This window comes from Massilia sp. Root133 (assembly GCF_001426525.1).
GTDB classification, from domain to species: domain Bacteria; phylum Pseudomonadota; class Gammaproteobacteria; order Burkholderiales; family Burkholderiaceae_D; genus Telluria; species Telluria orientalis.
This window is the reverse complement of the sequence record NZ_LMEW01000001.1, coordinates 282,181-338,750: the sequence shown is the minus strand read 5'-3', so window position 1 is coordinate 338,750 and position 56,570 is coordinate 282,181. Positions and strand designations below refer to the sequence as shown.

Sequence of the window (56,570 nt, the reverse complement as noted above, 5' to 3'; positions counted from 1 at the left end):
AGGGTGGGCGTGAACTGGATGCAGGAATTCACGGAGCGCATCTGCAGTTCGCCGTTCTCCAGCGATCCGACGACGACGGTGCAGGCACCGCAGTCGCCCTCGGCGCAGCCTTCCTTGGTGCCGGTGCAGTGCAGGTCCTCGCGCAGGTGCTGCAGGATGGTCTGCGTCGGCGCGACGTCGTTCACTTCATGGACGGCGCCGCGGTAGAAAAATCGGATCGGTGTGGACATCATCGCCTCAGAAAGGATCTTGTGAAAATTATGACTAACTGGATGCAAGAGTAGCACCGGGGGTCAGGCTGGATATATTGGAATACCGATTTTGAATATCAGATATTTTCAATAGCGCGACGTGAGCTTGTGAAACTTGCTATGCTTGAGCCGTCAATGGAGGCGTCATGGCTTTGCACATCGTACATTTCATCGGACCGATCAACGCAAATTCCGCCTGTACCGTGCGCAACCTTTGCTTGCAGGCACTGCAAAGCGGTGCGACGGAGATCGAGCTGCACATGTCGACCGAAGGCGGCAACATGACGGCCGGCTTCGCCTTGTACTACTTCCTGAAATCGTTGCCGCTGCCGCTCACGACGTGGAACGTGGGCAGCGTGGAGTCCGTCGGCGTCGCCATCTTCCTGGCCGGGCAGCAACGCTATGCCTGCCCCGGCACGCGTTTCCTCATCCACCCGCTGCACTGGGGCTTCGGCAACCTCGTCGCGGCGGACCACGCCCGCATCTCCGAATGGCGCGACTGCCTCGACTTCGACGCCGAGCGCTATGCCGCCATCTACGAAGACGCCACCCGCGGCGCACCCGGCGCCCACGACATCCGCTCCTATCTGACGGGCGGCGCCCGCATCTACACGGCCGAACAGGCGGTCGAGGCGGGCATCGTCCAGGCGGCACGGCAGGCGCGCCTGCCGGAAGCGGGCACGACGACGCATTGGTGGAATTAAATACATCATCCAATTCTGACAGGGCGCGCTGTCTGATCTGCACAACAAAGATAGCGGTCACAATTGAATAGAGAAACTTATTCGTGAGTTTTTCCTTGTCGCAATTTTTGCTGCAACTCATCTTCGGCCTCGGCGTGGCGGTCTCCGCCAGCATCGCCAGCGGCGCCCTGGACTCGATCCACACGACCGAAGCGGTGGATTACCCGGCGCTGGGCACGGCGAAGGCGTTGACGGCGGACCTGCAGGGCATCACCGACGGCTTGCGCGATGCCGTCTCCGAAGGCGACAAGGCCCGCATCGCCCAGATCGGCGACCAGGCCAACAAGGTCCGCGCCAAGCTGGCCGACGTGACGAAGACCCCAGGCATGGATGCCGCCGGCAAGCGCCTCGCGAAGGAATTCGAGGACTACTATGCGCCGGCCGTCTCTGCCGCCAAAATCATGCTCGAACTCGAGCAGGGCGATCCGCAGGCGACCGTGCAGCGCATGCAGGGCGCGCTGACCGTGCTCAATGCCGATGTCGCCAAGCTCAACGACCAGGCCCAGCAGAATTTCAAGGACGGCATCGCGCGCAGCAGCTCGAGCGTGCGCCGCGTGCTGTCCGTCACCATCGTCACCGCCTTGATCGTGATCGCCACGCTGATCGGCGTGTCGTGGTTCGTCATCCGCACCATCTGGCAGCAGCTGGGCGGCGAGCCGGAGTACGCGCGCGAGATCACGCGGCTTGTTGCGGCCGGCGACCTGTCGATGGACATCCGCCTCGACGCCGGCGACCAGCACAGCCTGCTCGCCGCGCTGCAGGAAATGCGCACGCGCCTGGCGACGATGGTGTCCGGCATCAAGACGTCGGCCGAGACCATCGCCACAGCCAGCGCCGAGATCGCCCGCGGCAACGCCGACCTGGCCAGCCGCACGGAATCGCAGGCCGGCAGCCTGGAGCACACGACGCGCGCCGTCGAATCGCTGACCGATACGGTCCGCACGAACGCGGCCAACACGAACCAGGCGAACGCGCTCGTCGTGTCCGCCACCGACATCGCCACCCGCGGCGGCGAAGTGGTCGGCAATGTGGTGTCCACCATGGGCGCCATCAACGCGTCCGCGAAGCAGATCGTCGAAATCATTTCCGTGATCGACGGCATCGCCTTCCAGACGAATATCCTCGCGCTGAACGCCGCGGTGGAAGCGGCCCGTGCCGGCGAACAGGGCCGCGGCTTCGCCGTCGTCGCGGGCGAGGTGCGCAACCTGGCGCAGCGCTCGGCCGCCGCCGCCAAGGAGATCAAGCAATTGATCGGCGATTCCGTCGCCAAGGTCGACGCGGGCAGCGCGCTCGTCGACGAAGCGGGCGCCACGATGGAACAGATCGTCGCCTCCGTGCGCAAGGTGCACGACATCATGGCCGAGATCAGCGTCGCGGGCCAGCGCCAGGCCGAAGGCATCGAACAGATCGGCCGCGCGATCGACGACATGGACCAGATGACGCAGCAGAACTCGGCGCTCGTCGAGGAAGCGTCGGCCGCGGCGGAATCGCTGGCGGAGCAGACCGAGCAGTTGTCGGGCGCGCTGGCGCAGTTCAAGCTGGCGGCCGGGCACGCGCTGGGGGCGCCGGCGGGCCAGGCACGGCTGGCGCTGGCGCGCGGCTGAACGGCGACGCGAAATTCGCGATGGACATTGCACATCCAGTTCAGATTCGGCGTATGCTGTCAGCACAAGCGCCGTACTGCATGCAGTGACCGACCTGGTCGCGCGGAATCAACGGCAACGCACGGAACCCGGCCGCCAGCGGCGGCCACTCGCCGGCACGACGCTCTCCATGAAACAACGGGGAGATCATCATGCGTCACACCTTGAAAGCCGTCTTCGACCAACGCAGCGATGCCCAGCACGCCCTGGACGCATTGCTGGCATCGGGCTACCCACGCGCCGACATGGCGCTCTCGAACATGCGCACGACGGAACCGGACACCTCGCTCCGGCATACCGCCGCGCGGCTGCTCGGCACCTTGTACCACCGGCACGCGCTGCCGGCCGACACGCGCGAACGCCACATCGTCACGCTCACGACGGGAACCGATCCGGAAGCCGCGCGCGCCACCGGCATCATGGGGCAGTACCGCCCGACCGGCGTCGAAGACATCCCCGACGAGGGCGATCCCGCCGCCTGGACCGGGACCGTCGCGCCGCGCCGCGACTACCCGCCGGGCACCGCGCCGGGCGCCCTGCAGCACCATCCGCACGAAGACAGCCATTATTTCGGCACCCAGGACGCCGACGCTCCGCCCGCCGGCAACACGTTCAAGGAGACGATGGGCAGTATCGCGCGGTGGGACAACCCGGACGAGGACGCCACGTGGGCCGCGCCTGCCGGCGCCCAGGCGCCGCAGTCCGACCAGGCCTGGGAAGACGTCGAGCCCGCGCTGAAGCGCGAGTGGGAATACCGACACGCCGGCAGCGAGGCGTCCGCCTGGGACAAGGTCAAGCTGGCCATGCGCCATGGCTGGGAACGGATGCATCACTGACATCATGAATCCGGTCACATCGTTCCTGGTCGCCGTCAGCCTGGGCATCGGCATCGCCCTGACCTGGTGGGTCAATCCGCTGCCCGGGTTGCTGTTCGTCGCGCTGGCCGTGATCATCGCGTTCTCGCTGAAGATGGCGAACACGTGGCAAAAATTCGTCATCCTGAGGCTGGGGAAGCTCCATGGCGTCAAGGGCGCCGGCCTGTTCGCGATCGTGCCGGTCATCGACAACGTGATCGCCGTCATCGACGTGCGCATCCAGACGACGGCCTTCAACGCCGAGCAGGCGCTGACCAAGGATACGGTGCCGGTCAACGTCGACGCCATCATTTTCTGGCACGTGCACGATGCGGAGAAGGCCGCGCTGGCGATCACCAACTACCGCGAGGCGATCGACCGGGTCGCGCAGACGTCGCTGCGAGAAATGATCGGCATGTCGATGCTGACGGCGCTGCTGTCCGAGCGCAAGGAGGCGGACGCGCAACTGAAGGAATCGATCGGCCGGAAGACGGCGCCGTGGGGGATCTCCGTCGGTTCGGTGGAGATCCGCGACGTCGCCATTCCCGTCGTGCTGCAGGATGCGATGTCGCGCCAGGCCCAGGCGGAACGCGAGAAGCAGGCCCGCGTCATCCTCGGTTCCGCCGAGGCCGCCATCGCCGGGAAATTCGTGGAAGCGGCCGACATGTATGCCGGCCATCCGGCGGCCCTGCAGCTGCGGGCGATGAACATCATCTATGAAACGACGAAGGAGCGGGGCGCCACCATCCTGATCCCGAGTTCGATGGTCGACAGCCTGAACCCGGGCACCGCGCCTCCCTAGCCAAACTTGCAAGCCCCCTCCCCTTGTCTTAGAATCGGCCTCTGCGCTGGCCTCGCCAGATTCCCGACGATTCTTCACGGTGATCCTTGGAAACCGTACCACTTTGGGTGCTCATTCTCGCACTCGCCCTCCTGATCCTCTGTTCGGCCTTCTTCGCGATGGCGGAAACCGCCCTGATGGCGGCCAACAAATATCGCCTGCGCCATCTCGCGAAGCGGGGCAACCGCGCCGCCATCACCACGCTGTGGCTGCTGGACCGCACGGACAAGCTGCTGTCCCTGGTCCTCATCGCGAACACGCTGATCAATGCGATGGCGACGGCGCTCGTCACCGCGATCGCCATCCTGTTCTTCGGCCACGAGGAAAGCGTGATCACGATCGCCACGGCCGTCGTCGCGTTCCTGCTGATCGTGTTCGCGGAGATCTCTCCGAAGATCATCGGCGCCACGTACCCGGAGCGCATCTCGCTCGGGTCCAGCTATGTGTTGCGTGCGCTGATGAAGGTCGCGAAGCCGGCGATCTGGTTCGTCAACCTGTTCGTCAATGGCCTGCTGCGCGTGCTGCGCATCCGCGGCGTGGGCGTGGGGCATGCGGATGCCCAGCAGAGACTGTCGCCGGAGGAATTGCGCTCCGTCGTGCTGGAAGCGGGCAGCTACATCCCGCAAAAGCACAAGAGCATCCTGCTGAACCTGTTCGAACTGGAAAAGATCTCGGTCGAAGACATCATGACGCCGCGCAGCCAGATCGAAGCGCTGAACCTCGCGCTGCCGGTCGACGACCTCAAGGCCGAGTTGACCACCTGCTACCACAACAAGCTGCCCGTGTACGAGGGCGAGATCAACCGCATCGTCGGCATCTTGCACGTGCGCAAGGCCGTCGCGCTGTTGAACGAGGAAGACGACCTCACGATCGACCACTTCCGCGAACTGTTGACGGAGCCCTACTTCATTCCGCAGGACACGGGCGTCTTCACACAGCTCCAGTATTTCCAGGAAAACAAGGAGCGCCTGGGCATCATCGTGGACGAATATGGCGAGGTCCAGGGCCTGGTGACACTGGAAGACATCATCGAGGAAATGATCGGCGACTTCACGACCTCGACGCCGGGCGCCGCCCGCAGCGATGCGATGGCGTGGAATGCCCAGGGCGAGGTCCTGCTGGAAGGCACGACGCCGCTGCGCGACATCAACAAGAAGCTGGGCCTCGACCTGCCCCTCGACGGCCCGAAGACCGTCAACGGCCTGCTGCTGGAACAGTTGCAGGAGATTCCGGAATTCCCCATCGCCCTCAGGATCGGCAACTGCGTGATCGAAGTCGTGCAGGTGCAGAACCAGGCCATCAAGGTCGTGAAACTGTTGCGGCCGGTCGCGGTCAAACGCTGGCTGGCAGCCTGACCGGGCTTCACCGGCCGAGCGCCGCCGGACACGATCCGGCGGTAAGCCCTTGTTCTTGCACGAGGAATAACGATGTTGTTCACACGACATTGCGAGCCGGTTACATGCCATTTCATCCACGTGGTATGCACGCATCTTTCACTACGACAAAGTCTTGACCGTTTTGATGCCTACGGGCATCATCGAGACGATCCGCCGGGGCCGTCCATCCTGCCCGGCTTCCTGTCGTCCTTCCAAACCTGACCATATGGCAGCAGTCCTTCCCAACACCACCCCCGGCACGGCGTTGCCCGGGCTGGCGCGTGCCCTGGTGCAGGCCGGACGGCTGACCTTGCCTCAAGCGGACACCTTGCAAAAGAAGGCGTCCGCCGACAAGGCCGGTTTCATCGACACCTTGCTCGGCAGCAGCTCCATCGATGCGAAATCCCTGGCAGTCTTCTGCGCCGAGACCTTCGGCTATCCCCTGTTCGACCTGGGCACGTTCAGCCACGACGCCCTGCCCGTCAACGCGATCGACCCGAAGCTGATGCAGGCCCAGCGCGTCGTCGCGCTGGCACGCAGGGGCAACAAATTGTCGGTGGCGGTGTCCGACCCGACGAATACGCAGGCCCTCGACCAGATCAAGTTCCAGAGCGAATCGACCGTCGAACCGGTGATCGTCGCGCACGACACCCTGCTGGCGCTGCTGGCGAACATCGCCAAGAGCGCCGAACAGGACTTGAGCGAGCTGGCCGGCGAGGAAGGCGACATCGAATTCGCCGACGAAGAACCGCAGACGCAGGCGGCGGAAGCGGCAGCCGCCGCGGCGGAAGTCGAGGACGCGCCCATCGTGCGCTTCCTCAACAAGGTGCTGATGGATGCAATTACCTTGGGCGCGTCGGACATCCACTTCGAGCCCTACGAAAAGCAGTACCGCATCCGCCTGCGCGTGGACGGCGTGCTGCGCGACCATCTCGCCCCGCCGCTGTCGATCCGCGACAAGCTCGTCTCGCGCATCAAGGTGCTGGCCAAGCTCGACATCTCGGAAAAGCGCGTGCCGCAGGACGGCCGCATGCGCCTCGTGCTGTCGCCCACGAAGACGATCGATTTCCGCGTCAGCACCTTGCCGACCCTGTTCGGCGAAAAAACGGTCATGCGTATCCTCGACGCGACGCAGGCCCAGATGGGCATCGACGCGCTCGGCTACGACCCCGACCAGAAAGCGTTGCTGATCGACGCCATCACGCGTCCGTACGGCATGGTGCTCGTAACGGGCCCGACGGGTTCGGGCAAAACCGTGTCGCTGTACAGCTGCCTGAACCTGTTGAACAAGCCAGGGATCAATATCTCCACGGCGGAAGACCCGGCCGAGATCAACCTGCCCGGCGTGAACCAGGTCAACGTCAACGAAAGGGCGGGCCTCACGTTCCCCGTCGCGCTGAAAGCCTTCCTGCGCCAGGATCCGGACATCATCATGGTCGGCGAGATCCGCGACCTGGAAACGGCCGACATCGCGATCAAGGCGGCGCAGACGGGCCACATGGTGTTTTCCACGCTGCACACGAACGATGCGCCGTCGACCTTGACGCGCCTGATGAACATGGGCGTGGCGCCGTTCAACATCGCCTCGTCCGTCATCCTGATCACCGCGCAACGCCTCGCGCGCCGCCTGTGCACGTGCAAGCAGCCGCTCGACATCGGCCGCGACACGCTGAAGGCCGCAGGCTTCCGCGACACCGACTTCGACGGCGACTGGAAGCCCTACGGCCCCGTCGGCTGCGAGCGCTGCCTGGGCTCCGGCTACAAGGGCCGCGTGGGCATCTACCAGATCATGCCGATCACGCCCGCGATCGAAGCGTTGATTCTTGGGCACGGCAACGCGATGCAGATCGCCGCCCAGGCCGAGGCCGAGGGCGTGAACTCGCTGCGCCGCTCCGGCCTGCTGAAAGTGAAACAAGGCCTCACCAGTCTCGAAGAAGTGCTCGGCTGCACGAACGAATAAGGATCCATCATGGCAACGACATCCGCCCCGGCACGCCGCGCGCCCAGCGCGCAAGTCAAGGAACACATCTTCGCCTGGGAAGGCAAGGACAAGACCGGCAAGACCGTGCGCGGCGAAATGCGCGCCGGCGGCGAGACCATCGTGAACGTGACCCTGCGCCGCCAGGGCATCATGGTCACCAAGGTCAAGAAGAAGGTGTACCGCAGCGGCAAGAAGATCCAGGACAAGGACCTCACGCTGTTCACGCGCCAGCTGGCCACGATGATGAAGGCCGGCGTGCCGCTGCTGCAATCGTTCGACATCGTCGGCAAGGGCCATTCGAATCCGTCGATGTCCAAGCTGATCATGGACTTGCGCGCCGACATCGAGACGGGCACCAGCCTGAACAACGCGTTCCGCAAGTATCCGCTGTACTTCGACCCGCTGTTCTGCAACCTCGTCGGCGCCGGCGAGCAGGCCGGTATCCTCGAAGACCTGCTCACGCGCCTGGCGATCTACAAGGAAAAGACACTTGCGCTGAAGAGCAAGATCAAGGGTGCATTGATGTACCCGTGCGCGATCATCGCCATCGCCTTCATCGTCACGGCCGTGATCATGATCTGGGTGGTGCCCGCGTTCAAATCCGTGTTCTCCAGCTTCGGCGCGAACCTGCCGGCGCCGACCCTGATCGTGATGGGCATCTCGGATTTCGTCGTGAAATGGTGGTACATCATCTTCGGCTCGATCTTCGGCGCGCTGTACTTCTTCTTCCAGTCCTGGCGCCGGTCGCTGAAAATGCAGCAGTTCATGGACCGTGTGCTGCTGCGCCTCCCCGTGTTCGGCGAAGTGATCCGCAAGGCGACGATCGCCCGCTGGACCCGCACGCTGGCGACGATGTTCGCGGCCGGCGTGCCGCTCGTGGAAGCGCTGGACTCCGTGGGCGGCGCGTCCGGCAACAACGTCTACCTGGAAGCCACGAAAAAGATCCAGACGGAAGTCAGCACGGGCACGAGCCTGACGGCCGCGATGCAGAACGCCAATGTCTTCCCCAACATGGTCACGCAAATGGTCGCCATCGGCGAGGAATCCGGCGCGCTGGACGGCATGCTGGGCAAGGTGGCCGACTTCTACGAGGAAGAAGTGGACGAGGCCGTCAAGACGCTGTCGTCGCTGATGGAGCCCATGATCATGGTCGTGCTCGGGGTGCTGATCGGCGGTCTCGTGATTGCCATGTATCTGCCGATCTTCAAGCTGGGGTCGGTGGTCTGAAGGCGGTGCCGACCAACGTCGTGCGCCGGAGCCGGACTCGCGTATGCCGCGTCCGGATGCCGGCCACAATGCCCCAGACCGCGGCCCAGCGCAGCGCGCGGTCGGTGGACGTCCCGAGCGGCCGCGCCGCCGCCGCACGCTGCAGCGCGAGCGACATGCGTTTCATCGCATAGAGTTTTCGATCGGACACCGGGATTGCCATGTTTGCAGATTAGCAAGCGCAACGATGGCCGACCGTGATCTGCCTAACGCACCATGCATGACCGCGGATGTGTGAGCCACCGCACCGTCCAGCTCATCCATGACTGGTATTTTAGTTGACGATTCTTCAACGCTTACCGGTATGCTCATGGCCTCTTGCCCCGAATGTGGTTCTTCCTACGTACGCCGGATTCCGCGTACGCCCCTCATGCGTATCCTGTGGAGCAGCAAGCACATCCTGTGCAGCGATTGCGGCGAACGCTCCGTCGTCTTCCCCAAGCTCATGACACTGGCGGCAAAACACCAGGCATCGAGCCGGACCGCGCGATTCATCCTTGCCCGCCTGCAAAGCCAGCAATCCCACTGAATTGTCCGACCGCGAAGTCGATGAACAGCCGCGTCCGCAGCGCCTGAAACTGCCGCGACGGATACAGCAACGTTAAATCCTGCGGCCGCGCGGCCCACTCGTCCAGCACCCGCACCAGTTCCCCACTGTCCAGCAGATCCCGGACCAGCCAGTCCGGGCACACGCCGATCCCGCCGCCCAGCACCAGGGCCTCCCGTATCGCCAACGCGTTGTTCACGCGAAAGCGGCTCGACGTCGGCACCCGTGCCTGGTCTTCGCCACGGAACAATTCCACGGTACTGCCCGGCGTCCAGGCGAAGCGGACGACGTCGTGCGTCGCCAAGTCGTCCGGCACCGACGGCACGCCCCGCCGCGCGAGATACATGGGTGCCGCCACCAGGAAGCGCGGCACGGTGGCCAGGTGCCGCCCGATGGCGTCCGGCGGCAACGTGCCGCCCAGCCGGAACGCGACGTCGACGCCTTCCTCGACGAGGTCGACGAAACGGTCGTTGAGAATCAGTTCGACGTCGATGGCCGGATGGTCGGCCAGGAAGCGCTGGACCATCGCATTGATGCGGAACTGGCCCAGCGCGACCGGCGCATTGATGCGCAGCAGTCCCGCCGCCTGGCCCGTCATGCCCTGCACGTCGCCCACGGCCGCGTCGAATTGCTCGACGATGCGTTTGGCGTCGGCGTAGAAGCGCTGGCCCTGCTCCGTCGGCGACAGGCCGCGCGTGCTGCGTTCGACCAGGCGTACGCGTAGCTGCCGTTCCAGCCGGGCCAGCCATTTGCTGACGGTGGGCTGCGTCGTGCCGAATTCCCGGGCCGCCGCGGACAGGCTGCCCAGTTCGAGGGTGCGTACGAAGACGCGCAGCGCGTGGAGCGTATCCATTTATTCTAAATTGGAATGAGTGACCTTCGATCCTACCATCTTCATCGCCACTCCAGAATGACCTAACGTGGAGTCCTCAACCAAGGAGTCCACCATGTCCAAACCGATCGCCGCACTCACCCTTTCCCTGCTGCTCGCCGCACCCGACGCGCCGGCGGGCGAGCACTGGGCCACGTCCTGGTATGCGGCCCCGCAACCCGCCTGGGACGGCAGTTTCGCGTTGCCGATGAACGTCCCCACCAGGCTCGACAACGCGACGTTGCGCGAGACCGTCCGCCTGAGCGCGGGCGGGCAGCGCATCCGGCTCGTGTTCTCGAACCGGTACGGCCATGAACCGGTCAGGCTCGGCGCCGTGCGCGTCGGCCCCGCCGACGACCCGCACGCGGCCCTGGCGCTGACGTTTTCCGGACAACCGGGCGCTTCCATCCTGCCGGGCGCCACGGTGACGAGCGATCCGCTCGCCCTCCCCGTGCGGCCGCTGTCCCGGCTGGCCGTGACGACGCGGCTGCCCGCGCCGACCAACGTCGCCAGTTTCCACTGGGGCGCGCAGCAGACCGTGCAGATCGACGGCGCCCATGTCGGCGGCCGGTTGTTCCTGAGCGCCGTCCTGGTCGAGTCGGCACAACCCGCCCGCACCATCGTCGCGCTCGGCGATTCGATCACGGACGGCAACGGCTCGACGCCGGACGCCGACCGCCGCTGGCCGGACATCCTGGCCGAACGACTGGTGCCGCACGGCGTCGCCGTCGCCAATGCCGGCATCTCGGGCGGACGGCTGGCGCGCGACGGCATGGGCGTGAGCGCCCTCGCACGCCTCGAGCAGGACGTATTGAGCCAGCCCGGCGTGTCGGATGTCATCGTACTGCTCGGCATTAACGACATCGGCTGGCCCGGCAGTCCGTTCGCGCCGGCCGAGCACCCCGCCACGCTGGAGGAACTCACGGCCGCGTACCGGCAACTGGTCGCAGCAAGCCACGTCCGCGGCGTACGCGTGACGGCGGCGACATTGCCGCCGTTCGAAGGCGCCCTCGCCGGCACGCCGTACGCCGGCCACTACAGTCACGACAAGGAACGCCTGCGCCGGCAGTTGAACGACTGGATCCGCACGGCCGGCGTGTTCGATGCCGTCGTCGACTTCGACGCCGTCCTGCGCGAACCTGCCCGGCCGCGCCGCCTGCGGGCCGACTTCGACTCGGGCGATCATCTGCATCCGGGCGATGCGGGCTACCGCGCCATGGCCGGGGCGATCGACATCGCTCCGCTGGTACACTGAGCGGATGCCCAAGTCCAGGAAGAACGCCGATTTCAGGATCGTCAGTGCCGCAGTGCCGGGGGTGCAGGCCGTGGAAGCGCGCAGCGACCACGTCTTCGCGCGCCACAGCCATGACCAGTACGGCGTCGGCCTCATGCTGGCCGGCGGCCAGACGTCGAGCAGCGGACGCGGCCAGGTGGAGGCGCTGGCCGGCGACATCATCACGGTGAATCCGGGCGAAGTGCACGACGGCGCCCCGCTCGGCGGCGCGCCCCGCGCGTGGCGCATGCTGTACCTGCCGCCGCAACTCGCCGATGCCGTCGCGGCCGACCTGGGCGAAGGCGCCCGCCGCGATTACGCGTTTCACCAGCCGGTCGCCCACCATGCCGCGCTGGCCGGCTGTTTCCGGCGGCTGTACGCGGCCGTCACCGGCGACGCGACCGCCCTCTTGCGCGAGCAATTGCTCCTCGAATTGCTGCATGGGCTGCAAGGCGATGCGCCGCGCAACGGGTCCGCATCGGCGACGGCCGCGATCGCGCGGGCACGGGCGATGATCGACGACGCGCCGGCCGCCGCACCCAGTCTCGCCGACCTGGCGGCGGCCTGTGGGCTCAGCCGCTTCCAGCTCGTACGGCAATTCGCGCGGGCGACGGGGCTGACGCCGCACGCCTACCTGATCCAGCGCCGCATCGACGCGGCCCGTGCGCTGCTGGCGCGCGGGTCGACACTGGCGGACGCCGCGGCCGCCAGCGGCTTCGCCGACCAGAGCCACATGACGCGCCTGTTCATCCGCACCTATGGCATCACGCCCGGCGCGTACGCCTGCAATTTCGTTCAATACCCATTGAAAGGCGGCCGCTAACCTGCGTTCCCATGTCGATGACGAGGAGAACGCCGTGTCCGATAAGACCCTGGGTTACTGGTACCTGACGCTGGCCATGGTGCTCGTCGGCAGCACCGTCGTGGCCAGCAAGATCGCCGCCGCCGGCCTGCCGCCGTTCACGGCCACCGCCCTGCGCTTCGCGCTCGCGCTGCCCTGTTTTCTGGTGCTGCTGCATGTATCCGGCGAGCGCCTGCCGCGGCCGGGCTGGCGCGACGGCGCCCTCCTCGTCGTGCAGGGGCTGGCCGGCACGGCCGGGTACACGGCGCTGTTGATGGCCGGGCTGCGCGCGACCTCGGCGCTCGATGCCGGCGTCATCCTCGGCACCCTGCCCGTCGTGTCGGCCGTCGTGGCCGTGCTCGTGCTCGGCGAGCGGCCGCGGCCCGCGCTGATGGCGACCGTGCTGCTCGCGGGCGCCGGCCTGTTCGTGCTGCAGCCGGCGGGCCGCGGCGCCGGGTCGTTGACGGGCAATGCGCTCGTCTTCGGCGCCGTGCTGTGCGAAGCGCTGTTCATCCTGCTGAATAAACGGGTGCGGATCGCGATATCGCCGCTCGCCCTGTCGACGCTGATGAGCGCCATCGGCCTCGCCGCGTCGCTACCGTTCGCGCTGGCCGAACGCGGTTCGATGGCGGCCGTGACGCCGGCGGCGCTGCTCGCCGTCGGCTACTACGCGCTGCTGCCGACGGTCGGCGGGTTCCTGCTGTGGTATGCGGGCACGGCCCGCGTCGGCGGGACGGAGGCTGCATTGTTCACGGCGCTGGCACCCGTGGCCGCGCTGCTGCTGGCGGCCCTGCTGCTGGACGAGCCGGTGGGACCACGGCAGTTTGCCGGCATCGCGTTCGTGCTCGCGGCGGTGGGCGTATCGGCACGGCCCGCGGCCCGTCAGGTGCAGGTCTTGCCGCCCACGCCGTGATAGCCCTTCGCCCTGGCGTCCGCTTCCGTCATGTACTCGCCCTTTTTGGTCTTGCCGTAGTACTTGCTGCCTTCGCAGTGATAGACCTTGCTGGCGCTGTTCGCCCACACCTTGCCCGCGCCGCCGCCGGACGCTTCTTTCTTCGGCGCGGGCTTGCTGGCCGCCGGCGCGGTCGGCGCGCCCTTGTCCGGTGCCAGCGGGTTCGGCACGGTGGTCTGGGCGAATGCGGTGGTGGCGGCGAGTGCGGTCAACAGCAGGACGAGATGACGTTTCATGGTGGCTCCAATAGGCCGGATCGAACACCGGCATGTAACTTGCATTGTACGGGTTAGTCCAATACTACGATGGCAACCAGCCCGTTTCGGTGCAAATCGACACCGCCCGTCCGGTTCTGGTGCACGCCTGACATTACATGCAGAACATCGACATCGCTCTCCTCCACGACGACGCGGGCGACCGCCTGGCCGGACTCGGCCGCTGGTGGCTCGACCCCGTGAACGGCCGCATCACGTTGTCGGCCGTGGCCGCATCGTTCTTCGGCACCGGCCGGCATCCGGATTGCCTCGCACGCATCGAGCCCGACGACCGCGCCCTCGTGCATGCGACCCTCGACCGCATCAGGAAAGGCGACGGCGGCGCCGAATGCGAATTCCGCGTGCGCACCGACGGACTCGGCCTGCGCTGGCTGCGCCTGCAGCAGACCGGCACGTCCGCCACCGGGATCCTCGTCGACGTGACGGCCGCCAGGCAGGCTGCCGCGCGCGAGCGGTTCAATTTCGCGCTCACGCAATACCTGGTGGGCACCGACAGCATCGACGACGCCGTCACCGGCATTTTGCAACTCGTGTGCGAGGAACTGGGCTGGGAATGGGGCGCATTCTGGGCGGTCGACGACCGCACCGGCACGCTGCGCTGCCGGTACGCATGGCAGGCGCCGCGACAGGCGCTGGCGCCGTTCCGGGCCGCGAGCGCGCGCCTGGCGATGGCGCCCGGCGAAGGCCTGATCGGCACCGTCTGGGACAGCGGCGAGGCCCGCTGGATCGAGGACGCGAGCGGCACGGCCGACCTGTTGCGGGCGGAGGCGGCGCGCGCGTGCGGCCTGCAGTCGGCGTACTTCTTCCCCGTGACGTTCGTCGCGTCGGACGCTTGCCTGATGCGGCCCGGCGTGCTCGAATTCTTCAGCGTCCAGCAACGCCAGCCAGACGCGCAGTTGCCGGGCCTGGCGAAATCGATCTCCGCGATGATCGCCCAGGCCGTCGAGCGCATGACGCAGCAGGAGCGCATCCGCGTGCGCGCGCAGACGGACGAGATGACGGGCCTGGCCAACCGCGCCCATTTCTACGACCAGGTCGACCGCCAGTGCCGCGACGCGCGGGCCGGGCAGACGTTCGGCGTGCTGTTCGTCGACCTCGACCAGTTCAAGCCCATCAACGACGCATTCGGCCACGACGCCGGCAACGTCGTGCTGACGACGTTCGCGTCACGCCTGCGCGCGCTGGCGCCGCCCGGCTGGCGCATCGGCCGCCTGGGCGGCGACGAGTTCGCGCTGCTGTCGGCGCCCGGCGTCACGCCGCAGGAACTGGAACGCGTCGCCGAGTCCGTGCTGGACGCGGCGCGGCGCCGCTTCGTCTACGGCGAGCACCGGCTCGCGGTGTCGGCCAGCATCGGCATCAGCACGTATCCCGACCACGGCGGCTGCACGCGCGAACTGCTGCATGCGGCCGATGCGGCCATGTACGCCAGCAAGCGGAACGGCCGCAACCTCGCCAGCCGCTTCAGCGGCGACGGCGCGCCGGCCGACGCCGGCCATCGCATCGGCTTGCTGACCGACCTGCATTGCGCGATCCGGCGCGGCGAATTCTTCCTCGAGTACCAGCCGATCCGCACGACCACCGACATGGACATCGACGCCGTCGAGGCGCTGATCCGCTGGCGCCGGCCGAACGGCGAAATCGTCCCGCCGAACGTGTTCATTCCGCTGGCGGAACAGAGCCGCCTGATCGTCGACATCGGCCGCTGGGTCGTGCGCCAGGCCTGCCACGACCTCGCGCGCCTGCGCGCGGCCGGGCTGGGCGGCGTGCGCGTGCACGTCAACATGGCGGCGCCGGAATTCATCGATGCCGAACTGCCGGACCGGCTGACGGCCATCGCCGCGGCGGCCGGCGTCGATCCGCGCGGCATCTGCCTCGAACTGACGGAAGGCGTCGTGATGAAGCATGCCGACAAATCGATCGCCATCATGCGCGAACTGCGCCGGCGCGGTTTCGGCATCGGCCTGGACGACTTCGGCATGGGCTATTCGTCGCTGTCGCTGCTGAAGAACCTGCCGATCGGCTCGCTCAAGATCGACCGGCTGTTCATGGCCGGCGTGCCGTACGACCGCAACGATTGCGCCATCGTGCGCTCGCTCCTCGACCTCGGCCGGCACATGAAGCTGACGGTGGTCGCGGAAGGCGTCGAGACCGATGCCCAGCTGGGCTATCTGCGCCAGTTTGGCTGTCCCCTCGTGCAGGGCTGGCTGCCGGGCCGCCCGGTGCCGCTGGAGCGCCTGTTCGACCTGATCGCGCAGCCGCAGGCGGCCTGATCGTGCAGCGTCAGTGCACCGCGATGGCCGAGATCTCCACCGCGGCATCCTTCGGCAGGCGCTGGACCTGCACGGTGGCGCGGGCCGGCGGCTTGTCCTTGAAATACGTCGCGTACACGGCGTTCAGCTTCGCGAAGTCGTTCAGGTCCTTCACGTAGACCGTCGTCGAGACGACGTTATCGAGCGTCATTCCGGCGGCGGCGAGCACCGCCTTCAGGTTCTCGAACACCTGCGCGGTCTGCTCCTCGATCGTGCCGGTATTGGTCTGTCCCGTCTTCGGATCGATGGGAATCTGTCCCGCCAGGAACACCATGCCGCCGGACCGTATCGCCTGCGAGTACGGTCCCACCGCGGCCGGCGCGTCCTTGCTCGCGACGACTTCCTTCTGGGGCGTCGAGGCGGCGCCATGGGCTGCACCGAACGGCAGCAAAGCGGCAAAGGCAATACCCAGGCAGTGCTTCGTGTTCATGATGTTCCTTTCGTGTTGTGGACAGGACGGCAATGCCAGCCCAGTCTAGCGGCCGTATGTACAGCGTCAAACCACAGAATGGATAGGGCCGGGGACGCCACACGTGGCGGGGACGCCTCACCATGCTGCCCAAAGCGCGGGAAAACCCCTAGAATAGTTGATCCACGGAATCAGCCACCCACCGGATCATCGTACTCATGGAAACCCTGCTCTTCGCCGCCCCGGCGACCCTCGCCGCGACCCTCGCCGCCGCCTTGTTCGGCCTGTTGATCGGCAGCTTCCTGAACGTGGTCGTGTACCGCCTGCCCGTGATGGCGCAGCGCGAACTCGACAACTACATCGCGCACGAAGCGGGCAAGGACCTGCCGCACCCGGACCGCTTCAACCTGATGGTGCCCCGCTCGGCCTGCCCGCACTGCGGCCACCAGATCACGGCGCTGGAAAACATCCCCATCGTCAGCTGGCTGGCCCTAAGAGGCAAATGCAGCGCGTGCAAGGCGCCGATCTCTCCCCGCTATCCGATCGTGGAAGCCGTGACGGGCCTGCTGTCGGCCGTGCTGGTCTGGCATTTCGGCAGCGGCTGGCTGGGCCTCGCGAGCCTCGCGTTCGCGTACTTCCTGATCGCGATGACGTTGATCGACTACGACACGAAGACCTTGCCGGACGACCTCACGTATCCGCTCCTGTGGCTGGGCCTGCTCGTGAACCTGGACGGCACCATCGTCCCGCTGCGCGACGCCGTGATCGGCGCCATGGCCGGCTACCTGGCGCTGTGGGCCGTGTACTGGCTGTTCAAGCTCGCCACCGGCAAGGAAGGCATGGGCTACGGCGACTTCAAGCTACTCGCCGCGCTGGGCGCGTGGATGGGCTGGACGATGCTGCCGACCATTATCATCCTGTCGTCCGTCGTCGGCGCCATCGTCGGCATCTCGCTGATCGTGTTCGCGCGCCGCGACCGCAATAATCCAATTCCCTTCGGACCGTATCTCGCCGCGGCTGGTATGATCGCACTCTTGTACGGAATACCACTCACCCGCTACGCGCAGGGTTACCTGGTCTAGCCTCGCGCCGGGCCCGAGGATCGCATGGAGACAGCTTCACGTTTTGCGGTAGGGCTCACCGGTGGCATCGGCTGCGGCAAGACGACCGTGGCCGACCTGTTCGCCGCGCGCGGCGCCGCCGTCATCGACACCGACCAGATCGCCCACGGCCTCACGGCCCCGCACGGCGCCGCGATGCCCGCGCTGATCGCGGAATTCGGTCCCGACTACGCCACGCCGGACGGCGCCCTCGACCGCGCGAAGATGCGCGCGCTCGTGTTCTCCGACCCCTCCGCGCGCGCCCGCCTGGAGGGCATCCTGCATCCCCGCATCCGCGCAGCGACGGCCGCCGCCGCCCTGCTCGCGGATGGTCCTTACACGATCTTCGTCGTGCCGCTGCTGATCGAATCCGGCACATGGCGCGAGCGCGTCGGGCGCGTGCTCGCGATCGACTGTTCCGAGGCGACGCAGGTCGCGCGCGTGATGGCGCGCAACGGCCTGACGGAAGACCAGGTCCGCGCCATCATGGCGGCCCAGGTGACGCGGGCGCGCCGCCTGGAAGAAGCGGACGACGTGATCCTGAACGACGCCGGCATCGACGCCCTGTTGCCACAAGTAGAACGCTTGCACCGCTTTTATCTTGACGAAGCGGCAAGATTAACAGTGCCGCCAAGCCAGCGTTTGTAATTTTGTGCATCATGGTTCAGAATCACGAGGTTACTCGCCAGCCTACATTCAGGGGAATGAGAGGAATGACATTTTGATCGTCTATGAATACCCATTCAACGAGCGGATTCGCACGTTGTTGCGGCTGGAGGACCTGTACGAGAAGTTCAAATTCTTTGTAGCTCAAGAACATCCTCTGCAGCACCATGTCGCGCTCGCGACGATCTTCGACATGCTGGAAGTGGCGGGCCGCGCGGACCTCAAGTCCGACCTGCTGCAGGAACTCGAACGCCAGAAGCAGAGCCTGCTGGGCTACCGCAGCAATCCCGCCGTCGCCAGGGACATGCTCGACGCCGTGCTGGCCGAGCTCGACACGGTCAGCAACGCCCTCGTCAACGCCCAGGGCAAGACGGGCCAGAACGTGCGCGACAACGAATGGCTGATGAGCATCCGCGGCCGCACGATCATTCCCGGCGGGGCCTGCGAATTCGACCTGCCGTCCTACCACGCGTGGCAGCGGCGCCCGACCGAACAGCGCCACGCCGACATCATGGCGTGGTTCACCCCGCTGGCCCCGCTGTTCGAGGCCCTGGCCCTCGTGCTGCGCCTGTTGCGCAATTCCGGCGGCCCCGTCAAGATGATCGCCTCGTCCGGCAGCTACCAGCAGATGTTGCAAGGTAAGATGTACCAGATGCTGCGCCTGTCGGTGGACGAATCGCTCGGCGCGATCCCTGAGATTTCCGCCAACAAGTACATGCTGTGGGTACGCTTCACGACCCAGGGCGGCGACCTGAAACCGAAGCCGCTGGAAGAAGACGTCCCGTTCGAACTCACACTCTGCAATTTTTAGAAGCACACCATGACCGTCGTATCCTGCCCCACCTGCGGCAAGAAGGTCGAATGGAAGCCGGAAAACAAATTCCGCCCATTCTGTTCCGAACGCTGCAAGCAAATCGACCTGGGCGCCTGGGCCGAAGAGAAATACACGATTCCCGGCGCGCCGCCCGGGGACGCCGACGACGAATCCATCTCGAAAGAATAAGGGCGCGTGAAGGCCGCCGCACTGGCGCTGGCCGCCATCCGGGTCTACCAGCGTTTCATTTCACCGTACAAGGGCTTTTCCTGCGCACTGCGCGTGGCGACGGGCGGTGACAGCTGCTCGGCGTATGGCCACGCCGTCATCGCGCGGTTTGGCCTCGGGCGCGGGCTCGGGCTGCTGCAGCGGCGCTTCGAGCTGTGCGGCCACGCGCATGCGCGCCTGCGCGCAGCGGCGCCGCCGCATCCGCGGCTGCAATACCAGCGGGGCTTTTGCGACGGGCCGTGCGACCTGCCCTGTCATGGACATGGTCACTGCGTGTCGGTCGATACCGCGGTCGACGCCCTCGGTTGCGTGGGCGACGTGGCCGATTGCGGGTCGTCGCGCCGGCGCGAGGAGCGCAGGCGCACCAATGCGGAACTGGATGCGATAACGGAGCAGATCAGGCGCCGGAACGCCCCGCGTACCGCACCTGATCCAGCCACTCGAGCAACGGAATCGTCGCGGGCAGCAGAGGACTGACGGCATACGCGCCCTGCCACGCGAATGCCTGCCCTTCCAGGCTTTGCGGCTCGCCTTCCCACGCGCGGCTGATGTAGAAGTAGAGCCGCACGTGCGCATGTTCGTACACGTGTTCGACGCAGCACCAGGGCTCGGCCGAGATCACCTTCACGCCCAGTTCTTCGACGAATTCGCGCTGCAGCGCGTGGAAGATGTCCTCGCCCGGCTCGACCTTCCCGCCCGGGAATTCCCAGTAGCCGGCGTACGGCTTGCCGTCCGGGCGCTGGCCCAGCAGCACGTCGCCGTTCGGGCGCATCAGCACGCCCACGGCCACGTCGACCGGCTTGTCCACGGCTTCAGACATCGACCTGTTCCTGTACCGGCGCGGGCGGCAGCTTGCCCGCGTAGTCCTTGGCGAACTGCCACGCCACGCGGCCCGAGCGCGAACCGCGGCCCAGTGCCCAGCGCAGCGCATCGCCGCGCGCGCCTTCGATCTGCTCCGGCGTGCAGCCGAAGCTCGCCAGCCAGTGGCCGACGATGTCCAGGTAGTCGTCCTGCTTGAACGGATAGAACGACAGCCACAGGCCGAAGCGCTCGGACAGCGAGATCTTTTCCTCGACCGTCTCGGCCGGGTGCAGGTCGTCGTCGGCCACGTGCTTGTAGCCGGCGTTGTCGGAGAATTTTTCCGGCATCAGGTGACGGCGGTTCGACGTCGCGTAGATCAGCACGTTGTCCGACTGCGCCGCGATGCTGCCGTCCAGCGCCACCTTCAGCGCCTTGTAGCCCGCCTCGCCCTCCTCGAAACTGAGGTCGTCGCAAAAGATCACGAAGCGCTCCGGCCGGCCCGCGACGAGGTCGACGATGTCCGGCAGGTCGGCCAGGTCGGCCTTGTCCACTTCGATCAGGCGCAGGCCCTGCGGCGCGAACTGGTTCAGGCACGCCTTGATCAGCGACGATTTACCGGTGCCGCGCGCGCCCGTCAGCAGCACGTTGTTGGCGGGGCGCTTCGTCACGAACTGGCGCGTGTTCTGCTCGATCTGCTCTTTCTGCGGACCGATGTGCTGCAGGTCGTCCAGGCGGATGTTCGCCGTGTGCGCCACGGCCTGCAGGTACTTGATGTTGCCCGCGCCCGGGCGCTTGCGCCAGCGGTAGGCGTAACCGTGGCGAAAATCCGGATCGCGCGGTGCCGCGGGCGGCAATAAAGCCTCCACGCGCGCCAGCAGGGCTTCGGCGCGGTGCAGGAAGTTTTCCAGCTGGTTCATCGATTCAGGAACGGTAGTCGGCGTTGATCGAGACGTAGTCGTGCGACAGGTCGCAGGTCCACACGGTGGCATCCGCCTCGCCGCGCGCGAGCACGACGCGCACGAGGATCTCGGCCTTCTTCATCACGCGCTGCCCATCCTCTTCCTTGTAGTCCGGATTGCGGCCGCCGGCCTTGGCGACGAGGACGTCGTCCAGGTACAGGTCGAGCTTGGCCGTATCGAGGTCGTCGACGCCCGCGTAGCCGATGGCGGCCAGGATGCGGCCCAGGTTCGGGTCCGATGCGAAGAACGCGGTCTTCACGAGCGGCGAGTGGGCGATGGCGTAGGCGATCTTGCGGCATTCTTCGATGTCGCGGCCCTGCTCCACGGTGATCGTGATGAACTTGGTGGCGCCCTCGCCGTCGCGGATGATCTGCTGCGCCAGGTGGCGCGAGATGCCGGTGACGGCGTCGCGCAGCGCTGCGTAGTCCGGGCTCTCGGTCGAATCGACGACGAGCGAACCCGCGCCCGTGGCGACGAGGATGAACGAGTCGTTGGTCGACGTGTCGCCGTCGATCGTGATGCTGTTGAACGAGCGGTCGGCCGCGTACTTCACCAGTTCGTCCAGCACGGGTTGCGCGACCTTCGCGTCGAAGGCGAGATAGCCCAGCATCGTCGCCATGTTCGGCTTGATCATGCCGGCGCCCTTGCTGATGCCGGTCATCGTGACCGTGTGGCCGCCGATGGTCGTCGTCAGCGACGCCGCTTTCGGCTGCGTGTCCGTCGTCATGATGGCTTCGGCCGCGTTGAACCAGTTGTCCGCCTTCAGGTTCGCGATGGCGGCCGGCAGGCCCGCGACGATCTTTTGCACCGGCAGCGGTTCCAGGATCACGCCGGTGGAGAACGGCAGCACCTGCTGCGCGTCGAGGCCGAGCAGGCGCGCCACTTCGGCGCACGTGGCCTGCGCGTTCTGCAGGCCTGGCTCGCCGGTACCCGCGTTCGCGTTGCCCGTGTTGACGACCAGCGCGCGGATCGCTTTGCCGCCGCCCTTCACAGCCTCGAGGTTTGCCTTGCTGACCTGGACCGGCGCCGCGCAGAAGCGGTTCTTCGTGAACACGCCGGCGACGGTCGCCCCTTCGGCGAGCTTCATCACCAGCACATCCTTGCGGTTCGGCTTCTTGATGCCGGCTTCGGCGTAACCGAGTTCGATGCCGGCGACGGGTTTCAGGTCGGCGGCGACGGGCAGGGGGGAATTGACGGCCATGGCGTTCTCTAATGAAAAGATGGAAAGAAGGTCCGGTATTGTAACGCCTGCAGACGACACGCACGTTCGCGAGCCTGCTGTCCGCGGCCGCCGAATACGTCATCCCCGCGCAGGCGGGGATCCAAGTTTCTATGCGCTGCCGCTGTGCATGCAAAATTGGGCCCCGCCTCCGTGGGGGCGACGGTTCATATGCGCCGAGCTCACGGACGCCTGCTGTTAATACACGCTTAAGTTGACCACTTAATAATCGGCAACACTACTTGCCCGGCGATGACGCTTTGGTAAGATGGCCCATCCACTGGAGAAGCAATGACCGACAACCAACGCGATGTAATGAGCGCCGGCTTTTCGCTGGCGATCGTCCTGTGTGCCCTGTTCGTGACGCAGCGCTTCATCCTGCCGCTGCTGTGGGCCGCGATCCTGTGCATCGCCACGTGGCCGCTGTACGCGCGCGTCCGCACGGCGCTGGGCGGGCGCACGATCGCCGCGGCGGCCCTCGTCACCCTCATCGTCGCCATCGTGTTCATCGCGCCCCTCGCGCTGGGCGTCACGTCGGCCGCGCGCCAGGCGCCCGCACTGGCGCAGCTGGTCGCGAGCGCCAATACGGAAGGCCTCGCTGCGCCCGAGTGGCTGCACCGCATCCCGTTCGCCGGCGACGCCATCTACAACTGGTGGCTGGCCACGCTCGGCCAGCCGCACGGCCTTGCGCACCTGCTGCAGGACGGCTCCGTCGGCCGCATGCAGACCGCGAGCGAAGTCCTCAAGCGCGTCGGCAGCGGCGTCATGCACCGCCTCGTCGACATGCTGTTCGCCTTCCTGTGCCTGTTCTTCTTCTACAAGGATGGCGCCGCATTGCAGCGCCAGACGGACGCCATCGGCGCCCACCTGATCGGCACGCGGCGCTGGACCTTGTTCTCGCTGAAGGTGCCCGTCGCGGTGCGCGCCACCGTCAACGGGCTCGTGCTCGTCGGCCTCGCGGAAGGCGTCCTGCTGGGCATCGGCTACCAGGTCGCGGGCCTGCCGTCGGCCGTGCTGTGGGCCGCCGCCACGGGCATCCTCGCCATCATCCCGTTCGGCGCCCCGCTCGCCTTCGGCGCCGCCGCCGCGCTGCTCGCGTACCAGGGCGCGACGATCGCGGCGATCGCGATCCTCGCCTGGGGCGCCGTCATCCTGTTCATCGCGGATCACTTCGTGCGGCCGGCGATGATCGGCAATGCGACGCAGCTGCCGTTCGTCGCCGTCCTGCTGGGCATCCTCGGCGGCGTCGAGACGCTGGGTCTCATCGGGCTGTTCGTCGGGCCTGTCGTGATGACCTTGTTCGTCACGCTGTGGCATGAGGCGCGCGCGTTGCGCGAGGCGCATACCGCTTGACCCTCACCTAACGTGAGGCCCGAGACTGGCCGCACGCTGAAGAACGGAGACGAACGATGCTGAAAGTGGGAGAGCTGGCCGCGCTGGCCAACCTGACGGTGCGCACCCTGCACCACTACGACAACATCGGCCTGCTCCGCCCTTCGGCGCGTTCCGATGCCGGCTACCGGCTCTACGACCGCGACGACGTGGCCCGCCTGCACCGCATCCAGGCCCTGCGCGCGTTCGGTCTGAGCCTCGCCGACATCGCCCTCACGCTGGACAGTCCGGCCGGCTCGCCGCTGGCGATCGTCGACCGCCAGCTGGAAGCGCTCGAAACGCGCATGGCGGAAGCCAGGCGCCTGCGCGACCAGCTGCTGCGCGTGCGCGCAGAACTCGTGCGCGGCAGCGCGCCGGACCTGTCCACGTGGCTCACCACATTGGAGAACACCATGGACATGATCAACGTATATGAACGCTATTTCACCAAGGAGGAACTGGAGCGCCTGCCGATGGTCCGCAGCGACGCCGCCCAGGCGCAATGGCAGGCGATGGTCGAACAGGTGCGCGGCCTGATCGAATCGCAGGTGCCGCCGAACTCGGATGCCGCCAAGGCGTTCGCCCTGCGCTGGCTGCAGACGTTCGACCGCGACACCGGCGGCGACTCGGCGCTGCAGGCGAAGCTGAACGCGATGGTCGAGCGCGAACAGGACGCCGTCGGCATGCCGGCGCAGATTTTCGGCTACGTGAAGGCCGCCGTCGGCGAACTGAAATTCGACACGTGGGCGAAGTATCTGCGGCCAGAAGTCCTCGACCGCATGCGCCGCCACATCGCCACGCGCGGCGAGGAGTGGACGCCCCTGATCGCGCAGGTGCAGGCCGAAATCAAGGCCGATCCGGATGCGACGGGCCCGCGGGCGCGTGAACTCGGACGCCAGTGGATGGACCTGTTCCACGACATGGTCGGCACCGACCCGCAGGACGTCGACGCCTTCCGCAAGGCCACCGCGACGGAACCCCTGCTGCGCATGGGGCCGGGCATCGGCGACGCGACATTGGCCTGGCTGCGCAAGGCGCTGAGCGCCTAGTCACGCGACGGCACGAGCCGCTCGGCGCGCTGCGGCAACAGCAGCACGAGCAGCAGCATGGCGGCGACGAGTGCACCGGATGCCGTGTAGCGGCTCCACGCGAGGCCGCCGGCGGCGACGGGTTTGTCGAGGAAGTCGCCGACCGTCGCCCCCAGCGGCCGCGTGAGGATGAACGCGGCCCAGAACAGGGCCGTACGCGAGGTACGTGTCCACAAATACAGCGCGATTACGGCGGCGAGGCCCGCCGCGAACAGCACGGCGCCGCCGCCGTAGCCCAGACCCCAGCTGGCCTCCGGGTCGGCCACCCAGTCGCCGAGGGCCGTGCCGAGGGTCTGGGAAAACAGGATCGTGATCCAGTAGAAGACTTCCGCATCGCGCGTATCGAGCCGGTTGATCGACACCGAGCCGAGCGTGCGGTGCCAGCCATACAATGTCGCCGCCAGCAGTGCTGCCAGCAATGCGGAGCCGCCCAGGTAGCCGATGCCCAGCGAGCGGTCGCACAGGTCGGCCAGCGTCGTGCCGACCGTCGTCGTGGCGACGATCACGGCCCAGAACAGCAACGGGTGAAAGCGCGTGGCGCGGATCTGCGCCGTCAGCATCACGGCCAGCAGCGCCGCAAAGATCGCCGTGCCTGCCAGGTAGCCGAGTTCCATCGACATCGTCACGGCGTCGCCGGCCGTCTCGCCGAGCGTCGTCGCGAGAATCTTGATGATCCAGAAGCCGAGGGTCACGGCCGGGACCTTGGCGAAAGCGTTGTGGGAGGTCGAGATCGGCATCCCACCATCCTAGCGCACCCGGCCGGGCGCACGCATTACGAAACGCTCATAAAAAAAGGCAGTCCACTGGACTGCCTTTTTTCGTTGGGGGTTACGGCATCACGCCAGCTTGCCGTGGCAAGCCTTGAACTTCTTGCCGCTGCCGCACGGGCATGGGTCGTTGCGGCCGACCTTCACGCCCATGTAGGTGGTGGCCGGATCGTCCGCCATCGCCGTCGTGCCCGGGGTCGCCGCGAGCGGCGCCATCAGTTCTTCCGGCGCCGCCGTCGGGTCGAAGTCGGCGTGCTGGTAGTTGATGTTTTCCAGGTGTGCAGCCGCTGCCTGCATTGCCGCTTCCGCCGCCTCGACTTCCTCGCGGGTCTGGATGCGGACGGTCATGATGGTGCGGATGACTTCGTTCTTGATCTGGTCCAGCATGGCGCCGAACAGTTCGAACGCTTCGCGCTTGTATTCCTGCTTCGGGTTCTTCTGCGCATAGCCGCGCAGGTGGATGCCCTGGCGCAGGTGGTCCAGCGCGGCCAGGTGCTCGCGCCAGTGCGTGTCGATGTTCTGCAGCATGACGTTGCGCTCGAAGCCGCCGAACGCTTCCTTGCCGACGATGCCGACCTTCGCTTCGTACGAGCTTTCCGCCGCGGCCAGCACACGCTCGAGGATGTCGTCGTCGTTCAGGTTCGGCTCTTCCTCCAGCATCTTCGCCAGCGGCACCGGGAGGGCCCATTCGTCGGCCAGCACGCGTTCCAGCGACGGGATGTCCCACTGCTCTTCCACCGACTCCGCCGGCACATAGGTGCGCACGACGTCGGTGAACACGCCGATGCGCAGGCTGGCGATCAGCTCGGAGATGTCGGCCGCTTCCAGCAACTCGTTACGCTGGGTGTAGATCACCTTGCGCTGGTCGTTGGCGACGTCGTCGTATTCCAGCAGCTGCTTGCGGATGTCGAAGTTGCGCGCCTCGACCTTGCGCTGCGCGCCTTCGATCGAGCGCGTGACCATGCCCGCTTCGATCGGCTCGCCTTCCGGCATCTTGAGACGGTCCATCACGGCGCGCACGCGGTCGCCCGCGAAGATGCGCAGCAGGGGGTCGTCCAGCGACAGGTAGAAGCGCGACGAACCCGGGTCACCCTGGCGACCGGAACGGCCGCGCAGCTGGTTGTCGACGCGGCGCGATTCATGGCGTTCGGTGCCGATGATGTGCAGGCCGCCCTGCGCGACGACATGGTCGTGCAGCGACTGCCATTCCTCGCGCAGCTTGGCCGACTGCTCGGCCTTCTGCTCCGGCGTCAGCGCCTCGTCGGCCTCGATGAACTGGATCTGCTTCTCGACGTTGCCGCCCAGGACGATGTCGGTACCGCGGCCGGCCATGTTGGTGGCGATGGTGATCATCTTCGGACGACCCGCCTGCGCGATGATCTCCGCCTCGCGGGCGTGCTGCTTCGCGTTCAGCACGTTGTGCGGCAGCTTGGCCTGGTCCAGGATACCCGACAGCAGTTCCGAGTTCTCGATCGACGTCGTGCCGACGAGGACCGGCTGGCCGCGCTCGTAGCAGTCGCGGATGTCGTTCACCATCGCCTGGTATTTTTCCTGCGCCGTCTTGTACACCTGGTCCTGGCGGTCCTTGCGCTGCGACGGACGGTTCGGCGGGACGACGACGGTTTCCAGGCCGTAGATCTCCTGGAATTCGTACGCTTCGGTGTCCGCCGTACCGGTCATGCCGGACAGCTTGCTGTACATGCGGAAGTAGTTCTGGAACGTGATCGACGCGAGCGTCTGGTTCTCGTTCTGGATGCGCACACCCTCTTTCGCTTCCACGGCCTGGTGCAGGCCGTCGGACCAGCGGCGGCCCGTCATCAGGCGGCCCGTGAATTCGTCGACGATCACGACCTCGTTGTTTTGCACGACGTAGTGCTGGTCCTTGTGGTACAGCACGTGCGCGCGCAGGGCGGCGTACAGGTGGTGGATCAGCGTGATGTTGGCGGCGTCGTACAGCGACGCGCCTTCCGGCAGCAGGCCCATCTTCGTCAGGATGGACTCGGCCTTTTCGTGGCCGGCCTCGGTCAGCAGCACGGTGTGCGCCTTCTCGTCCTTCGTGTAGTCGCCCGGGACTTCGATGTTGCCCTTGCCGTCCGGGGTCTCCTCGCCGATCTGCAGGGTCAGCAGCGGCGGGACTTCGTTGATCTTGTGGTACAGCTCCGTGTGGTTCTCGGCCTGGCCGGAAATGATCAGCGGGGTACGCGCTTCGTCGATCAGGATCGAGTCCACCTCGTCGACCACGGCGAAGTTCAGGCCACGCTGCACGCGCTCGCGCATCTCGTAGACCATGTTGTCGCGCAGGTAGTCGAAGCCGTATTCGTTGTTGGTGCCGTACGTGATGTCGGAACCGTAGGCTTTCTGCTTGCTGTCGTGATCCATCTGCGACAGGTTCACGCCCGTCGTCAAACCGAGCCAGCCGTACAGGCGGCCCATCTGCTCGGCGTCGCGCTGGGCCAGGTAATCGTTGACCGTCACGACGTGCACGCCCTTGCCGGACAGCGCGTTCAGGTACACGGGCAGGGTCGCCATCAGCGTTTTACCCTCGCCGGTGCCCATCTCGGCGATCTTGCCGTAGTGGAGGACCATGCCGCCGATCAGCTGCACGTCGAAGTGGCGCATCTTCATGACGCGCTTGGCGGCTTCGCGGCAGACGGCGAAGGCTTCCACGAGGATGTCGTCCAGGGTGGCGCCCCCGGCCAGGCGTTGCTTGAATTCGTTTGTCTTTGCCTGGAGATCGGCATCGGACAGCGCTTCCATCTGCGGCTCGAGCGCGTTGATCTCGCGTACGGATTTTTGGTATTGCTTGAGCAGACGCTGGTTACGGCTGCCGAAAATCTTGGTCAGGAATGACATGCTGTGTTCTTCAAAAGTACGCCGCGAAAAAGGTCCGAGGAGCCCAGGATGATAGCAAAAACATATCTCCCCGAGAGCGCCAATGGCAAAAAGCCACCGATTTTATCATGCGATCCGGCCACACTTGGGGGTCGCCCGGCGGATCACAAGTGCGGCTGGCAAAAAATGTTATCAAACTGCATTCGATTTCACACAGGCGCACACGATTCTTCGCGACAGGGGGCGCGGCTGTGGTATGTTCCAAGCATGCAGTCCTCTTCGAACCAGCGCCCCTTCCACATCTACGGCACCCGCGACCGCAAGACGTCGTTCGTGGCGACCGACTTCCTGCGCGCCAACGACCGCCTCGCCGCCCTGATGCCGACCGCCCTGCGCGTGGGCAATTTGCAGCGCGACGTCAAGGTGATCCTGCCGCCGATGTACGCCGGCTGCGACGTGCTGTCGTTCCAGGATGCCGTGCTGACCCTCGCCGTGCCCTCTTCCGCCGTCGCGGCCAAGCTCAAGCAGCAGCTGCCCAAGCTGCAGGCGGGTTTGCAGAAAAAGGGATGGCAGGTGGAGAACGTGCGTATCAAGATCCAGATGCGGCCGAACGTGCCCGTGCGCGAGGAGCTGAAGCCGTCCTCGCTGACCTTGCCGCCGACGGCGGTGGATGCGTTCGAGCAGTTGGGGGAAACGTTGCCGGAAACGCCGCAGAACGCGGCGCTGATCGCGGCAATCAAGAGGCTGGCGGAGAGACGGAAGAAATAGCAACGTCGTTCCCGCGGAAGCGGGAACCCATGCTGAGCCAGCGAGCACACGGCGTATGGAGGGAATAGTGCCAGTGGCACTATTCCCGCCTGAGCGGGAATGACGGCAGTTAGGTCAGCGCCCACTCCCTTTCCATCTGCGCGCCGTAGGACACCGGCGCCCGCTCCTGCGCATCGAACGTCACGATCTCGTACGAATCCGGATGCGCCAGCAGCTCGCGCAGCAGCAGGTTGTTCAGGCCGTGGCCCGACTTGTGCGCCTCGTAGCTGGCCAGCAGCGGCGAGCCGACGAGATACAGGTCGCCGATCGCGTCGAGGATTTTATGGCGCACGAACTCGTCGTCGTAGCGCAGGCCGTCCGCATTCAGGATGCGGTACTCGTCCATCACGATCGCGTTTTCCAGCGAGCCGCCGCGCGCCAGACCCATGCCGCGCAGGCTTTCCACGTCCTGCATGAAGCCGAACGTGCGGGCGCGCGCCACGTCGTGCACGTACGAGACCTTGCCGAAGTCGACGATCGCGCGCTGCGTCGTGCCGTCCACGGCCGGGTGGTTGAATTCGATGAAGAAGTCGAGCTTGAAGCCGTCGTACGGGCTCAGGCGCGCCCATTTCTCGTTGGCACCGCTGCCCTGACGGACTTCCACGGGTTTCAGCACGCGGATGAATTTCTTGGGTACGGCCTGCTCCTGCACGCCCGCCTGCTGCAGCAGGAAGACGAACGACGACGCGGAACCGTCCATGATCGGGATCTCTTCGGCCGTGACGTCGACGTACAGGTTGTCGATGCCGAGGCCGGCGCAGGCCGACATCAGGTGCTCGACGGTCGAGACGCGCGCATCGCCCTGTGTGAGCACCGACGCCATGCGCGTATCGCCCACGATATCGGCATTCGACGGGAACTCGACGATGGGATCGAGATCGACGCGGCGGAACACGATACCCGTATCGGCGGCCGCCGGACGCAGGGTCAGCTCGACCTTGGTGCCGGAGTGCAAACCGACACCTGTCGTGCGCACCAGTTGTTTGATGGTTCGTTGTTTGAGCATCGTTCGATTATATCGTAGCGTTTACAGCCTTGCCGGGGACCGCCGCCCCCGGTGGCAGGAACACCACGTTTTCAAGGATGCTCGGCTTCCGCGTGGGTGGTTTCGTGGCGGATCAGGTACAGGCCACTGCCGACGATGATGGCGGCACCCAATAAAGTGTATTCATCTGGCAAGGTTTTCCACATGAGCCAGTCGATGGCCACGCCCCAGGCCAGCGCCGTGTACTCGAACGGCGCCACCACGGACGCCTCGCCGTGGCTGAACGCCTCCGTCAGCGCCAGCTGGCCGAAAAAGCCGCTCACGGCCAGCATCAGGATCAGCAGCCAGTGCTCGGCCTGCACGGGCACCCACGCGGGCGCGGCCATGGGCGTTGCACCGATGGCCATCAGCACCATCAGCCAGAACATCATGTGCTCGCCCCGGTCCGTGCGCGCGAGCACGCGTCCGGCGACGGCCGACACGGCATAGCACACGGCCGCGGTCAGCACGGCGAGTCCGCCCAGCGAGAAAAAGCCGGCGCCGGTCGGCCGCAGCACGACGAGCACGCCCGCCATGCCGACGCCGATCGCGATCCAGCGCGCGCCGTTCACGCGCTCGCCCAGCACGAACACGGACAGCACGGTGATCAGGATCGGGCCGATGAAGAAGATCGAATACGCCTCGGCCAGCGACAGCGTCTTGAGGCCGTACGTGAACAGCGCCAGCATCGCGATGCCGATGGCGCCGCGCAGCAGGTGCAGCGGCCAGCGGATGCGCAGCAGCGACCGCTGCCCGCCGCGCCAGAACAGGTACGCACCGACGAGCGGCAGCGCGGACAGCGCGCGGATCGCCGCCACCTGCAGCGCCGGGAAGTGCGCGGACAGCAGCTTCATCGTCATGTCCATGATGGAGAACATGGCGACGCAGACCAGCATCGCGCGGATGCTCCGCATGTTGCCGGCGAGGCGACTCAAAGGCGCATCTCCATGAACAGCGACAGCGGATCCTCCCGGTAATCGCCGAACGGCGCGCGGCGCTCGAAGCCGAGACGCTCGTACAAACCGATGGCTTCCGGCTGGTGAATGCCCGTCTCCAGGCGCAACACCGACAGGCCGGACATCCGCGCGAACATCACGAGGTGCTCGAGCAGCTTGCGGCCCGTCCCGAGGCCGCGCTTGCGCTCGTCCACGAACATGCGCTTGACCTCACCATACTCCTGCTTGTTGACGAGGGCCGCGCACCCGACCGCCGCGCCGTCGACGTCGCGCGCGACGAGGAACAGCGCGTCGCCCTGCATCAGCGACGCGATGTCCATCAGGTGGTTGCTCTCGGCCGGATACAGCGCGGCGCAGTACGCGTCGAGACGCGCGAGCATGTCGCGCACCTCGGGCTGGTCCGGCGTTTCGGCGTTGACGATCAAGATCAGCCCAGTTGCTTCAGGAGCGTTTCGGCCGACGACACGTCGAAGCCGCCGCTCTCGATGTTCAGCTGCTTGACGACGCCGTCCTGCACCAGCATCGAGTAGCGCTTGGAGCGCACGCCGAAGCCCTTGGCGACGAGGTCGAATTCCAGGCCCAGCGCCTTGGTGAACGTGGCGCTGCCGTCGGCCATCATGCGGACGATGCCGGTGGCCTTCTGGTCGCGGCCCCAGGCGCCCATCACGAACGCGTCGTTCACCGAGATGCACCAGATCTCGTCGACGCCCTTGGCTTTCAGCTGGTCGGCCAGCTGGATGTAGCCGGGCAGGTGCTGCGCGGAGCAGGTCGGGGTGAAGGCGCCCGGCAGGCCGAAGATGGCGATGGTCTTGCCCTTCACCAGGTCGGCCACGTTGAACGTGTTCGGACCGAGCGCGCAGCCTTCGGTTTCGATGTCGATGAATTCTTGCAGGGCGCCTTCCGGCAGGCGGTCGCCGATCTGGATCGTCATGGTGGTATTCCTTTCAAGTTTCAAGAACCCGCAAGTATGCCCGATCCAGACCAAACCGGGGTCAGAGCCCTTATTTTGGCAACTGCCTGGGAGCTGTTTCCAAAAATCGGGCTCTGACCCCGGTTCTCAAAAACGAAAGGCCAGGCTGCTTGGAACAGCCTGGCCCCGCATCATGGAGCGCCGGTGGTCAGCCGGCGTTGGAGTCTGCTACTCAGTCGGCCTGCTTGCGCAGGAACGCCGGGATGTCGTAGGTCTCGACACCGTTGTTCTGCATCGCGCGCACCTGCTCGGAGGCCTGCTCGCGGCGCCACACGGCCGGCTGCTTCATGCCGTCCATTGCGCCGGCGGTCGCCGTACCCATGGTCACGCCGGCCGTCACGCCCGGGGTGCCCGACATCATCGGCGCGCCGTACGTGCCGGTGCGCAGCACCTGCTGCGGCTGCACCAGCGAGATGTTGGCCTTGTTCTTGCCCAGGCCCGTCGCGACGACGGTCACGCGCAGTTCGTCGCCCATCTCGTCGTCGTAGGCAATGCCTTGTGCGATCGCGGCGTCCGGTGCAGCGAAGGCGCGCACGGCGGCCATGACTTCCTTGATCTCCTTGCCTTTCAGGCCGCGCGATGCGGTGACGTTCACCAGCACGCCCTTCGCGCCCGACAGGTCGATGCCGTCCAGCAGCGGCGAAGCGACGGCCTGTTCGGCGGCGATGCGTGCGCGGTCGACGCCCGACGCGGTCGCGGTGCCCATCATGGCCTTGCCCTGCTCGCTCATGATGGTCTTCACGTCGTTGAAGTCGACGTTGATGTGGCCCGGGACGTTGATGATCTCGGCGATACCGGCGACGGCGTTGTTCAGCACATCGTCCGCATGCTTCATCCAGTCCAGCATCGATTCGTCTTCATAGATGTCTTCCAGCTTCTCGTTCAGGATGACGATCAAGGAGTCGACGTGCTTGGTCAGTTCGTTCAGGCCGTTTTCCGCGACGTCCATGCACTTCTGGCCTTCGTACGAGAACGGCTTCGAGACGACGGCCACGGTCAGCGCGCCCAGGCTCTTGGCGACTTCCGCGACGATCGGCGCGGCGCCGGTGCCCGTGCCGCCGCCCATGCCGGCGGCGATGAAGACCATGTGCGCACCGCGCAGCGCGTCTTCGATGCGCATGCGCGATTGCTCGGCCAGCTGGCGGCCGATTTCCGGACGCATGCCCGCACCCAGGCCGGACTCGCCGATCTGGATGATGTTGTGGGCGCTGGATGCGGCCAGCGCCTGGGCGTCGGTATTCGCCGCGATGAACTCCACGCCGGCGACGCCCTTGTTGATCATATGCTGGACCGCATTGCCACCCGCGCCGCCAACGCCGACGACCTTGATGACCGTGCCCAATGCTGCGTTATCGACCATATCGAACTCCATGATGAACTCCTAATCTCGATGAGCCGTTTCCAAGCCCGAATCCTCGCACAAGAAGCCAGGGCTCGAGATTGGAAACGCGCCACTATTTTAAAAATGTTTCGTGTCCGTTACCAAGCAAATCTGCTACTAGCTGTTACAACAACTCCGAAAAACCCGCCACCCGTTGCGTTTACGTTGTTCCCATCCTGGCTCACGCGCGCTGCGGTCCTCCGCCGCCTCAGAAATTCCCGAGGAACCACTCTTTCATTCGTTGCCACACTGCCTTCACCGACCCGTCCTGACGGGTGACGATATGACCGCGCAGGTACTGTTTTTTCGCTTCCAGCAGCAGACCGAGGACCGTCGCGTAGCGCGGGCTGCGCACGACGTCCGCCAGTTGGCCGCGGTATTCCGGCGTGCCGAGGCGCGCCGGCTTCAGGAAGATGTCTTCCGCCATTTCGATCATGCCCGGCATGATCGACGAACCGCCCGTCAGCACGATGCCCGACGAGAGCACGCCTTCGTAGCCGGACTCGCGCACGACCTGGTGCACCATCGCGAACAGTTCTTCCACGCGCGGCTCGATCACGGCAGCCAGCGCCTGGCGCGACAGCGAACGCGGACCGCGGTCGCCGAGGCCCGGCACTTCCAGCGACTCGCCCGGATCGGCCAGCACCTGCTTGGCCACGCCGTAGCGGATCTTGATCTCTTCCGCCTCGCCCGTCGGCGTGCGCAGCGCCATCGCGATGTCGCTCGTGATCTGGTCGCCGGCGATCGGCAGCACGGCCGTGTGGCGGATCGCGCCGTCGCTGAACACCGCGATGTCGGTGGTGCCGCCGCCGATGTCGATCAGCACGACGCCCAGTTCCTTCTCGTCGTTCGTCAGCACGGAATCGGCCGACGCCATCGGCTGCAGGATCAGGTCCGAGACCTCGAGGCCGCAGCGGCGCACGCACTTTACAATATTCTGGACCGCGGACACCGCACCGGTGACGATGTGCACGCGCACCTCGAGGCGGATGCCGCTCATGCCGATCGGCTCGCGCACGTCTTCCTGGTTGTCGACGATGAATTCCTGCGGCACCGTGTGCAGCAGCTGCTGGTCGGTCGGGATGTTCACGGCCTTCGCCGTCTCGATCACGCGCGCCACGTCCGTGGCCGTCACTTCCTTGTCCTTGATGGCGACCATCCCGCTCGAGTTGAACGAGCGGATATGGCTGCCGGCGATCCCCGCATACACGTTGCGGATCTTGCAGTCGGCCATCAGCTCGGCTTCCTCGAGCGCGCGCTGGATGGATTCGACGGTCGCTTCGATGTTGACGACAACGCCCTTCTTCAAACCCTTGGACTCGTGCTGGCCCAGTCCGATCACCTCGTGGCGCCCGTCGGCCATCACCTCGGCCACCACCGCCACTACCTTCGAGGTACCGATGTCGAGGCCGACGATCAGGTTCTTCGCGTCTTTTGTCATGTTTGCTGTCGCCTGCTTAAATTAGATCTGCTTTGTAGTTTTGGTATTTGTTTTTTTCTTCACTGCCGCCTTCACGGGCTTGGTCGCATCCGCCGGCACGGTCAATGCCGCCGAGGACAGCGCCAGACCGTTCGGATAGCGCATGTCGATCGTATCGATGCGCCCCTCCTGCAGTCTAGCCACCAGCTGGGGGTAAATGCTCACCAGCCGCTGCACGCGCCCGTGCAGCGTGTCCTTGTCCTTCTCGCGTCCCAGCTCCACGCTCATGCCGTTGTTCAGCTTCACGGTCCAGGCGTAACGGTTCGACAGGTTGATCGACTCCGGCACCAGGCGGATCGGCGCGAACCAGCGGCGCAGTTCCGCGAAGCGCGTGAGCACTTCCTTCTCGCTGCCGGGAGGACCATCGAACGCAGGCAGTGCGTGGTCCTCGTCGGTCTCGGCCTCGCCAAGGTTGGCCGTGAACACATCGCCCTTCACCGACAACAGCTTGCCGTCCTCGCCCCAGGTGCCGAGCGCCTCGTGCTCTTCCACCTGCACGATCAACTGGTTCGGCCACTCGCGGCGTACGCTCGCCTTGCGCACCCACGGCACGGCCTCGAAGGTGGTGCGTACCTGTTCGAGGTCGGTCGTGAAGAAGTTACCGCTGATCTTCCCGAGCACCCCGTTACGCACCGTCAGCTCGTTCACGTGCTGCAGGTCCAGCCCGTACATGCTCTCGACCCGCACCGCGCGCAAGGTGAACATCGGGCGCTGCGACAGCCACCACAATCCCGACGCCACGCACGCGAGCGCCACCAGCGCGGTGAGCGCGCTGGCGGTTGCATTCAGAGCTCGCACGTCATGCCACATTTTGCTTCCTTATCCCTTCTTCACCTGACCAGCTTTCAAGCTGGCGGAGCGCAGGATGTCCACGCACAGGTCTTCGTAGCTCGTGCCCTCGGCGCGAGCCGCCATCGGCACGAGCGAGTGCGTCGTCATGCCCGGCGACGTGTTCACCTCCAGCAGGAACGGCGCATTGTCCGACGCGCGCAGCAGCACGTCGATGCGGCTCCAGCCGTCGCAGCCGAGCGCGCGGTACGCGTTCACCACGTGCGCCTGGATCGCGGCCGTCGTCGCCGCGTCGAGCGGCGCCGGGCAGTGGTACTTGGTGTCGTCCGTGAAGTACTTGTTCTGGTAGTCGTAATTGCCCTCGGGCGCGACGATCTCCACGATCGGCAGCGCGCGCGCGGTCGGGCCGCTGCCCAGCACCGGCACGGAAAATTCGCGGCCCTGGATGAACTGCTCGACCAGCACCACCTTGTCGTACTGGCGCGCCAGGTCGACGGCGGCCTGCAGGCCGGCGGCATCAAGCACCTTGGTGATGCCGATGGTGGAACCTTCCAGCGGCGGCTTGACGATCAGCGGCAGGCCCAGTTCGGCGACGATGGCGTCCGTGTCGACGTTCGCACCGGCCGCGATGGTGACGTAACGCGGCGTCGGCACGCCGGCCGCCAGCCACACGATCTTGGTCGTGACCTTGTCCATGCCGACGCTCGATGCCATCACGCCGCTGCCCGTGTACGGGATGCCCAGCAGTTCCAGCGCGCCCTGCAGCGTGCCGTCCTCGCCGTAGCGGCCGTGCAGCGCGATGAACACGCGGTCGAAGTCTTCCGCCGCCAGTTCGGCCAGCGAGCGCTCGGCCGGGTCGAACGCATGCGCGTCTATGCCTTTCGATTTCAGCGCCTGCAGCACGCCGTTGCCCGAAATCAGCGAAATCTCGCGCTCGGCGGACCGGCCGCCGAACAGCACGCCGACCTTGCCCAGGGCTTTTGCGTCGGTTTCCGTAATGCTCACGATGTTACCTTTTGATTCGATGTCAGTTGATGGGGGACGCCGCCGATGGAGCCGGCGCCCATGGTGAGCACGACGTCGCCGTCGCGCGCCACCTTGAGGATCGTCGCCGGCATGTCGGCGATCGCTTCCACGAAAATCGGTTCGACCTGGCCCCCCGCGCGCAGCGCACGCGCGAGCGCGCGGCCGTCCGCCGCCACGATCGGGGCTTCGCCGGCCGGATACACCTCGGCCAGCAGCAGCAAGTCCGGCGCGGCCAGCACCTTGACGAAGTCCTCGAACAGGTCGCGGGTGCGACTATAGCGGTGCGGCTGGAACGCCAGCACGAGGCGGCGGCCCGGATACGCGGCGCGCGCGGCGGCCAGCGTGACCTGGGCTTCCACCGGGTGGTGGCCATAGTCGTCGACGAGCGTGAAGCTGCCGCCCTGCGGCAGTTCGATCTCGCCGTAGCGCGTGAAGCGGCGGCCGACGCCGTTGAATTCGCGCAGGCCCTGCGCCGTCGCCTCGTCCGGCACGCCGATCTCGCGCGCGATCGCGATCGCGGAGCAGGCATTCAGCACGTTGTGCATGCCCGGCTGGTTCAGCACGAAGTCCTTGTCCGGATAGCCCTGCTGGCGCACCGTGAAATGCATCTGGATGCCCTGGGCGCGCGCGTTCAGGGCGCGCACTTCGGCGTCTTCCGAGAAGCCGTAGGTCGTCACCGGTTTCGTTACCTGAGGCAGGATCGCGCGCACGTTCGCGTCGTCGATGCACATCATGGCGCGGCCGTAGAACGGCAGGCGGTGCGTGAAGTTGACGAACGCGCCCTTCAGCTTCTCGAAGTCGTGCTCGTACGTGTCCATGTGGTCGGCGTCGATGTTCGTGATCACCTCGATCATCGGCGACAGGTTCAGGAAGGACGCATCCGATTCGTCCGCCTCGGCCACGATGTAGTCGCCCGTGCCCAGCTTCGCGTTGGCGCCGGCGCTGTTCAGGCGCCCGCCGATGACGAACGTCGGATCGAGGCCGCCCTGCGCGAGCACGGAGGCGACGAGACTCGTCGTCGTCGTCTTGCCATGCGTGCCGGCGATCGCGATGCCGCGCTTCAGGCGCATCAGCTCACCCAGCATGATCGCGCGCGGGACGATGGGGACTTTCGCGGCGCGCGCGGCGACGACTTCGGGATTCGCTTCGTTGACGGCGGTCGAGGTGACGACGGCGTCCGCGCCGGCGATGTTGTCCGCCGCGTGGCCGATGCGCACGTCGGCGCCCAGCTGCTGCAGGCGCTGGCTGGCCGCGTTCGACGCGAGGTCCGAGCCCGACACTTTATAGCCGAGGTTCAGCAGCACTTCCGCGATGCCGCTCATGCCGCTGCCGCCGATGCCGACGAAGTGAATGTGTTTGATCTTGTGTTTCATTGTCCGCCGTTCGCCAGTTCTTCAAGTACGCGCGCGATCTCCGCATTGGCGTCGCGCCGTCCCACGGCCTGCGCCGCCTCGGCCATCGCCAGGCAGTCGTCGCGCGTGGTGGTTTGCAGCAGCCTTGCCAGCTGCTGCGGATTCAGTTCGCCTTGCGGCAGGTGCACCGCCGCCTTCTGCCCCGCCATCCAGGCCGCGTTGTCGCGCTGGTGACTCGTCGTGCTGGCGACGAACGGCACGAGCACGCTCGCGACACCGGCCGCCGTCAGTTCCGACACGGTGATCGCACCGGCGCGGCAGATCACGAGGTCCGCGTTCGCGTATTCCGCCGCCATGTCGTCGATGAAGTCGACGACGTTCGCCTGCACGCCCGCCTGCGCGTACGCGGCGCGCAGCGCATCGATGTTTTTCTTGCCCGACTGGTGGGTCACGGTCGGGCGCAGGCCTTCCGGGATCAGCGCCAGCGCGGCCGGCACGCTGTCGTTGAGCACCTTCGCACCGAGGCTGCCGCCCACGACGAGGATGTTCAGCGGACCGGTGCGGCCGGCGAAGCGGTGGCCCGGCGACGGCATCTCGAGGATTTCCTTGCGCACCGGGTTGCCGGTGACGACCGCTTTACCCGCCGCCTTGCCGAAATCGGCCGGGAAGCCGAACAGCACGCGCTGCGCGAGCGGCGTCAGCGTCTTGTTCGACAGGAGCAGCGCGGCATCCGCGTTCACCAGCGCGAGCGGAATGCCGCGCGAACGCGCCATCATCCCGCCCGGCACCGTCACGTAGCCGCCCATGCCCAGCACGACGTCCGGGCGGCGCAAGGCGAGGTACTTGCGGCACGAGGCGAAGCTGGCGACGAGCTTGAATGCGCCCGACACCGTGTGCGCCAGGCCCTTGCCGCGCAAGCCGGCGAAGTCGATCGAGTCCATCGGGATGCCGTGCTTCGGCACGATATCCTTTTCCATGCCGTACATCGTGCCCAGCCAGGAGACTTCCCAGCCGCGCTCGCGCATCGATTGGGCGATGGCGATGCCGGGGAAGATGTGGCCACCGGTGCCGGCGGCCATGATCATCAAGCGTTTCCTCATTTGCTCACTCACTGGCGGCCTCCCCGCATCCTGACCCGGTTCTCGTAGTCGATCCGCAGCAGGATCGCGAGACCGACGCAGTTGAACAGCACGCCGGAACCGCCATAGCTCATCAGCGGCAACGTCAGGCCCTTGGTGGGCAGCAGGCCCAGGTTCACGCCCATGTTGATGAACACCTGCACGCCGATCCAGATACCGATGCCTTTCGCGGTGAGGCCGGCGAAGTGCTGTTCCAGCGCGATGGCCTGGCGGCCGATGTCGAACGCGCGCTTGACGAGCCAGTAGAACAGGCCGATCACGACGAGCACGCCGACGAGACCCAGCTCCTCGCCGATGACGGCCATGATGAAGTCGGTGTGCGCTTCCGGCAGGTAGTGCAGCTTTTCGACGGAACCGCCCAGGCCCACGCCGAAGAACTCGCCGCGGCCGAATGCGATCAGCGAGTGCGTCAGCTGGTACGCCTTGTCCAGCGCATTGCCCTCTTCCCACGGGTTCATGTACGCGAACATACGCGCGCGGCGGAACGGCGACAGCGCGATGATGGTCGAGAACACGAGTACCAGCACGGCGCCGATGCCGCCGAACCAGATCATGTTGAAGCCGCCGAGAAACAGGATGCCCATCGAGATGCAGACGACGACGCCGAACGCGCCGAGGTCGGGTTCCAGCATCAGCAGCGCGCCGACGAGCGCCATCGCGGCGGCCATCGGCATGAAGCCCTTTGTCAGCTTGTGCATGTACTGCTGCTTGCGCACCGTGAAGTCGGCCGCGTACAGCACGGACACCACCTTCATGATCTCGGACGGCTGCAAATTGAAGATCTTCAGCGACAGCCAGCGGCGCGCGCCGTTGACGACGACGCCGACGCCGGGGATCAGCACGAGCGCCAGCAGGACCAGCGTGGCGACGAACATCAGCGGCGCGAAGCGCTGCCACGTCGCGACGGGAATACGGAAGACGAACAGGCCCGTCACCATCGAGATCACGATGAACATGGCCTGGCGCACCAGGAAGTAGTTGTTCTTGCCGGCGAGGTAGGCGAACTTGGGCGAGTCCGGCAGCGCGATCGACGCCGAGTACACCATCACCATCCCGAACAGCATCAGCAGCAGCACGACCCACACGAGCGGCTGGTCGTATTCCATCATGCGCGACGGGCGTGCGCGCGTCGCGATGGTCGCGTCGCTCGAGCTGCCGCCGAACTTGAAGGGAATCTGGAAAGCCATCAGAGCTCCTGTCCCTTCTCGAGCGCGATGTCGCGCACGGCGTCGACGAAGACCTGGGCGCGGTGCGCGTAGTTCGTGAACATGTCCAGGCTCGCGCACGCGGGCGACAGCAGCACGACGTCACCGGATTTCGCCAGACCGCTCGCGCGGCGCACGGCTTCCGGCAATCCCGGCAGGCCGAAGCACGGCACGCCGGTGGAGGCCAATGCGGCGCCGATGGCGGGGCCGTCGCGGCCGATCAGCAGCACGGCGCGCACGTAGCGCGCGCACGGGCCGGCCAGCGGGCTGAAATCCTGGCCCTTGCCGTCGCCGCCCGCGATGAGCAGGATCTGGCGGTCCGTCTCGCCGAACGTTTTACCGAGACCCTCCAGCGCGGCGACGGTGGCGCCCACGTTCGTGCCCTTGGAGTCGTCGTAGTACTCCACGTTGTCGATGCTGGTGACCAGTTCGACGCGGTGCGGCTCGCCCTGGTAGTCGCGCAGGCCGTGCAGCAGCGGCGCCAGCGGCAGGCCACAAGCGCGGCACAGCGCGAGCGCGGCCAGTGCGTTGGAAGCGTTGTGCAGCCCGCGGATGCGCAGCGCGTCGGCCGGCATCAATCGATTGACGATCACGTCGATCGGCTCTACCGGCTCGTTCTTCTTTTTCTTCTTCTCGGGTTCTTCACCCGGATTCGCATTCGCAAGCCACAGCACGCCGCGCTCGTTCACGAGGCCGAAGCTGCCCGGCGCATCCGGTTCGCCCGTGCCGAACGTGGTGATCGTCGCGCCCGGCGCCGTCATGCCCATCACGACGCTGTCGTCGCGGTTCAGCACACGGACGGTGTCGGCGCCGAAGATGCGGGCCTTGTCGGCGGCGTAGGCGGCCATGCTGCCGTGCCAGTCGAGGTGGTCCTGCGTGATGTTCAGGACCGTCGCCGCGTCCGGGTTCAGGCTGTACGTCGTGTGCAGCTGGAAGCTGGAGAGTTCCAGTACCCAGGCCTGCGGGAGCGCATCCGCATCAAGCACTTCGCGCAGCACGTCCAGCGCGGCGGGGCTGATGTTGCCTGCGACCTTAGTCGTGAGACCGGCGCGGCGGCACAGCAGACCGGTGAGGCTCGTCACCGTCGTCTTGCCGTTGGTGCCCGTGATGGCGATGACCTTCGGCGCGTAGTTCCGGTCCGCCTTCAGCGCCGACAGCGCCTGCGCGAACAACTCGATCTCACCCCACAGCGGCACATGGCGTGCGGCGGCGGCAGGCGCGATCTCGGCCAGTTCGCGGTTCGGGGCGAGGCCCGGGCTGACGGCGACGAAGTCCACGCCGTCCAGCAGGTTCGCGGCGAACGGGCCGGCGACGAAGTCCGCATCCGACACCGCAGCGCGCAGCGCGGGCAGGCGCGCGGGTTCGGCGCGCGTGTCGGCCACGCGCACGCGCGCGCCGCAGCGCGCGAGCCACAGCGCGATCGCCAGGCCCGATTCGCCGAGTCCCAGTACCAGTGCGGTTTTGCCGTCGTAGTTCATCTCGGTTACCCGTTATCAGCGCAGTTTGAGGGTGGAGAAACCGACGAGGACCAGAATCATCGTCACGATCCAGAACCGCACGACGACCTTGGTCTCCTTCCAGCCCTTCTGTTCGAAATGGTGGTGCAGCGGCGCCATGAGGAACACGCGGCGCCCAGTGCCATAGCGCTTCTTGGTGTACTTGAACCAGCTGACCTGGATGATCACGGACAGCGTCTCGGCCACGAACACGCCGCCCATGATGAACAGGACGATCTCCTGGCGCACGATGACGGCGATGGTGCCGAGCGCGCCGCCCAGCGCCAGCGCGCCCACGTCGCCCATGAACATCTGCGCGGGGTGCGCGTTATACCAGAGGAAAGCCAGGCCCGCGCCCGCCATCGCGCCGCAGAAGATCAGCAGTTCGCCGGCGCCCGGGATGTGCGGGATGAACAGGTATTTCGAATACGTCGCGTTACCGGTGAGATAAGCGAACAGGCCCAGCGCGCCGCCGACCATCACGGTCGGCATGATGGCGAGGCCGTCGAGGCCATCGGTGAAATTGACGGCGTTGGAGGCACCCACGATCACGCAGTACGTGAGCGCGATGAAGCCCCACACGCCCAGCGGATAGCTGATGGTCTTGAAGAACGGGACGATCAGGTCGGCCTTCGGCGGCAGGTCCATCGAGAAGCCGGACTGCACCCATGCGAAGAACAGCTGCCACACTTCCCACGGCGTCGCGGCCGACACGGAGAACGCGAGGTACAGCGACGAGGTGATGCCGATCAGCGACATCCAGAAGTATTTTTCGCCCGAGCGCATGCCCTCGGGGTCCTTGTAGACGACCTTGCGGTAATCGTCGACCCAGCCGATGGCGCCGAAGCCCAGCGTGACGACGAGGACTGGCCAGATCAGGCGGTTCGAGAGGTCGCACCACAGCAGCGTCGAGACGCCGATCGCGATCAGCACGAGCACGCCGCCCATGGTCGGGGTGCCGTGCTTGGACAGGTGCGTCTGCGGACCGTAGGTGCGTACGGCCTGGCCGACCTTCATCTCGGTGAGCTTGCGGATCACGGCCGGACCGCACAGCATGCCGATGCTGATCGCGGTGATGGTCGCGAAGACGGCGCGGAACGTGATGTAGTTAAAAACGCGCAGCGGACCGAGATAGTCCTGAAAATATTGTGCGAGCCAAAGCAGCATAAGTCTAGTGGGCTTCCTTGCCGGTGTTGGTTGATGCGGTCAGGTGTTGGACCACGCGTTCCATCTTCATGAAGCGCGAGCCCTTCACCAACACAGTTGCGTCAGATTTGCTGCCCAGTTTTTGATCCAGTGCTGCCAATAATTCGTCGAACTGCTCGTGGTGTTGCGCTCCCGATCCGGTCATGTGGCGAGCCAGTTCGCCGGTCGCGAGCACGGTGTCGATGCCGCGACTTGCGGCATACGCACCGATTTCCTGGTGAAACTCAGGTCCTTGCGTGCCAACCTCGCCCATGTCGCCCAGCACGAGGATGCGCGGCGACGGGTACTGCGCGAGCACGTCGATGGCGGCGCGCACTGAGTCGGGGTTGGCGTTATACGTATCGTCGATGATCGTGGCGCCGTTCGCGGCCTGCTTGCGCTGCAGGCGGCCGCTCACGGGCGCGAAGGTTTCCAGGCCGCGCACGACGGCATCGACGGGGATGCCCGCCGCGAGCGCGCAGGCGGTGGCGGCCAGCGCGTTGCGGACGTTGTGGACGCCGGCGGCGTTCAACTTGATCGTGAACTCAGCCACGTCGCCCCCGTGAAAACGGGGGGCCATGCCGACGTCGCGTTGAGGCGCATTTTGCTGGTCCTGCGCGCCCGGCATGGGTTCCCGCTTCCGCGGGAACGACGTAACTTTGAGTTCGCTGCCGAAATCTGTCGTCGTGTACGTCGCGCGCACATCGCAATCGTCGGTCAGGCCGAACGTCAGCACTTCACGCTCGCCCGCCAGGCCGCGCCACAGGTCGGTGTATTCATCATCGCCCGGGAACACGGCCACGCCGTCCGCCGGCAGCGCCTGCAGCACGGCGCCGTTCTCGCGCGCCACCGCTTCCACGGTGTGCATGAATTCCTGGTGCTCGCGCTGCGCGTTGTTGACGAGGGCGACGGTCGGCTCGGCGATGGCGGCCAGGCGCGCGATCTCGCCCGGGTGGTTCATGCCCAGTTCCACGACGGCGGCCTTGTGCGCGTCCGTCAGGCGCGTCACCGTCAGCGGCACGCCGATCTCGTTATTCAGGTTGCCCTGCGTGGCCAGGCGGCCCTCCGCGCCGAAGGCGGCGACGAGGATGGACGAGATCATTTCCTTGACCGTCGTCTTGCCGTTGCTGCCGGTGACGCCGATGACGGGAATGGCGAAGCGGCGGCGCCAGAAGTTGCCGATGCGGCCCAGCGCGACGAGCGTGTCCGGCACGACGATGGCCGGCAGCGGATAGTGGTCGGGGAGCTTTTCGACGACGACGGCGGCGACGGGCTTGTCGACCAGCTGGCCGAGGAAGTCGTGCGCATCGAAGCGGTCGCCGCGCAGGGCGACGAACAGCGACCCCGGCATCACCTGCCGGCTGTCGGTCGACACACCCTGGAAGTACGCGTCGCGCGTGACGCGCGCGCCTTCGATCGATGCCAGCACTTGCTCGAGCGAGCCACGAATCATCAGACAGTCCTCATCATGGTGAGCCGCGCGGTCAGCGCCAGCGCGGCGTGGTCGGCATCGGAAAACGGAATCTTCCGGCCCTTGATTTCCTGGTACGGCTCATGGCCCTTCCCCGCCAGCAGGATCACGTCCGGCTTGGCGGCATGCTTCACGGCCGACAGGATCGCGGCGGCGCGGTCCTCGATGGCCTGGTGCGTCGACGTCGGATGATGCGGGTCCATGCCGGCCACGATCTGCTCGATGATCGCGCGCGGCTCTTCGCTGCGCGGATTGTCGCTTGTCACGAGCACGTGCTCGGCCATCTGGGAGATGCGGCCCATCTGCGGACGCTTGCCCGGATCGCGGTCGCCACCGCAGCCGAACACGCACCACAGCTGGCCGCCCCGCTCCTGCGCGACCTGGCGCAGCGCTTCGAGCGTCTTGTCCAGCGCGTCCGGCGTGTGCGCATAGTCGATCACGACCATCGGCGCATCGTGGCCGCCGAGTTGCTGCATGCGGCCCGGCGCGGGCACGAGTGCCTCGACGGCGTCGAGCGCGGCGCGCAATTCGACGCCTTTCGCCAGCAGCGCGCCCAGCACAGCCAGCACGTTGCTCGCGTTGAAGTGGCCGACCATGTGCGTGCGCGCGACCGCGCTGCCGTATGGCGACTCGATGTGGAATTCGCTGCCGTTCGGGCGGCTGCGCAGGTTAGTTGCGCGCAGCACGGCCACGCCGTCGAGCACGGGCTGTTCGTGCACCGCGCGCAAGGTGTAGCCGAGGACGGCGACTTCGGGACGCGCGCAACGCAGGTGCTGCGCGATGCGCACGCCCGCTTCGTCGTCCAGGTTGACGACGGCCGTTTTCAGGCCCGGCCAGTCGAACAGCTGGCGCTTGGCCGCTTCGTACGCGGCCATGTCGCCGTGGTAGTCCAGGTGGTCGCGCGTGAGGTTCGTGAACACGGCCACGTCAAAGTGCATGCCGGCCGTGCGGTGCTCCACGAGGCCGATCGACGACACCTCGATCGCGAGCGACGTCGCGCCCGCGTCGCGCAGCCGGGCGAGTTCGGTCGCCAGCAGCACGGCGTCCGGCGTCGTGTAGCCGGTCGCGTCGAATTCCGGCTCGGCGCGGCCGCGCACGAGGCCCACGCCCAGGGTGCCGATGACGGCCGCCGTCTCGTGAAGATGCGCGAGCGCCTGCGCGGTCCACAACGCGCACGAGGTCTTGCCGTTGGTGCCCGTGACGCCGACGGTGAACATGGCCGCATCCGGCGTGCCGTAGACCGCGTGCGCGATCGGGCCGACATTCTTTTTCAGGTCCTGCGCAGCGAGATGCGGCACATCCAGCGCGGGATCCCAGGCGAAATCGCGGCCGTCGTACACGACGGCGGCGGCGCCGTTCTCGATGGCGGAGCGGATGAAACGGCGGCCGTCGGCGGCCTCGCCCGGATAGGCGAAGAACACGTCGCCGCTGCGCACGCGGCGGGAGTCGGAAACGAGACGGCCGCCTGGGGCGGCGGCCTGAATCCACTGGACGATGTTCGGCGTCTCGGCCATCAATTACTCTCCTCGAGAGGATGTTCGGGAATGATGATGTCGGTGACCGTGGAGTCGGGCGGCACGTTGGCGGCCCGTAGTGCATTCGCGGCCAGCGCCGCGAACGTCGGCGCCGCGACCGCGCCGCCGGTGTGGAACGGTCCGGACGGATCGTCGATCATCACGGCGATGACGAAGCGCGGGTTCGACATCGGCGCGATGCCGACGAAGTTGCCGACGTAGTGCGTCTGCGAATAGCGGCCGTTGATGACTTTCTGCGCCGTGCCGGTCTTGCCGCCGACGCGGTAACCGGCCACCTGCGCCTGCGACGCCGTACCTTGCGGGCTCACCACCGATTCCACCATCGTCCGGACCTGGGCCGCGGTCTTCGGCGAGATGATCTGCTGGCCGACCGGCTTCTCGGTCACCTTCTGGAACGACAGCGGGATGACGTCGCCGTCGCGCGCGAAGATCAGCCAGGCATGCGCCAGCTGCAGCAGCGACATCGAGATGCCCTGGCCGAACGACATGTTGGCCTTGGCGACGATCGGCCACGATTTGTAGGGACGCACGCGGCCGGCCGCGGCGCCCGGGAAACCGTAGCGCGGCGCCTGGCCGAAGCCGACCTTGGTGAACATCTCCCACATCTCCTGGGCCGACAGCAGCTCGGAGATCTTGGTCGTGCCGATGTTGGACGACTTCTGGATGATCGTGGTGACGTCGATGACGCCGTGCGGGTGCGTGTCGCGGATCGTGTGGCCGCCGGTCTGGTAACGGCCATTGCCCGTGTCGAACAGCGTGGTCGGCTTGATCAGGCCCTTGTCCAGCGCCAGCGCGACGGTGAACGGCTTCAAGGTGGAACCCGGCTCGAAGGTATCGGTGATGACGCGGTTGCGCAGCTGCTCGCCGGTCAGGTGCGAGCGGTCGTTCGGGTTGTACGTGGGCCAGTTGGCCAACGCCAGCACCTCGCCCGTGTGCACGTCCAGCACGACGGCGGCGCCGGCCTTGGCGTGGAACTTCTCCACCGCGTCCTTGATGCTGTTGAAGGCGATGTACTGCAGCTTGGAATCCACGGACAGCGTGATGTCCTTGCCGTCATGCGGCTCGCGCGACAGGCCCACGTCCTCGACGATGCGGCCCAGGCGGTCCTTGATCACGCGCCGGCTGCCCGTCTGGCCCACGAGGTTCTTCTGCTGCGCGAGTTCGATGCCTTCCTGGCCCGCGTCCTCGACGTTCGTGAAGCCGACGATGTGCGCCATCACCTCGTTCTGCGGGTAATAGCGCTTGTATTCCTTGCGCGTGTCGATGCCGTCGATGCCGAGCTTTTCGATCTTGGCGATGACGTCCATCTCCACCTGGCGCTTCAGGTAGACGAAGGTGCGGTCCGAGTCGAGCTTCTTGAGCAGGTCGGCTTCCGGCAGGTCGAGCAGCTGCGCCAGTTCGCGCAGCTTGGGCCGCGGGGAATCCAGCACGTCCTCGGGGATCGCCCACACGGCCTTCACCGGCAGCGACGACGCGAGCACGATGCCGTTGCGATCGAAGATCTTGCCGCGCGTGGCCGGCAGTTCGAGCGTGCGCTCGTAGCGGCTCGCGCCCTGCTTCTGCAGGAAGCGGTTGGAGACGCCCTGCAGCCACAGCGCGCGTCCGGCCAGCGCGAGGAACGCGGCGAACAGCACGAACAGGACGACGCGCGAGCGCCAGTCCGGCAGGCGCACGGCCAGCACGGGGCTCTTGGAAAATGCTACGCCCTTGGCGGCGGCGACGCGGGATCCGTTGGTGCCGGCCTTCATTTACCGCCTTCCGTCAGGTATTGGGTACGCGCCGGAGACAGCGGTGCCATGTCCAGCTGCGAGCGCGCGATCTGGTCGATGCGCTCGTTCTTGCCGAGGGTGGATTGGTCGAGCTGGAGCTGCGCCCAGTCGATCTCGAGCTGGCGCTGCTGCTGCAGCAGCTTTTCCTGGTCGATGAACAGGTGGCGTGCCTGGTAGCGCGCGTTCACGACCGACAGCGCGCAGCCGACGAGGAGCACGGTCAGCACGACGTTCAGCTTGCCGCTCATCGGCCCCCCTCCGGCGCGTCCACTGCCAGCCGCTCGGCCACGCGCAGCACCGCCGAACGGGCGCGCGGATTGGCGCCGACTTCCACGTCGGAGGGTTTCGTCTTGCTGATCAACTTCATCAAGGGCTTGGGCAAATCGACGGCGCGGATCGGCAACCGGCGATCCGGTTGCTCGACCTTGGCCTTCGACGCCAGGAACTGCTTGACCATGCGGTCTTCCAGCGAGTGGAAGCTGATCACCGACAGGCGAGCGCCGGGCTTCAGCAGTTCGAAGGCGGCGTTCAGACCTGCTTCAAGGTCCTCAAGCTCTTGATTGATGAAAATCCGGACAGCCTGAAAGGTGCGGGTTGCCGGATCCTTGCCTTTCTCCCGGGTTTTGACCGCGTTTGCCACGATTGCGGCAAGCTGTCGTGTGCTTGAAATTGGTTCGACTGCCCGGCCAGCAACAATCGCCTTTGCAATCTGAAAAGCAAACCGTTCTTCCCCATAATCCCGAATCACCTTTTCCAGTTGTCTCTCCGGCACTTCGGCCAGCCAGGCGGCGGCGGAAATGCCCCGTGTCGTATCCATCCGCATGTCCAGGGGACCATCGTTGCGGAAGCTGAACCCACGGCTCGCATCGTCGACCTGGGGCGAGGAGATGCCCAGGTCCAGCAGGATGCCGTCGACCTGGTGCACACCCCGTGCCGCCAGCGCTTCGCGCATCGTCGCGAAGCTGTCGTGCACGATCGAGAAGCGCGGATCGTTCATCTGCTCGGCCGTCGCGATCGCCTGGGGATCCTTGTCGAAACCGATCAGGCGCCCCTCGGGCGCCAGTTTCGACAGGATCAGCCGGCTATGACCGCCGCGGCCGAACGTGCCATCTATATAAGTACCCGCAGCGCGCTCGCCTTCGAGGGCGAGTGCATCGACTGCTTCATCCAGCAGCACCGTACGATGCTGCAAACCGGGCACCGGCTGAGTCACATTCATGCGGCGCCTTAGAAGGAGAAATTGGAAAGGACATCGGGCATGCCACCCGCGACGGCTTGGGCCTCGTTTTCTGCCAGCTTGGCGGCGTCCCAGATCTCGAAATGGGTCCCCATCCCGAGCATCATCACTTCCTTCTCCAAACCAACTGCATTGCGCAGCTCGGGCGAAATGAGCACCCGACCCGCGCCGTCCATCTCGACATCGCAGGCGTTCCCCAGGAAAATGCGTTGCCACGCCCGCGCCGACATCGGCCAGGCGGCGATCTGTTCGCGATGCTCTTCCCACACCGGGCGCGGGAAGAACAACAGGCAACCATGTGGGTGTTTCGTGAGCGTCATACGGCCTTCACATTGCTGCATCAAGGCGTCGCGATGCTTGGCCGGTATTGACATCCGTCCTTTGGCATCGAGATTGATCGCTGACGCGCCCTGAAACACGTTGTACCTAGTTTTGGAGAGTTATCAGTCTGATTATTTTTAGGCGCCGGGAGATACACCGATCTCCCACAAAACTGCACTTTTTGCCACCGTTTCCCACTTTAGAGGAAGCGTTGTCTGTGGTCAAGCGAATTCACGTTTTGAAAACGGCGAAATTGCCAATGAAACCAATGACTTAGCGAACTTACTTGACGGAACCTCAAGTAAAAATGTTGAGCAAAATTAGGGACTTAGGTAAAACAATGCATGTGCCACCTCATCTGCACACATGTGTTTTACCCTTGATAAAAGACAAGACCTGACTATCGGTAGGTTGCCATATGGCAACAGAAGCAACACGGCCGGAACGACGATTTCATCCCGTGCGCGTTAGAATGAAGACGAGGCGATCACCCGGCCGTTTCCGGCTCGCTTGACGGTTTTTTCGGGGAGCCCAGTAGTATAAGTGAGTCCGTACTATCGCGCAGGAGTTTTGCCATGAGCATTACCTTGGCCCGCAGCCGTGCCGTCTACGATCTCAATGAAGTACAGGGCGCGCTCGACCGTAGCCGCGGACGTTCGCCCGAACTCGAAGCGTTCTACGAACGCATGCTCGAGACCGGCGCCGAGCGTTTCGTCACCACTCCCTCTTCCACCGACGCCCTCGACCCGCTGTTCGAGGAATGTCCGAATTTCGACGAAGTGCTGGACGACCTCGCGCGCTATTTGCGCCTGGCCCATGCCGGCGATAAAGGCTTCAACGTCATGCCGATCCTGCTGCTGGGCGGCCCGGGCGTGGGCAAGACCCATTTCGCCAAGCGCCTGGCGAAGGTCATGCACACGGACTGCGAGCTGATCAGCATGAATGCGCTGTCGGCCGGCTTCGTCATCACGGGCAGCTCGGCCAGCTGGCGCGGCGCCAAGTGCGGCAAGGTGGCCGAACGCCTCGTGCGCGGCCAGTTCGCGAATCCGGTGATCGTGCTGGACGAGGTGGAAAAGGCGACGGGCTCCTCGCAATCCGACCCGCTCGCGGCGCTGTATCAATTGCTGGAGCCGGAAACGGCCAGCGCGTTCCGCGACGAATTCATCGACGTCGACATCGACGCCTCGCAGATCTTCTGGGTGCTGACGGCGAACTCCACCGAAGGCATCCCGCACCCGCTGCTGAACCGGATGGCCGTCTACGAAGTCCCGGCACCGACGCCGGAACAGGCCGCCGGCATCGCCCAGCGCATGTATGCCGGGCTGCTGCGCGAGCTGAACCTGGCGGCGTTCGATCCGTTCCTGGGCGACGTCGTGCTGGACAAGCTCGCGGGCGTATCGCCGCGCGACCTGCGCAAGACGTTACTGGATGGGCTTGGCTATGCGGTCGCGGATGGGCGCGCGCACGTGAAGGTGGACGACATCCGCCTCAAGCCCACGCCGGGCAAGGGGCGGATCGGGTTCTAGCCGGGCGCCTGCGTGATGCGGGCGCGCAGGCGTGGCGCCGCGAAATCGAGGAAGACCCGAAGCTTGCGCGGCAGCGGCGTCTGCCCCTTGTGCACCAGGCTGACCGGCAACGGCGCCGGCTCGTAGTCCCGCAGAATGACGCCGAGCGCGCCGTTGCCGACGGCGTCCGCCACCTGGTAGGACAGCACCCGTATCAATCCCACGCCCAATGTCGCCGCGGCGATCGCCGCCTCCGCCGTGTTGACCTCGAGACGCGGGATCACCGGCACCGACACCGTGGACTTGCCGTCGCCAAATACCCAGGCGCGCCGGGATTCCAGCACATCGAAACCGATGCAGTCGTGCCCCGCCAGTGCCTCCGGCCCGGCCGGCACGCCGCGTTGCGCCAGATAGGCAGGGCTCGCGCAGACAACCGAGCGCACCGTGCCCACCCGACTCGCCACCAGGGTGCTGTCGGGAAGTTCGCCGATGCGCAGCGCGACATCGATCTGCTCTTCCATCAAGTGGACGACGCGGTCCGTAAGCAGCAGCTTGATCCTGATCTCCGGATACTGCGCGAGGAATTCCGCCACCACCGGGACGATGTGCAGCCGTCCAAAAACGATCGGTGCCGTTACCGCGAGCTCACCCTTGGGTGCACCGTACTCGCCGGTCGCGATCCGCTCGGCTTCACCGACGTCGTCGAGGATGCGCCGGCACGCCGCGACGTAGGCAGCGCCTGCTTCGGTCAGCGACAACTGCCGGGTCGTCCGGTGCAGCAGGCGCGCGCGCAGATGCGCTTCCAGCTCCGCGACCTTGCGACTGACCGTAGGGAGCGGCATGCCGAGACGGCGTGCCGCAGCCGACAGGCTACCGGCATCGACCACGGCCAGCAGAATGGACATGGCCTCGAGGCGATCCATCGATACTCTCGATTATTGAAAGAATGACTTTCAATACTATGGGATTCTCTTTACGGCTGCAACTTCATAGACTCTCATTTCACCAATCCCGAGGAGAGATTATGAACACCCTGCCCCTGATGCAGCTACGACAGAACCTGGACGACTTCGAGACTTTCTACAGCATGCTGGACGACTCCCACGCCGGGCTCGACCCGGCCCGGCGCCGAATTCTCGATAGCCAAGTCGTACTACTGCTCGCCAACCAAATTGGCGATATGGCGGTATTACGGGAGGTCTTTGCGCTGGCGCGCGTCAAGCTGGACATGATACGGCCGGCATCGGAAAACGCTGATTCATCACGACCGGGATAACCGAATGGAAACCAGTATCGACAAACGGCCGGCACTGACCGCTCCATGGGGTTCGCTCAAGCACCTGCCCGTCAATCTGTTCGGCGCCGTGATGGGCCTGGCAGGCCTGTCGCTGGCGTGGCGGGTCGCCTCGACTGTGTTTGGCGCCGGGACGATGATTGCGGACGCCGCCGGGATGACGGCAATCGTCGTGTTCATTGCGCTTGCACTTGGCTATGGCGCAAAGTGGGCAAAATATCCGTCCGCCGTGAAAGATGAATTCACCCATCCAATCGCCGGCAATTTCTTCGGCACGATTACGATCGGCATCTTGCTGCTGTCAACCGTGGTGGCAACCTACAGCACATTGCTGCAGGAGATCGTTTGGGCGATTGGCACGATCTTGACAATCGCATTGAGCTTTATCAGTCTGACTCGACTTCTCAAGGGAAATATGGATGTCGCCCACGCGACGCCCTCCTTGCTCATCTCTGGCGTTGCCACACTCGATATCGCGGTAGCAGGCGGGACCTTGCCGATGGCCTGGGCGCATGAGGTCAATCTGTTCGCTGCAAGCGCCGGTGCGGTCGTGGCTATCGTATTCTTCACGATGATCTTTTCCCGGCTCGTCCACCAAGCGCCGCTCGCATCGGGGATGATGCCGTCGATGATGATCCTCATCGCACCGTTCGAGGTCGGGTTCCTCGCTTATGTCAACGTCGTACACCGCATCGACGCATTTGCGGCCTTGCTGTTCTATGTCGGCCTGTTCTTCTTCGCGATCCTGGCCACCCGGATTTTCCGGCGTTCGATCGCGTTCGCGACCGCGTGGTGGGCCATCAGCTTCCCCATGGCTGCGCTGTCGAACGCGGCGTTGAAATATGCGGCGGCACGACAAACAATCGTCCTGGAGTACCTGGCGGGTGCGCTCCTGGCCATCGTGACGATTGCCATTGTCGTGCTGTTCGTGCGTACGCTGCGTATCCTGGTGAATGGCAAACTGCTGGGCGGCTGAAGGCCGGTCAAAACTCTTGCCACTCCTCGTCCGCGCCGGCACTGGCCAGATGCCTGGCGCGCGGCGGCTTCGCTGGCGCCCGGGCCGGCGCGACAGGTGTTTTCCGCACCGGCGGCACGATGGCCGGCGCCGCCTGTTTCGGCTGCGCGGCGGGTACGGTCGCGGCCCGGTCGTGCGCACCGCCCAGCCGGAACACGGCGACGGTCTGCGACAGCTTGGACGCCTGCTCGCGCAACTGCTCGGACGCGGCGGCCGCTTCCTCGACGAGCGCGGCATTCTGCTGCGTGGCCTGGTCCATCTGGGAAATCGCGAGCTGCACCTGTCCGATGCCGTCGGTCTGTTCCTGGCTCGCGGCGCTGATCTCGCCCATGATGTCGGCCACGCGGCGGATACTCTCGACGACGTCGCGCATCGTCGTGCCGGCTTGGTCGACAAGCCTGCTGCCGTCGTCCGCCTTCTGGACAGAGTTGTCGATCAGCGCCTTGATTTCCTTCGCGGCCGCCGCGCTGCGCTGCGCCAGGCTGCGCACTTCCGACGCCACCACCGCAAAGCCCCGTCCCTGCTCGCCGGCGCGCGCCGCTTCGACGGCCGCGTTCAGCGCGAGAATATTGGTCTGGAAGGCGATGCCGTCGATGACCGCGATGATGTCGACGATCTTGCGCGCCGATTCGTTGATCGCGCCCATGGTGTCGACCACTTCCGCCATCACCGCGCCGCCCTTCTCCGCCACTTCCGATGCGGACACGGCGAACTGGTTCGCCTGGCGCGCATTGTCCGCATTCTGTTTCACCGTCGACGTCAGTTCTTCCATCGACGATGCCGTTTCTTCCAGCGACGACGCCTGCTCCTCGGTGCGCGACGACAGGTCGGCGTTGCCAGACGCGATCTGCTGCGACGCGGACGCGATGGTCTCGGTGCCGCTGCGCACCTCGCCGACGATGCCCACCAGCGCTTCGTTCATGTCGCGCAAGGCTTGCAGCAACTGGCCGGTTTCGTCCGCCGAGTGCACCTCGATCCGCGTGCCGAGGTCGCCGGTGGCCACGGTGCGCGCCACGTCGACGGCTTGCCGCAGCGGCCGCGTGATCGAACGCGTGATCCAGACGGCCACGATCGAGCCGAGCACGAGCGCGATGGCCGCCAATCCCATCAGCCACGCAACCGTCGCCTGATATGTCTCCTCGGCCCGGTGGCCGCTGTCGAGCACGCGCCTATCCTGAAACTTGATCAATTCGCGCACGGCATCGACATAGCCGCGCTGGTCCTTGCGCACCTGGGTCAGCAGAAAGGCCGCGGCTTCCGGTTTTTTACCGGCATCCATCATGTCGAGAAAGGCCTGCTGCGACGTGCGGTACACCTCCCGCGCATCCTGCACGGCTTTCAGCTTGACCTTGCCTTCGTCGGATTTGATCAGTGCCGCCAGCTTGTCGAGATTGACGGTGTTTTCCTGCCTGTTCTGGAGCACGGCCTGCCGTTCCCGCGCCACTTCCTCCGGTTTGTCCCACAACAGCATGTTGCGCATGGCGCGGGCATTGCGGTTCACGACATCCAGGCTTTCGTAGGCAAGGACCGTTTTCGGATAATCCTCGTCGACGATCTTCGACGTTCCATCGTTCAGCCGGTGCAGGCTGGCGATACCGAACCAGATGCATGCCGCCAGCAACACGAGCAGCAGCCCGAACGCGCCGCCCAGCCGGGTACCGATTTTCCAGTGTTTGATGTTCATGCCGCCTCCATTCATGGAACCAGCGGGCAGCTTACGTGATTGCACCGGAGCATTGTTTGATGTCGGTCGATGTTGCGGGCACGAAAGTCTTCAGACGCCGTCCCTCAAGACCGGTTCCCCCGTCCTGGGATTCGTCAGCGTGACGTTCTCGAGCGCTTTGATGCGCCAGGCGCCGGCCTGCCGCGTCAGCACGGCAAGAATCAGCGTGTCGACGGCGTGGGGACCGGCCGGATGCGCCGGACCGGCCGCGAGGCGGCTCCAGAAGTGCACGACCGCCGCATCGGCGCCGATCGGGATCACGTCGATCAACGCGTTGTCGAGCGTGGAATCGCTGTAGACAGTGGCGTGGATAGGCTCATGCATCTCGACGATCGCGTCGATGCCGCGTACGTAGCGACCGAACCGGTTCACGAAGGTCGCATCGTCGTGGAACAATGTGCGCAAGGCTTCCATGTCGTGGCGGTTCCAGGCGGCCTGGAACGCCAGGGGCGCATCCTCGGGGCGGGTCATGATCGTCATCGGGTCCTCATCGATTTTTCACACCGAGGCCATTTCCTCGACGCGCAGATAATTCACCAGTTCATCGCGCTCGAACGATCCATCCCATTGTTTTTCGCCGAGCAGTTGCGGCAATGCGCTATGGGTCAGCAACGCGTGGAATCTGTCCTTGATGAGTTGCGGCCGGATGTCGCGGACGCGCACCCGCGACACCTTGCGCGATAAATCCATCACGATCCCGAACAGGATCCAGTCGAGCTGCAACAGCAGCATGCTGGCCGACTGGATCGCCCGCGGCGCAATGCTCGTTTCGTACAGCCGGGCCACCGACGATTGCCGTGCCTCGGCGTCGTCGCCGGCATCTCCCGTCAATTCCTCCGGCCACCAGGCGAGTACCTGGTTCAGCAGGCACGCGAAATCGGCATGTTCGGGAAGGATGATTTGCCCATCAAACATAAAAGAAAGGTAAGAAATATTACCGGGCAGTATATCGATCAAAGTGAACGAAAAGCTCTCACAATTTCACATTAAAAGGAATCGCACTGTTCAGATCGCATACGGAGCCCCCCGGTTTTCCGGCGCGGCGCTGAACAGTCCTCCCTTGCCCCTGCTCGACCAGCTGGTCGAGGAACTGGCCGCGCTGGCGGAACACCGGCCGCCGGTCCGGCCCGCCATCCGGCGGCGGCTGGTGCAGACGGCCAGCATCGGCGGCGCGCGTCCGAAGACGACCGTACGCGACGACGCCGGCGCCTTCTGGCTGGTCAAGCCGCGGATGCTCATGGACCCGGCCGACATCCCGCGCCTCGAACACTTCGCCCGCGAATGGGGCGCGGCGAGCGGGCTGGATGTGGCGGAAACCGTCCTGCATCCGGGGCCGGGCGGCCGCAGCGTCCTGCGCGTGCGCCGCTTCGATCGCGCCGGCGACCGGCGCTTCATGTGCGCCAGCGCGGCGTCCCTGCTGCAGGCGGAATATCCGGACAATCCGGCGCGCACCGACCGCTGGAGTTACCCGCGCCTGGCCGAGGAACTGCGCCGGGTCGGCGCACCGCCGGAGGATGGTATCGAACTGTTCGGCCGCATGGTCTTCAACGCCGTCTGCGGCAATGACGACGACCATGTGCGCAACCACGCGATCGTCCATGGGCAAGGCCGCA

At 65.8% G+C, this 56,570-nt stretch carries 55 protein-coding genes (2 of these 55 only partly in view); 23 read left to right on the top strand and 32 right to left on the bottom strand.

What is annotated here, in order from left to right; genetic code table 11:
• Window positions 1-230: the start of a xanthine dehydrogenase small subunit gene (gene xdhA, locus ASD28_RS01585; protein WP_056123611.1), read on the bottom strand. Its footprint begins 1,240 nt before the window's first position; only the first 230 of its 1,470 coding nucleotides appear in the window; the start codon lies at window positions 228-230; its stop codon lies beyond the left edge, outside the window.
• A gap of 167 nt (window positions 231-397) precedes the next feature.
• Here xdhA and ASD28_RS01580 point away from each other — a divergent pair, with 167 nt between their 5' ends.
• From ASD28_RS01580 to ASD28_RS01550, 7 genes are all read left to right on the top strand, one after another.
• Complete coding sequence (locus ASD28_RS01580) at window positions 398-955, top strand: ClpP family protease (protein ID WP_056122906.1); 558 nt, start codon at window positions 398-400, stop codon at window positions 953-955.
• A gap of 83 nt (window positions 956-1,038) precedes the next feature.
• Window positions 1,039-2,598 carry a methyl-accepting chemotaxis protein gene (locus ASD28_RS33135; protein ID WP_056122904.1) on the top strand — a complete coding sequence of 520 codons (1,560 nt, stop codon included), beginning with the start codon at window positions 1,039-1,041 and terminating at the stop codon, window positions 2,596-2,598.
• A 191-nt stretch (window positions 2,599-2,789) separates the two neighbouring features.
• Window positions 2,790-3,473 (top strand): hypothetical protein, encoded by a 684-nt coding sequence (locus ASD28_RS01570; RefSeq protein ID WP_156403646.1) that lies wholly within the window; start codon window positions 2,790-2,792, stop codon window positions 3,471-3,473.
• Between the two features lie 4 nt (window positions 3,474-3,477).
• On the top strand, window positions 3,478-4,293 hold the full coding sequence (locus tag ASD28_RS01565; protein WP_056122899.1) for a slipin family protein: 816 nt from the start codon (window positions 3,478-3,480) through the stop codon (window positions 4,291-4,293).
• An 86-nt stretch (window positions 4,294-4,379) separates the two neighbouring features.
• Entirely contained in the window at window positions 4,380-5,687 is a 1,308-nt protein-coding gene (locus ASD28_RS01560; protein WP_056122897.1) for an HlyC/CorC family transporter, read from the top strand.
• A gap of 247 nt (window positions 5,688-5,934) precedes the next feature.
• Window positions 5,935-7,668, top strand: coding sequence for a type IV-A pilus assembly ATPase PilB (gene pilB, locus ASD28_RS01555; RefSeq protein ID WP_056122895.1), 1,734 nt, complete (start codon window positions 5,935-5,937; stop codon window positions 7,666-7,668).
• A 9-nt stretch (window positions 7,669-7,677) separates the two neighbouring features.
• Window positions 7,678-8,916, top strand: coding sequence for a type II secretion system F family protein (locus ASD28_RS01550; RefSeq protein ID WP_056122892.1), 1,239 nt, complete (start codon window positions 7,678-7,680; stop codon window positions 8,914-8,916).
• A 530-nt stretch (window positions 8,917-9,446) separates the two neighbouring features.
• Here ASD28_RS01550 and ASD28_RS01545 read toward each other — a convergent pair.
• The gene (locus ASD28_RS01545) at window positions 9,447-10,355 is read right to left on the bottom strand and encodes a LysR family transcriptional regulator (protein ID WP_056122890.1); all 909 of its coding nucleotides are present in this window, start codon (window positions 10,353-10,355) and stop codon (window positions 9,447-9,449) included.
• 94 nt (window positions 10,356-10,449) lie between these two features.
• On the opposite strand from ASD28_RS01545, the gene ASD28_RS01540 reads away from it, so the two are divergent.
• From ASD28_RS01540 to ASD28_RS01530, 3 genes are read left to right on the top strand one after another with little or no spacing between them, the layout of a single operon-like run.
• A complete protein-coding gene (locus tag ASD28_RS01540) occupies window positions 10,450-11,628 on the top strand; it encodes an SGNH/GDSL hydrolase family protein (RefSeq protein WP_056122886.1) in 1,179 nt (392 codons plus the stop codon).
• A 4-nt stretch (window positions 11,629-11,632) separates the two neighbouring features.
• On the top strand, window positions 11,633-12,469 hold the full coding sequence (locus ASD28_RS01535; protein WP_056122884.1) for an AraC family transcriptional regulator: 837 nt from the start codon (window positions 11,633-11,635) through the stop codon (window positions 12,467-12,469).
• 34 nt (window positions 12,470-12,503) lie between these two features.
• Entirely contained in the window at window positions 12,504-13,400 is an 897-nt protein-coding gene (locus ASD28_RS01530) for a DMT family transporter (RefSeq protein ID WP_056122882.1), read from the top strand.
• Here the strand turns inward: ASD28_RS01530 and ASD28_RS33250 are convergent.
• Window positions 13,370-13,675, bottom strand: coding sequence for a hypothetical protein (locus ASD28_RS33250; protein ID WP_373994799.1), 306 nt, complete (start codon window positions 13,673-13,675; stop codon window positions 13,370-13,372). The genes ASD28_RS01530 and ASD28_RS33250 overlap by 31 nt on opposite strands.
• A gap of 137 nt (window positions 13,676-13,812) precedes the next feature.
• On the opposite strand from ASD28_RS33250, the gene ASD28_RS01520 reads away from it, so the two are divergent.
• Entirely contained in the window at window positions 13,813-15,984 is a 2,172-nt protein-coding gene (locus ASD28_RS01520; RefSeq protein ID WP_056122879.1) for a bifunctional diguanylate cyclase/phosphodiesterase, read from the top strand.
• Between the two features lie 10 nt (window positions 15,985-15,994).
• On the opposite strand, the gene ASD28_RS01515 is transcribed toward ASD28_RS01520, so the two are convergent.
• Complete coding sequence (locus ASD28_RS01515) at window positions 15,995-16,453, bottom strand: RidA family protein (RefSeq protein ID WP_082577011.1); 459 nt, start codon at window positions 16,451-16,453, stop codon at window positions 15,995-15,997.
• Window positions 16,454-16,650: 197 nt separating this feature from the next.
• Here ASD28_RS01515 and ASD28_RS01510 point away from each other — a divergent pair, with 197 nt between their 5' ends.
• The 5 genes from ASD28_RS01510 (at window position 16,651) to yidD (ending at window position 19,717) form a co-directional block, all read left to right on the top strand.
• On the top strand, window positions 16,651-17,514 hold the full coding sequence (locus ASD28_RS01510; RefSeq protein WP_056122877.1) for an A24 family peptidase: 864 nt from the start codon (window positions 16,651-16,653) through the stop codon (window positions 17,512-17,514).
• A 24-nt stretch (window positions 17,515-17,538) separates the two neighbouring features.
• On the top strand, window positions 17,539-18,180 hold the full coding sequence (gene coaE / locus ASD28_RS01505) for a dephospho-CoA kinase (protein ID WP_056122874.1): 642 nt from the start codon (window positions 17,539-17,541) through the stop codon (window positions 18,178-18,180).
• A 73-nt stretch (window positions 18,181-18,253) separates the two neighbouring features.
• Window positions 18,254-19,009 (top strand): cell division protein ZapD, encoded by a 756-nt coding sequence (gene zapD / locus ASD28_RS01500; protein WP_056122871.1) that lies wholly within the window; start codon window positions 18,254-18,256, stop codon window positions 19,007-19,009.
• 9 nt (window positions 19,010-19,018) lie between these two features.
• Complete coding sequence (yacG, locus tag ASD28_RS01495) at window positions 19,019-19,201, top strand: DNA gyrase inhibitor YacG (RefSeq protein WP_056122868.1); 183 nt, start codon at window positions 19,019-19,021, stop codon at window positions 19,199-19,201.
• Between the two features lie 6 nt (window positions 19,202-19,207).
• Entirely contained in the window at window positions 19,208-19,717 is a 510-nt protein-coding gene (gene yidD / locus ASD28_RS30805) for a membrane protein insertion efficiency factor YidD (protein WP_082579094.1), read from the top strand.
• Here yidD and ASD28_RS01490 read toward each other — a convergent pair.
• From ASD28_RS01490 to argJ, 3 genes are read right to left on the bottom strand one after another with little or no spacing between them, the layout of a single operon-like run.
• On the bottom strand, window positions 19,638-20,060 hold the full coding sequence (locus ASD28_RS01490) for an NUDIX domain-containing protein (RefSeq protein ID WP_056122865.1): 423 nt from the start codon (window positions 20,058-20,060) through the stop codon (window positions 19,638-19,640). The genes yidD and ASD28_RS01490 overlap by 80 nt on opposite strands.
• Complete coding sequence (locus tag ASD28_RS01485; RefSeq protein ID WP_056122862.1) at window positions 20,053-20,958, bottom strand: ATP-binding protein; 906 nt, start codon at window positions 20,956-20,958, stop codon at window positions 20,053-20,055. The genes ASD28_RS01490 and ASD28_RS01485 overlap by 8 nt, the downstream gene beginning before the upstream one ends.
• A gap of 4 nt (window positions 20,959-20,962) precedes the next feature.
• Window positions 20,963-22,201, bottom strand: a complete 1,239-nt coding sequence (argJ, locus tag ASD28_RS01480) for a bifunctional glutamate N-acetyltransferase/amino-acid acetyltransferase ArgJ (RefSeq protein ID WP_056122860.1) — start codon at window positions 22,199-22,201, stop codon at window positions 20,963-20,965.
• 309 nt (window positions 22,202-22,510) lie between these two features.
• On the opposite strand from argJ, the gene ASD28_RS01475 reads away from it, so the two are divergent.
• Both ASD28_RS01475 and ASD28_RS01470 read left to right on the top strand, forming a co-directional pair.
• Complete coding sequence (locus ASD28_RS01475) at window positions 22,511-23,572, top strand: AI-2E family transporter (protein WP_056122856.1); 1,062 nt, start codon at window positions 22,511-22,513, stop codon at window positions 23,570-23,572.
• 56 nt (window positions 23,573-23,628) lie between these two features.
• Window positions 23,629-24,639 (top strand): MerR family transcriptional regulator, encoded by a 1,011-nt coding sequence (locus tag ASD28_RS01470; RefSeq protein WP_056122852.1) that lies wholly within the window; start codon window positions 23,629-23,631, stop codon window positions 24,637-24,639.
• On the opposite strand, the gene ASD28_RS01465 is transcribed toward ASD28_RS01470, so the two are convergent.
• A complete protein-coding gene (locus ASD28_RS01465) occupies window positions 24,636-25,415 on the bottom strand; it encodes a hypothetical protein (RefSeq protein WP_056122849.1) in 780 nt (259 codons plus the stop codon). The genes ASD28_RS01470 and ASD28_RS01465 overlap by 4 nt on opposite strands.
• 99 nt (window positions 25,416-25,514) lie before the next feature.
• A complete protein-coding gene (gene secA / locus ASD28_RS01460) occupies window positions 25,515-28,298 on the bottom strand; it encodes a preprotein translocase subunit SecA (protein ID WP_056122846.1) in 2,784 nt (927 codons plus the stop codon).
• Window positions 28,299-28,544: 246 nt separating this feature from the next.
• On the opposite strand from secA, the gene ASD28_RS01455 reads away from it, so the two are divergent.
• Window positions 28,545-29,045, top strand: a complete 501-nt coding sequence (locus ASD28_RS01455) for a DciA family protein (RefSeq protein WP_056122844.1) — start codon at window positions 28,545-28,547, stop codon at window positions 29,043-29,045.
• 109 nt (window positions 29,046-29,154) lie between these two features.
• Here ASD28_RS01455 and lpxC read toward each other — a convergent pair whose 3' ends face one another.
• The 19 genes from lpxC to mraZ form a co-directional block, all read right to left on the bottom strand.
• Window positions 29,155-30,090 carry a UDP-3-O-acyl-N-acetylglucosamine deacetylase gene (gene lpxC / locus ASD28_RS01450; RefSeq protein ID WP_056122841.1) on the bottom strand — a complete coding sequence of 312 codons (936 nt, stop codon included), beginning with the start codon at window positions 30,088-30,090 and terminating at the stop codon, window positions 29,155-29,157.
• A gap of 71 nt (window positions 30,091-30,161) precedes the next feature.
• Window positions 30,162-31,004, bottom strand: a complete 843-nt coding sequence (locus ASD28_RS01445) for a DMT family transporter (protein ID WP_056123606.1) — start codon at window positions 31,002-31,004, stop codon at window positions 30,162-30,164.
• 35 nt (window positions 31,005-31,039) lie between these two features.
• Window positions 31,040-31,489, bottom strand: a complete 450-nt coding sequence (locus ASD28_RS01440; protein WP_056122838.1) for a GNAT family N-acetyltransferase — start codon at window positions 31,487-31,489, stop codon at window positions 31,040-31,042.
• 2 nt (window positions 31,490-31,491) lie between these two features.
• The gene (locus ASD28_RS01435; RefSeq protein ID WP_056122835.1) at window positions 31,492-31,995 is read right to left on the bottom strand and encodes a peroxiredoxin; all 504 of its coding nucleotides are present in this window, start codon (window positions 31,993-31,995) and stop codon (window positions 31,492-31,494) included.
• 211 nt (window positions 31,996-32,206) lie between these two features.
• On the bottom strand, window positions 32,207-33,406 hold the full coding sequence (gene ftsZ, locus ASD28_RS01430) for a cell division protein FtsZ (RefSeq protein WP_056122832.1): 1,200 nt from the start codon (window positions 33,404-33,406) through the stop codon (window positions 32,207-32,209).
• Window positions 33,407-33,623: 217 nt separating this feature from the next.
• The gene (ftsA, locus tag ASD28_RS01425; RefSeq protein WP_056122830.1) at window positions 33,624-34,856 is read right to left on the bottom strand and encodes a cell division protein FtsA; all 1,233 of its coding nucleotides are present in this window, start codon (window positions 34,854-34,856) and stop codon (window positions 33,624-33,626) included.
• A 21-nt stretch (window positions 34,857-34,877) separates the two neighbouring features.
• On the bottom strand, window positions 34,878-35,705 hold the full coding sequence (locus ASD28_RS01420) for a cell division protein FtsQ/DivIB (RefSeq protein WP_056122827.1): 828 nt from the start codon (window positions 35,703-35,705) through the stop codon (window positions 34,878-34,880).
• 9 nt (window positions 35,706-35,714) lie between these two features.
• Window positions 35,715-36,689 (bottom strand): D-alanine--D-alanine ligase, encoded by a 975-nt coding sequence (locus ASD28_RS01415; RefSeq protein ID WP_056122826.1) that lies wholly within the window; start codon window positions 36,687-36,689, stop codon window positions 35,715-35,717.
• Window positions 36,686-38,083 carry a UDP-N-acetylmuramate--L-alanine ligase gene (gene murC / locus ASD28_RS01410; RefSeq protein ID WP_056122823.1) on the bottom strand — a complete coding sequence of 466 codons (1,398 nt, stop codon included), beginning with the start codon at window positions 38,081-38,083 and terminating at the stop codon, window positions 36,686-36,688. The genes ASD28_RS01415 and murC overlap by 4 nt, the downstream gene beginning before the upstream one ends.
• Window positions 38,080-39,147 carry an undecaprenyldiphospho-muramoylpentapeptide beta-N-acetylglucosaminyltransferase gene (gene murG, locus ASD28_RS01405; RefSeq protein WP_056123604.1) on the bottom strand — a complete coding sequence of 356 codons (1,068 nt, stop codon included), beginning with the start codon at window positions 39,145-39,147 and terminating at the stop codon, window positions 38,080-38,082. The genes murC and murG overlap by 4 nt, the downstream gene beginning before the upstream one ends.
• 23 nt (window positions 39,148-39,170) lie before the next feature.
• Window positions 39,171-40,388 carry a putative lipid II flippase FtsW gene (ftsW, locus tag ASD28_RS01400; protein ID WP_056122820.1) on the bottom strand — a complete coding sequence of 406 codons (1,218 nt, stop codon included), beginning with the start codon at window positions 40,386-40,388 and terminating at the stop codon, window positions 39,171-39,173.
• Complete coding sequence (gene murD / locus ASD28_RS01395; protein WP_056122818.1) at window positions 40,388-41,884, bottom strand: UDP-N-acetylmuramoyl-L-alanine--D-glutamate ligase; 1,497 nt, start codon at window positions 41,882-41,884, stop codon at window positions 40,388-40,390. The genes ftsW and murD overlap by 1 nt, the downstream gene beginning before the upstream one ends.
• A 15-nt stretch (window positions 41,885-41,899) precedes the next feature.
• Window positions 41,900-43,069 carry a phospho-N-acetylmuramoyl-pentapeptide-transferase gene (gene mraY / locus ASD28_RS01390; protein WP_056122815.1) on the bottom strand — a complete coding sequence of 390 codons (1,170 nt, stop codon included), beginning with the start codon at window positions 43,067-43,069 and terminating at the stop codon, window positions 41,900-41,902.
• A 4-nt stretch (window positions 43,070-43,073) separates the two neighbouring features.
• The gene (gene murF / locus ASD28_RS01385; protein WP_056123602.1) at window positions 43,074-44,537 is read right to left on the bottom strand and encodes a UDP-N-acetylmuramoyl-tripeptide--D-alanyl-D-alanine ligase; all 1,464 of its coding nucleotides are present in this window, start codon (window positions 44,535-44,537) and stop codon (window positions 43,074-43,076) included.
• Between the two features lie 2 nt (window positions 44,538-44,539).
• Window positions 44,540-46,072: a UDP-N-acetylmuramoyl-L-alanyl-D-glutamate--2,6-diaminopimelate ligase gene (locus tag ASD28_RS01380; protein ID WP_056122811.1), complete on the bottom strand. Its 1,533-nt coding sequence runs from the start codon at window positions 46,070-46,072 to the stop codon at window positions 44,540-44,542.
• Complete coding sequence (locus ASD28_RS01375; RefSeq protein WP_056122806.1) at window positions 46,072-47,841, bottom strand: penicillin-binding protein 2; 1,770 nt, start codon at window positions 47,839-47,841, stop codon at window positions 46,072-46,074. Before ASD28_RS01375 ends, ASD28_RS01380 begins: the two co-directional genes overlap by 1 nt.
• Window positions 47,838-48,110: a cell division protein FtsL gene (ftsL, locus tag ASD28_RS01370; protein ID WP_056122803.1), complete on the bottom strand. Its 273-nt coding sequence runs from the start codon at window positions 48,108-48,110 to the stop codon at window positions 47,838-47,840. The genes ASD28_RS01375 and ftsL overlap by 4 nt, the downstream gene beginning before the upstream one ends.
• A complete protein-coding gene (gene rsmH / locus ASD28_RS01365; protein ID WP_056122800.1) occupies window positions 48,107-49,081 on the bottom strand; it encodes a 16S rRNA (cytosine(1402)-N(4))-methyltransferase RsmH in 975 nt (324 codons plus the stop codon). Before rsmH ends, ftsL begins: the two co-directional genes overlap by 4 nt.
• An 8-nt stretch (window positions 49,082-49,089) precedes the next feature.
• Window positions 49,090-49,518, bottom strand: coding sequence for a division/cell wall cluster transcriptional repressor MraZ (mraZ, locus tag ASD28_RS01360; RefSeq protein WP_036229930.1), 429 nt, complete (start codon window positions 49,516-49,518; stop codon window positions 49,090-49,092).
• Window positions 49,519-49,995: 477 nt separating this feature from the next.
• Between mraZ and ASD28_RS01355 the strand changes: the two genes are divergently transcribed.
• Window positions 49,996-50,946: an AAA family ATPase gene (locus ASD28_RS01355; RefSeq protein WP_056122792.1), complete on the top strand. Its 951-nt coding sequence runs from the start codon at window positions 49,996-49,998 to the stop codon at window positions 50,944-50,946.
• Here the strand turns inward: ASD28_RS01355 and ASD28_RS01350 are convergent.
• Window positions 50,943-51,848, bottom strand: a complete 906-nt coding sequence (locus ASD28_RS01350; protein ID WP_056122789.1) for a LysR family transcriptional regulator — start codon at window positions 51,846-51,848, stop codon at window positions 50,943-50,945. The genes ASD28_RS01355 and ASD28_RS01350 overlap by 4 nt on opposite strands.
• Before the next feature lie 101 nt (window positions 51,849-51,949).
• Between ASD28_RS01350 and ASD28_RS01345 the strand changes: the two genes are divergently transcribed.
• Both ASD28_RS01345 and ASD28_RS01340 read left to right on the top strand, forming a co-directional pair.
• The gene (locus ASD28_RS01345) at window positions 51,950-52,201 is read left to right on the top strand and encodes a DUF2783 domain-containing protein (protein WP_056122785.1); all 252 of its coding nucleotides are present in this window, start codon (window positions 51,950-51,952) and stop codon (window positions 52,199-52,201) included.
• 4 nt (window positions 52,202-52,205) lie between these two features.
• Window positions 52,206-53,195 (top strand): SLAC1 anion channel family protein, encoded by a 990-nt coding sequence (locus tag ASD28_RS01340; protein ID WP_056122780.1) that lies wholly within the window; start codon window positions 52,206-52,208, stop codon window positions 53,193-53,195.
• A gap of 7 nt (window positions 53,196-53,202) precedes the next feature.
• On the opposite strand, the gene ASD28_RS01335 is transcribed toward ASD28_RS01340, so the two are convergent.
• The 3 genes from ASD28_RS01335 to ASD28_RS01325 form a co-directional block, all read right to left on the bottom strand.
• Window positions 53,203-54,918: a methyl-accepting chemotaxis protein gene (locus ASD28_RS01335; RefSeq protein WP_056122777.1), complete on the bottom strand. Its 1,716-nt coding sequence runs from the start codon at window positions 54,916-54,918 to the stop codon at window positions 53,203-53,205.
• 90 nt (window positions 54,919-55,008) lie between these two features.
• Window positions 55,009-55,437, bottom strand: coding sequence for an SgcJ/EcaC family oxidoreductase (locus tag ASD28_RS01330; protein WP_056122775.1), 429 nt, complete (start codon window positions 55,435-55,437; stop codon window positions 55,009-55,011).
• Between the two features lie 18 nt (window positions 55,438-55,455).
• The gene (locus ASD28_RS01325; protein WP_156403647.1) at window positions 55,456-55,914 is read right to left on the bottom strand and encodes a hypothetical protein; all 459 of its coding nucleotides are present in this window, start codon (window positions 55,912-55,914) and stop codon (window positions 55,456-55,458) included.
• A gap of 103 nt (window positions 55,915-56,017) precedes the next feature.
• Here ASD28_RS01325 and ASD28_RS01320 point away from each other — a divergent pair, with 103 nt between their 5' ends.
• Window positions 56,018-56,570, top strand: partial view of a HipA domain-containing protein gene (locus tag ASD28_RS01320; RefSeq protein ID WP_056122770.1) — the 5' portion only. 293 nt of this gene lie beyond the right edge of the window; the window shows 553 of its 846 coding nt (coding positions 1-553); the start codon lies at window positions 56,018-56,020; the stop codon falls past the right edge of the window.

Excerpts from the sequence above, each read along its gene's own strand:
- ASD28_RS01465 (WP_056122849.1), bottom strand. The coding sequence starts at position 25,415 with ATGCCGATCTCGACCTCCCACAACGCTTTCGCCAAGGTCCCGGCCGTG.
- ASD28_RS01540 (WP_056122886.1), top strand. The coding sequence starts at position 10,450 with ATGTCCAAACCGATCGCCGCACTCACCCTTTCCCTGCTGCTCGCCGCA.
- secA (WP_056122846.1), bottom strand. The coding sequence starts at position 28,298 with ATGTCATTCCTGACCAAGATTTTCGGCAGCCGTAACCAGCGTCTGCTC.
- yacG (WP_056122868.1), top strand. The coding sequence starts at position 19,019 with ATGACCGTCGTATCCTGCCCCACCTGCGGCAAGAAGGTCGAATGGAAG.
- coaE (WP_056122874.1), top strand. The coding sequence starts at position 17,539 with ATGGAGACAGCTTCACGTTTTGCGGTAGGGCTCACCGGTGGCATCGGC.
- ASD28_RS01570 (WP_156403646.1), top strand. The coding sequence starts at position 2,790 with ATGCGTCACACCTTGAAAGCCGTCTTCGACCAACGCAGCGATGCCCAG.
- ASD28_RS01485 (WP_056122862.1), bottom strand. The coding sequence starts at position 20,958 with ATGAACCAGCTGGAAAACTTCCTGCACCGCGCCGAAGCCCTGCTGGCG.
- ASD28_RS01515 (WP_082577011.1), bottom strand. The coding sequence starts at position 16,453 with ATGAACACGAAGCACTGCCTGGGTATTGCCTTTGCCGCTTTGCTGCCG.
- murC (WP_056122823.1), bottom strand. The coding sequence starts at position 38,083 with ATGAAACACAAGATCAAACACATTCACTTCGTCGGCATCGGCGGCAGC.
- ftsW (WP_056122820.1), bottom strand. The coding sequence starts at position 40,388 with ATGGCTTTCCAGATTCCCTTCAAGTTCGGCGGCAGCTCGAGCGACGCG.
- ASD28_RS01510 (WP_056122877.1), top strand. The coding sequence starts at position 16,651 with ATGGAAACCCTGCTCTTCGCCGCCCCGGCGACCCTCGCCGCGACCCTC.
- ASD28_RS01380 (WP_056122811.1), bottom strand. The coding sequence starts at position 46,072 with ATGGCCGAGACGCCGAACATCGTCCAGTGGATTCAGGCCGCCGCCCCA.
- ftsZ (WP_056122832.1), bottom strand. The coding sequence starts at position 33,406 with ATGGAGTTCGATATGGTCGATAACGCAGCATTGGGCACGGTCATCAAG.
- ASD28_RS01420 (WP_056122827.1), bottom strand. The coding sequence starts at position 35,705 with ATGTGGCATGACGTGCGAGCTCTGAATGCAACCGCCAGCGCGCTCACC.
- ASD28_RS01330 (WP_056122775.1), bottom strand. The coding sequence starts at position 55,437 with ATGACGATCATGACCCGCCCCGAGGATGCGCCCCTGGCGTTCCAGGCC.
- murD (WP_056122818.1), bottom strand. The coding sequence starts at position 41,884 with ATGAACTACGACGGCAAAACCGCACTGGTACTGGGACTCGGCGAATCG.
- ASD28_RS01535 (WP_056122884.1), top strand. The coding sequence starts at position 11,633 with ATGCCCAAGTCCAGGAAGAACGCCGATTTCAGGATCGTCAGTGCCGCA.
- ASD28_RS01355 (WP_056122792.1), top strand. The coding sequence starts at position 49,996 with ATGAGCATTACCTTGGCCCGCAGCCGTGCCGTCTACGATCTCAATGAA.
- ASD28_RS01490 (WP_056122865.1), bottom strand. The coding sequence starts at position 20,060 with ATGTCTGAAGCCGTGGACAAGCCGGTCGACGTGGCCGTGGGCGTGCTG.
- lpxC (WP_056122841.1), bottom strand. The coding sequence starts at position 30,090 with ATGCTCAAACAACGAACCATCAAACAACTGGTGCGCACGACAGGTGTC.
- ASD28_RS01350 (WP_056122789.1), bottom strand. The coding sequence starts at position 51,848 with ATGGATCGCCTCGAGGCCATGTCCATTCTGCTGGCCGTGGTCGATGCC.
- murG (WP_056123604.1), bottom strand. The coding sequence starts at position 39,147 with ATGATCATGGCCGCCGGCACCGGTGGCCACATCTTCCCCGGCATCGCC.
- ASD28_RS01580 (WP_056122906.1), top strand. The coding sequence starts at position 398 with ATGGCTTTGCACATCGTACATTTCATCGGACCGATCAACGCAAATTCC.
- ASD28_RS01475 (WP_056122856.1), top strand. The coding sequence starts at position 22,511 with ATGACCGACAACCAACGCGATGTAATGAGCGCCGGCTTTTCGCTGGCG.
- ASD28_RS01565 (WP_056122899.1), top strand. The coding sequence starts at position 3,478 with ATGAATCCGGTCACATCGTTCCTGGTCGCCGTCAGCCTGGGCATCGGC.
- ASD28_RS01335 (WP_056122777.1), bottom strand. The coding sequence starts at position 54,918 with ATGAACATCAAACACTGGAAAATCGGTACCCGGCTGGGCGGCGCGTTC.
- ASD28_RS01345 (WP_056122785.1), top strand. The coding sequence starts at position 51,950 with ATGAACACCCTGCCCCTGATGCAGCTACGACAGAACCTGGACGACTTC.
- ASD28_RS01550 (WP_056122892.1), top strand. The coding sequence starts at position 7,678 with ATGGCAACGACATCCGCCCCGGCACGCCGCGCGCCCAGCGCGCAAGTC.
- ASD28_RS01340 (WP_056122780.1), top strand. The coding sequence starts at position 52,206 with ATGGAAACCAGTATCGACAAACGGCCGGCACTGACCGCTCCATGGGGT.
- mraY (WP_056122815.1), bottom strand. The coding sequence starts at position 43,069 with ATGCTGCTTTGGCTCGCACAATATTTTCAGGACTATCTCGGTCCGCTG.
- ftsA (WP_056122830.1), bottom strand. The coding sequence starts at position 34,856 with ATGACAAAAGACGCGAAGAACCTGATCGTCGGCCTCGACATCGGTACC.
- pilB (WP_056122895.1), top strand. The coding sequence starts at position 5,935 with ATGGCAGCAGTCCTTCCCAACACCACCCCCGGCACGGCGTTGCCCGGG.
- ASD28_RS01375 (WP_056122806.1), bottom strand. The coding sequence starts at position 47,841 with ATGAAGGCCGGCACCAACGGATCCCGCGTCGCCGCCGCCAAGGGCGTA.
- ASD28_RS01520 (WP_056122879.1), top strand. The coding sequence starts at position 13,813 with ATGCAGAACATCGACATCGCTCTCCTCCACGACGACGCGGGCGACCGC.
- ftsL (WP_056122803.1), bottom strand. The coding sequence starts at position 48,110 with ATGAGCGGCAAGCTGAACGTCGTGCTGACCGTGCTCCTCGTCGGCTGC.
- ASD28_RS01435 (WP_056122835.1), bottom strand. The coding sequence starts at position 31,995 with ATGACGATCCAGATCGGCGACCGCCTGCCGGAAGGCGCCCTGCAAGAA.
- ASD28_RS33250 (WP_373994799.1), bottom strand. The coding sequence starts at position 13,675 with ATGAAACGTCATCTCGTCCTGCTGTTGACCGCACTCGCCGCCACCACC.
- ASD28_RS01445 (WP_056123606.1), bottom strand. The coding sequence starts at position 31,004 with ATGCTGGTCTGCGTCGCCATGTTCTCCATCATGGACATGACGATGAAG.
- argJ (WP_056122860.1), bottom strand. The coding sequence starts at position 22,201 with ATGGCCGTCAATTCCCCCCTGCCCGTCGCCGCCGACCTGAAACCCGTC.
- ASD28_RS01455 (WP_056122844.1), top strand. The coding sequence starts at position 28,545 with ATGCAGTCCTCTTCGAACCAGCGCCCCTTCCACATCTACGGCACCCGC.
- rsmH (WP_056122800.1), bottom strand. The coding sequence starts at position 49,081 with ATGAATGTGACTCAGCCGGTGCCCGGTTTGCAGCATCGTACGGTGCTG.
- ASD28_RS01545 (WP_056122890.1), bottom strand. The coding sequence starts at position 10,355 with ATGGATACGCTCCACGCGCTGCGCGTCTTCGTACGCACCCTCGAACTG.
- ASD28_RS01470 (WP_056122852.1), top strand. The coding sequence starts at position 23,629 with ATGCTGAAAGTGGGAGAGCTGGCCGCGCTGGCCAACCTGACGGTGCGC.